This window comes from Arthrobacter sp. Cr_A7 (assembly GCF_029222765.1).
In the GTDB taxonomy this organism is placed as follows: domain Bacteria; phylum Actinomycetota; class Actinomycetes; order Actinomycetales; family Micrococcaceae; genus Arthrobacter.
Genome location: NZ_JARHXQ010000080.1, coordinates 1 through 56,381, shown reverse-complemented (window position 1 = coordinate 56,381; position 56,381 = coordinate 1). Strand labels below are relative to the sequence as shown.

Below are 56,381 nucleotides of genomic sequence, written 5' to 3'. Positions count from 1 at the left end.
CTGGTGCACCTGCAGGCCACCGGCCACTGTCCCCACGTTAGTGCGCCGGAAGCAACCGCCCGCGCCATCCAGCAATATCTTGCTGCGAGCCCATGACAAGCGTGCCTGGCCCGGAGCCTGTTGACTTCGAGGCGCTCTTCCACCAGGCACCCTGCGGTTACCTGGTAACCGACGACGGCGGCCGCATCACCGCGGTCAACGGCACCTTCCTGCACTGGTCCGGTTACAGCCTTCCGGACTTGGTCGGTTCCGGCATCCAGTCACTGATGCCGGTGGGTGACCAGATCCTGTATTCCACCCACTGCATTCCGCAGCTTGGTATTGCCGGTGCGGTGTCCGAGGTTGCGGTCGAAATAATCTGCGCTGACGGCAGCCGCCGCGCTGCCCTGCTCTCGGCATCACGCAGTCCGGCATCCGGGCAGCAACCGGCCACCGTGCGCATCATCATCTTCAGCGCACACGAACGCCGCATGTACGAAAAGGAACTGGTCTCAGCGCTGCGGAATGCGGAGGAATCCGAAGCCCGCCGCGCCGAAGCTGAGCATGAACTGCAGCGGCTCGCCCTGCAGGACCCCCTGACCGGCCTTCCCAACAGGGCCGGGCTGAAGGCAAAGCTGGACGGCTTCCTTGCAGCCAGGCGTGCCGGGCAGGGCACGCTGGCGGCTTTGTGCATCGACCTTGACCACTTCAAGGCGGTCAACGACAGCCTGGGGCACGCAGCGGGGGACGAGCTGTTGGTCGCCGTGGCGCGGCGCCTGGTCCCTGCCGCGGGGAAGCAGGCCACCGTTGCCCGGCTGTCCGGCGACGAGTTCATCGTTGTGGACATTTTTGCCGGGACGGATGAAGCAACGGCACGGGCCGCGCGGCTCCTGGACGTCCTCCGGGCCCCGATGCTGATCGAGGGGCTGGAGATTGTGACGTCCGCAAGCATCGGCGTCGCGGTCGCCGGCGAGGACGGCGAGACCATGGACGATCTGGTCCGCCGCGCCGACATCGCAATGTACCGGGCAAAATCGCTGGGGCGGAGCCGCTGGGAACTGCACCAGCCGGCAGAATCCGACCCCACGGCGGACCGGCTCCGGGCCCTCGCCGAGCTGCGCCACGGCATCAGCGACGGCGCACTCCGGCTGCACTATCAGCCGCGCGTCGATCTGCGCACCGGCCTTGCCGTTGGCGTGGAGGCGCTGGTCCGCTGGCAGCACCCCTCGCGGGGACTTCTCGCGCCGTCGGAGTTCATTGGGATGGCCGAGGAATCCGGACTGGTGCGGCCGCTGGGCGCATGGGTCCTGGAGGAGACGCTGCGGCAGGCCGAAAACTGGCGGATCGAAGACGCCGGCGGGTCCAGGCTTGAGGTGGCGGTCAACCTGTCAGCCCGCCAGTTGAACGACCCCGGGCTGGTGCCCATGATTGAACACGCCCTCCGGCTGCGGAGGATGGATCCTTCGCTCCTGGTCCTGGAAATCACCGAGACCGCCCTGATGGACGATCCCGGCGGCGCCCTCGACCAGCTCATGGCCCTCAAGGACCTCGGCGTCAGCCTCGCCGTTGATGACTTCGGCGTCGGCTACTCCAGCCTCACCTACCTTAAGAAATTTCCTATCGATGAGTTGAAGATCGACCAGTCTTTCATCATGGGGTTGGGAACCGACACCGGCGACGCGGCGATTGTGACCAGCTGCATCGACCTGGCGCACGCGGTCGGCATCCGGGCCGTGGCCGAAGGCGTGGAGACCCCCGGCCAGGTCCAGGTGCTCAGGGCAATGGGCTGCGACTATGCCCAGGGCTACCATTTCGCCCGCCCGCTGCCGGCTCCGCTCCTCAGAGAATGGCTGAAGGCCAACTCCCAAGGGCAGCGCCCGGATTCCAGCCCGGTGCTGAGCTGAACCTCTGGGAAGGTCCCTTTAAACCCAAAAGCACAGCCACCCGTCTATTCAGGTACAGCTGCGCTCAAGGGTTTGGGTCAAGAAAAGTTTTGGGTGGCAAACCCGGGGCCCGATGCTGGGCGCTGTGGGTTGCCGTTGCCTTGGCCTATGCGGCCAGGCGGGTGGCTGCTGCCGGAGCCTTACGCCGCGGGGCCAGGACGCTGATGGTGCAGGGCGCCTGCTGCGGATCGATTTTGGCTGGCAGATGGTGGGTTTCGGAACAGGCCCGGAGCATCTCCAGGGCTGCTTCATCCACCCAGGCGTGGGAGATATCGAGTTCCAAATCAAGGCCTTCCCTGAGGGAATTGGCCCGCTTTGCTACTACATATAGGGCGTTGACGCTGTGGACGGTGATATGCCCCTTTGCAATCACCTTTGCACGTGCGTGGTCGAGATCGATACGGACAACAATGTTCAGCTTAGAGTTCAAGTTGTAAAGCCTTCCCCGGCATTGGCTGCGACGCTGCAGCTTCTTGCTATGGCCGTTTGCATCAGCCTCATCCAGAGTAGGGGGCGAATGTGACTCACGCAACATGGTGACGTTTATTACATCGGATGGTCTTTTCATTACCCCGCGCTGGCCTGCGAAAGAAGGGGGCTTGAAACCTTCCGCTTCCGTCCGGCCCGGGTGGATCATGTAGCCATGGGCAAGCGCGTGAGCGATGGCCTGGGGGACGCCAAGAAGGATAACGACGGCGGTGACGCTGCGGAAGTGCCGGGCGGGCCCCCGGACCACGCCGTGGTGTTTGTCCATGGCATGGGCCGGGCCCTCAAAGGCGGCACCCTCCAGGAGTGGGCCCAGCCGCTGATGCTCAGCCTGCACGATCTGTCCCTGGACCTGGTCCCCGGTGACGTCCCGTGCCCGCACCTGGTCATCACCAAGGCAAACGCAGTGGGGGACGCTCCCGAGGTGTGGGTGAAAGTGCTGCGCGGCTATGCGGACGGCAGGCCGGACTACCTCACTGTCCTCATGACCGAGGCGTCCTGGGGCAGGGACTTCGAGCCGGCGTCGGCCGCGTCCACCTACTCCTGGGCACTGCGCACCGCCCTGCGCGTCTACAAACGGTCCGTGCAGCTGATCAGGTGGAACCTCTATCCCGGCCGCCGGCGGGCAAGCCCCGCATGGCTCGCGGCCCGGCTGCGGCAGATGCTGCTCACCCTGATCGCGGCGTCTGCCGGGTTCTTCATCCTGCTGGCCGTGCTGGTGGTGCTGCTGCTGATCATCCTCCTGGCGTGGATTCCGGGGCCGGGCCGGTGGATCGGGAAAATCGTGTCCCTGTTCGCGGACTTCCTGGGCGACCCGCAGGTGTGGAAGCGGAAGCCGCTGCAGGCGGCCGCGATGCGGCAGCGTGTGGTGGACACGCTCCAGCGCTGGGACCACGACGGCGGGACGCAGGTGACGGTAGTGGCGCACAGCCAGGGTGCCGCGATCACCGGGCAGGTCCTGTTCCAGAACCAGGCGCGGGCCACCAACTTCGTCAGCGTGGGCAGCGGCTTGGACCTGCTGGGCTACGCGCAGTGGGGCGGCGGAACGGGGGAGGACCCGGTGACGGACTGGCTGGCCAACCCGGACCGGCCCCGCTGGATCAACGTGTGGGGCAAGTTCGACTTCGTCCCCGCCGGGCCCATATCCACACACGAGAACGGGCCACTGCCCGTATTCGGAAAGCTCTATGCCCGGGACACCGCGGGCGACGGCGGGCCCGGCCCGGAGGAGCACCCGGTGTACAACAGGTCCGGGCTCATCTACGACCACATCGTCTACTCCAGCAACCGGGTGGAGGTGCTCGATCCGCTGGCCCGGCTGATCCTGGACCCGCCGGCAGACCCGCACGGCCTCGTGCTGCGCGGGCTCGACGGCGACCGGCGGCTCCGGCCGCACCGCGTGATGGTCAAGAGCCTGGGGGTGACCCGGCTCCTCTCGATCCTCACCGCCGCGCTGAGCGCCCCGGCCTCACTCGCCTGGCTGGGCTCGCAGGACTGGGCGCGGAACCGGGTCCAGTGCGGCCCGCCCGGAGGAGGCCAGGATCCGTGGTGGTCCTCCTGGCTGTGCTCGGGCCCGTCCTACCACTGGGGGCACTGGGAAAACTGGGGTGTGCTGGCGGTGACCACCGCCGTGTTTGCGGCTGTTCTCATCGGACTGCTCAACGGGCCGGTGTGGGGTGTGCTGCACAACCGGCTGCAGCGCATGCGGAAGCCGTCCTTCCGGCAATCCAGCGACCCCACCCGCAATCCGCCCGCCAACCCGTGGTGGTACGTCACCTGGTACCTGCTGATCGTCACCGCGGTGGCCGTGGCCGTGCCCTTCATGCTGGCATGGCCGGACCTGCCCTGGGTGCTGGTGGTGGTGCTGGTGGTTGCGCTGTGGGCGCTCTGCTTTACCCGCACGAGCATCAGCGGGCTGCCGGCGCGCACGGGTGAAATCCAGGACATGAAGGAAACCCGGGACACCCAGGAAGCCCCGGACACGCAGGAAGTGCGGCCGGAACCGCCGCGGACGGCAGCGAGCCTGCCGCCTAACTGATGACGGGGATGCTCCCGGTTAAGACTGTCACCGGGGCGGACGACCACCGCTCGCGTTCGGGCTCGTAGGAGATCACCATCGAGACGTCGCTTTCCTTTGCCTCGTCGATGGCGAGCAGCAGGGCGTCCTCCATGTGCCGCGCATACTCGAGCCGTTCGGCCAGGGTGCCCTGGAGGTCGGCGTCGTCAATCAGCACATGGCCCTTGCCGTCCACGATGACCTTCAGCGAATACCCCTGGTCCTCATGGAGGGATCCCCGGGTGGATGAAATTTCGGTGACTCTGTCTGCCCGGACCAGCCCGTTGCCGAGCGTGCGGATCCACACTTCACCCATCGAATGACCTCCCCTTGGCTGTGGGCGCGGAACAACGCCCCATAAGTCGAACGCTACTCCTCCGCGGGCCATTTGTGACCCCCGAATTTGCGCTGATGTGTCCGGGGCCATACGTGGGAATTGCCTGCTGCTCCCCGCCATAAAATAAATCTGATGACTTCCCCCGAAAACCAGCAGCCCTTCAGCCTGCGCAGCATCGCCGTGGCCGCGTTCGGGCCCACCCTGCTCTACGGAATCGGCACCGGCGCCATCTTGCCGGTGGTGGCGCTGACCGCCCGGGACCTGGGCGCCTCGGTGGCCGTCGCGGCGCTGATCGTCACGCTGATGGGGCTGGGATCCTGGTTCTTCAACCTGCCGGCCTCCCTGGTGACCCTCAAGTTCGGTGAGCGGTGGTCCATCGTGGGTGCCGCCGTCGCCGCAGCGTTGGCGCTGGCGGCAGCGGGACTGACCTCGCTGGTGCCCGACGGGCTCTGGCTGCTCGCGGCGGCGATGGCCGTCGTCGGCATGTCCGGAAGCGTCTTTGGCCTGGCCCGCCAGAAGTACCTCACCGAGGCTGTGCCCGTGCAGTTCCGGGCACGGGCGCTGTCCACGCTGGGCGGCGTGAACCGGATCGGCGTGTTCATCGGCCCGTTCCTGGGTGCGGCGGTGATGCAGTTCTCCGGCATCGGCGGTGCGTACTGGGTGGGTGTGATAGCCATGGCGGCCGCCGCGCTGCTGTCCCTCACCATCCCGGATCTTGCCGCGGTAGGCGTGCCCGCCGGCGGACACAAGGGTCCGGAGCCCACCCTCCGGAGCGTCGCGGTGTCCCATGCGGGCGTGTTCCTCTCGCTGGGTGTGGGCATCCTGCTGCTGAGCGCGCTGCGATCCTCACGGCAGGTGGTGATCCCGCTGTGGGCCGACCACCTGGGCTTCGACGCCACCTCCGCCTCGCTGATTTACGGCCTGTCCGGAGCGATCGACATGCTGGTGTTCTATCCGGCCGGCAAGCTCATGGACCGCATGGGCCGGCAGTTTGTGGCCGTACCGTCCACGCTGCTGATGGGTACCGCGCTGCTGCTGATTCCGCTGACCGGGTCCTTTGTGGGGCTGCTGCTGGCGGCGCTGCTGATCGGCTTCGGCAACGGCATCAGCTCAGGGCTGGTGATGACGCTCGGCGCGGACTTCTCGCCGGACCGGGGCCGGGGCCAGTTCCTGGGACTGTGGCGGTTTATGGCCGATGCCGGGTCCACCGGCGGGCCGGTCCTGCTTTCGGGCGTGACGGCGCTCGCCTCACTGGGCGCGGGGATCTCAGCCACGGGCGTCCTGGGGTTCGCGGCGGCGGCGGTATTCGCCGTCGTTATTCCCCGGCTAAAGCACCGCCGCAACTACTGACCCGTTATCCTCATCAGATGAGTGAAACGGGGGCACCTGCCCGGAGCAGTCCGCTGCAGAAGGCCGTGTGGTGGGCGCAGGACTACGTCTACGCCGCGGTCTGCCAGGTCCAGGGCATGCTGTCCCGGGTGCAGCCGGGTTCCTTCCACAAGGGCCACCTGAGTCCTGTGCTGATCATCCCGGGCGTGTACGAGAACTGGCAGTTCATGATGCCGCTGATCCGGTCGATCCACGACGCCGGCCATCCCGTCCACGTGGTCACGGTGCTGCAGCGCAACAAGCTGGACGTCCCCGTGGCGGCGCGGCTGGTAGCGCAGCACCTTGAGGAGGCCGGGTTGCGGGACGCGGCGATCGTGGCGCACAGCAAGGGCGGGCTGATCGGCAAGTACGCCATGCTGAACCTGGACCCCGAGGGCCGGATCTCCCGGATGATCACGGTGTGCACTCCGTTTTCCGGGTCGCGCTACGCGAAGTACATGCTGCTGCCGAGCCTGCGGATCTTCTCGCCCAGCAACGCGCTGACCCTCCAGCTGGCGCGTGAGGAAGCCATCAACAGCCGGATTACCTCCATCTACGGCCCGTTCGACCCGCACATCCCGGAGGGCAGCGTCCTTCCCGGTGCCACCAACATCGAGCTGCCCACGGCCGGGCACTTCCGGATCCTTGGGGATCACGAAACGGCCCGGATTATCGTGGAGCAGCTGACCCCCGACGAGCCGTGAGCCGCGTTCCTGATCCCGGCGGAAGGTACGACGGCGGGCGGCCAGTTCCGCACGAGCCGGACCATTCGCGTTCCCCGAACCGCGTGGAGCGGCGGCAGAGCCGGTGGGCCACGGTCCTGGCCGTGCTGCAGCGGCTGCTCTATCTGGTGGTCACCGTCGCGGTGGGCTGGGCGGTGTGGTTTTTCCTGCTGTCGCGGCTCTCCCGCGGGCCGGAGCAGGCCTGGGTGTTCCTTCCGGTGTGGCTGATTCTTGCGTACGCGCTGCTGCCGCGCATCCACAAAATCCTGAGCAGCCTGTACATCCCGGACTACTTCATCGGCAGGACCCGGACAGGCGACGGGGTCCTGGGCGACCCCGTGAACCTGGCCGTGGTGGGGACGGGGGAGGAGCTGCGGCGTGCCATGCTGACTGCCGGCTGGGTTGAAGCCGATCCCATCACCCCGGCCACTGCGTGGCGCACCCTGACATCCACCCTGTTGGGCCGGAGTTACCCGGCGGCGCCCGTCAGTTCGCTGTACGTCTTCGGCAACAAGCAGGACCTGGCGTTCCAGCGCGAGATCGACGGCAACCCGCGCAAGCGCCACCACGTGCGGTTCTGGAAGTGCCCGGCCGGCTGGATGCTGCCCGGCGGGCTGTCCGTGGACTGGGTTGGCGCCGGAACGTACGACAGGAGCGTTGGACTGTCCCTCTTTACATTCCAGATCACGCACAAGATCGCAGACCGGACAGACGAGGAACGCGACTTCATCATCGAGACCCTCCGCGCGGCCCGCGCCGTGGAGTCGGTGCACGTGATCCTCAACTACTCCAGCGGCTACCACCACCGCAGCGGCGGCGGCGACGCCATCCGCACCGACGGGCACCTGCCGATCATCGACCTGTACGAGCCGGGTCGGCCGGGGAGTTCCGGAGTGAAATCCGCGGGCTAGCTTCGTACCGGAACGGGTTATGTGCCCGTGTTGAACTCGTTGCTCTGAGCTCCTGCCAACGTGCCGCTGCTGGCCGTAAGTATGCAACCGCTGGCATTCCCGGCGATTTGTAAATCGGGGAATGTGGCAATTCCGGCGTAGGCTGTCGCCGTTATCGGGCCCGAGCCTGTGTGCTTGATACTGCAGTTGGACTGGAGGGTGACCAAAGCGGTGCTATCAGTCAGGTTACCGAAAGCATCAAGAATCCGGACTTTGACTGGTGGCATATTGCTTGGGTTCTTGGGAACAACCGTGGGAATCGGATCAAAACTCAGTTTGCCTGCCGGCGCGGCGCTGATGGTGACTTTGATGGGCTGCGGTGCTGTCAGCCCAGGAGTGGCAACAGTGATGGTTGGCGTGCCGGCGGCGGTGTCACCGTAGAAGAACGACGACGTTGCTGACCCCGCCGGAATTGTTACGCCGGTAATTCTGGTTCCGTTGGCGGTTGCAGCAAAAGTTCCCGTCGTGGCTGCGGTGCTGGATAGGGTGACCGACGTGGTTCCGGTGGTGACCGGGTTGCCGTATGAGTCCTGGCGTTCCAGGGTGACGGGGCCTAGCAGGGCGGCCGACGACGCCGGACCGGCCAAGGTGGCGCCGGACGTCACTACCAGTTTGGTAGCAGGAGCGGGCATAACCGTGAAGCTGTTGCTGACCGCTCCTGCATAGCTAGGGCTCGAGGCAATCAGGGTGTAGCCGGATCCGGCCTTGTCGATGGAGAGGCCAGTGAACGTGGCGTTACCCCACACGTCTGTTTCTACGGTCACGGTCGGGCCGGCAAGTGTTCCTCCACCGGGGTTGCTGCCAATGCTGATGGTCACCGGCGCTCCGCCAAGGAGGTTCGGCAAAATCCCAAGAGTCCTGGCTTGCACCGTGAATGCGGGAATTGCCGTGCCTGCAACAAGAACTGAGGACGGCTGTGATGTAAAGAAGAGACCTTGGAGGCTCGCCACCGTCACGTTTCCGCTCGGCGCGCTTGCCGCTGACCAGGAGCGGTAGACCGCCGTCACTTGATACTTGTGCGTTCCTTCCGGAACGGAAGTGTCCGTGCAGGACGTGGCAGCGACCAGCGCTGCTGGGCTGGAACCGCAGGCGGCCACGGCCGCAGACCCGGTGATACGGGTGACGTAGTAGCCGGTGGGAACCACAGAACCGGTGGGCGCAGTCCAGCTGACGCCCACACTCGAGTTGCTGATTGCCGGCACCGACACGTTGGTGGGTGGAAGCAGGGTGGCGACTGACGCCGTCGTACTTCCCGTTCCGAAGGCCAGCCAGTGGGCGGAGGCGGGCGCGACCCCCAGCAGCGTAGCGAAGAGAAGGACGATAAAGACCCAGGCGCCGCTGCCCAATACGCGTGAAAAGACCGCCAGCTCCCGCCGAAGCCGGGGGGAGGCTTCGGGGGAGCTGGCGGTGGCGGGCACGGGGACCTTCCTGAATGTCGGCTTCGGGAGCGCTTAGGCGGGCTTCATCACCACAGGGCCAAGAAGCTGACAGACTGTTCCAAGAAAGTGAGCCCCTGCCCTCTTCAGCTGGCCGAGAAGTACAGGGGCACCGTTGCACCCTTGCAGCCGTTTTGGTCGGCATCGCGGTTGATCATCTGAAGAGTTACTGTTCCGGTCAACGATTGGTTGGCGGCAAGTTCCTCCGGTGTAAAGACTGCTGTGCCCACTTTGAAGTCGTCCTTGGAGCAACCGGGAACTGAGGTCCAGGCGCTGCCGTCGCTGTTGGCGACAGTGGCTACGACCGTCTGGACTTTCTGGACCCCGGTGCCCGGGTTGGTGATGGTGAAGGTGGCCGTTTGGGCGTCGCCGCCGGGGGTGAGGGCGGCGCCGGCAACGCTCGCGGTAACGGTGAAGTTGCTGGAAGCGCCGGTTGTACCGGAGGTGCTGCCGGTGCCGGTGGCCGTCCAGTAGGCAAAGGCAGCGCCGCCGCCGATGGCCACGAGTGCAACGGTCGTGCCGATGATGCGCTTCTTACGTCCTGCCACTTTGCCCATGTCATTTCCCCTAGAACTTTGTGCGGGTAACCGCTGAGACCTTGCGAGCCCTGAGCGGCTCCGATGGGAATAGCTTGGCCGAGCAGTATCAAAATATGCCTCGGTAATCACTCAAGTTTTTGTCAAGCTTCCAAGTGATTTTGCTGCAGTGCGGCAACCCCCGAATTCCGCAGGAAAACCCCATAAACCAACCCTGTTTCCCGTGCCGTCTTCCCGGGGACCTGTTGCGGCGTTAACTTGTACTTGGGCACGCTGGCGGATTGCTCCTCGAATCGCCGAGGCCCTGACCAACAGCCAGGAGCCAAGAAGCGGTGTCCGGGCAAGCCACAGACCTGCCGCCCGCCTCCCCGGGCCCGGAAGCGACACCCCTTGAGCGAATTGCTGTTGCTGGCCGCCACTGGACTGGCGCGCGAAGTGCTGCTGACCGTGCGCGCCAGCGGCCAGTACGACGTCCTGGGGATCCTTGACGACGACCCCCAACTCCTTGACGTCCTGCTCGACGGCGCCCCCGTGCTCGGCGCCCTCGAGGACGCCGCCATGTTCCCGAAGGCGCTCTTCGCGGTGTGCCTGCCCTTAGGCCGGGACAGGGAAGCGGTGGTGGAGCGGCTTGCCCAGTCGGGTGTGGAAGGCAACCGGTATGGCACAGTGCTGGATCCGGACATCCGCCTGCCGGACGACTGCCGGATCGGCCCGGGAAGCATCCTGCTGCGGCACGCCACGGTTGGACCGCAGGTGTCATTGGGGAGCCACACAGTGGTGATGCCGTCCGTGACTCTGGGCTGGGCCCTGCAGGCAGGGGACTTCACCACGTTCTCCGCCGGGTCCTCGCTGGGAGAGGGCGTGCGGCTGGGCCGTGGCGTCCACATCGGCGTGAACGCAGGCGTCGCTGATGGCTTGTCCGTGGGTGATTATTCGTCAGTGGGGATGGGTTCGGCGGTTGTGCAGGACGTGCCCGAGTACGAGACGTGGGTGGGAGTGCCGGCGCGCACCTCCCTCCCGGGCGGGGGCCTTGCCTTCTAGCGGGCCGCGAAGATCTGCGCCGGGTATTGCCGGTCCCGGTGATTCCCATCCACACACATGCGGAGGACAGTTCATGGAACTCTTCAGCGACAGGCCCGCCATGGCTGCCGCCGCCCTGACCCGGCTCGCAGCGGCAGACGCAGAAGCCGGAGGCCGTCTGGCAGGCCGCCTCCAGGTCTTCCTCAGCGACCTGATCGTCCGGAACGTGCCGGCAATCATGGAGCAACTCGCCATCGAACTGGCGCGCCAGCACCTGGCATCCCTGGACAGGCTCGCCGCCGCCACCGGATGGCCGGCTGCCAGGTACCTTGACGACGTCGAGCTTGCCGCGGCCATGGATGAAACGCCCGACAGCGGAACTGAGATGTGATCTTCATCCGCTTGAAACAAAGCAGGGCCGCCGCTCTCATATCCTTAAAGGCAGAGAATTCGCCTGGAAGGAAAACCTTGGAAACGACCGACGCCGCCGTGAAGCCCATCATCGGCCTCAGCACCTACCTTGAGCCTGCCGGCACCGCCGGCTGCGGCACAGTCAGCGCGGCGTTCCTTCCCGAGACCTACCTTGCCCCCATCATTGCAGCGGGCGGCGTGCCCACCCTCCTGCCGCCCCAGCCGGTGGCCCCCGGCGTGGTCGAAGCCCTGGTGGGCAGGCTGGACGGGTTGCTCATCCCAGGAGGCTGGGATGTTGATCCCGCCCTCTATGGCCAGGAAGCCCATTCCGAAACCGGGGAGCCCCGGCGTGAGCGGGACACCTGGGAACAGGCCCTGATCCGGGAAGCACTCCGACAGGACGTGCCGCTGCTGTGCATCTGTCGCGGGGAGCAGCTGCTCAACGTCACGCTGGGCGGCACCCTGCACCAGCACCTGCCCGACGTCGTGGGGAACGGGCAGTACCAATTGGGCGGCTACGCTTTCAACCAGATCCCTGTCGATGTCCGGCCTGACTCGCAGCTTGCCCGCCTGATTGGCCCTGACACCCAGATTGTCCCCGTGGCCCACCATCAGGCGGTGGACCGGCTCGGCGAGGGGCTCATTGCCGCAGCCTGGAGCGAGGACCAGGTGGTGGAAGCCATCGAGTACCCGGCCAACACCTTCACGCTGGGCATCCAGTGGCACCCGGAGGAACTTCCCGAGGACTTCGGGCTGTTCCGCGGGTTCGTCGAAGCAGCCCGGGCAAAGTACCTGTCCCGCCTGCTGCCGGCCACGCCGTCGTCGGTCTCGTCCGCATCGATGGCAACGTCCGCCGCCACGGCGACGATCTCCATCCAGCCCGAAGCCTTCTAGCCCGCCCTGTATAACTGCCCCTCTTTGGGGGGCAGTTGACTCCCCACGACTTGCGGACAGGAACTAAGCATGCTTACGATGTGGTGACCAACGGAGGTTAAGCCAACGCCCCACGGGTTCAACCGAGGAGTAGTCATGGCTTATCTTGTCCCCATCTGTCGTCCTGCTGCCGGGCACGTCCGCCGCAGGGGAAGCGCCGGTTCCAAGGAGCTGCGCTGATGCGCCGCGTAGGTGTCGAGGAAGAATTCCTGATCCTCGACTTCACCGACGGTCACGCTGTTCCTTTGGGCCAAGTGCTGGAAAGCCTGGCCGACGATGGCCTCAGCAGCGAGATGAAGCAGGAACAGATTGAAACCTGCACCCTTCCCAGGATCACCCTGGAGGAACTCGCACAGGACATCACTGCTCGGCGGATGAGTGCAGACGCCACAGCCCGAGCGGCCGGAGCGCGTTCCGTTGCCTTGGCGACGTCACCCCTGCCCGTGCAGTCCACCACTACGCCGGGCCTGCGGTACCAGCGGATGATGGAGCGGTTCGGCCTAACGGCGGTGGAACAGCTGACCTGCGGCTGCCACGTGCATGTGGAGGTCGAGTCGGACGAGGACGGCGTGGCCATCCTTGACCGGATCCGGATCTGGCTCCCGGTCCTGACGGCCATCACCGCCAACTCCCCGTTCTGGAACGGCGTGGATTCCGGCTACGCAAGCTACCGCTCCCAGGCCTGGAACAGGTGGCCCACCGCGGGGCCCTGCGAGATTTTCGGTTCCGCAAAGGCCTACCACGCGCAGGTGCAGGAGATCCTCACCTCGGGAGTTCCGTTGGACAAGGGGCAAATCTACTTTGACGCGAGGCTCAGCCACCGCCATCCCACCGTTGAGATCCGGGTGGGCGACGTGTGCCTGTTTGCCGACGACGCCGTCCTGCTCGCCGGCCTGGTGCGGGCCCTGGCGGAAACGGCAGCCCGGCAATGGCGCTCCGGCGTGCCGCCCGTGCCCGCGTCCGCCGCGCAGCTTCGGCTCGCTGCCTGGCAGGCGGGCCGCTACGGGCTGGACGGGCAGCTGTTGGATCCGCTGACCGGCAAGCCCCGCGCTGCCTTCGAGGTCGCGATGTCCCTGCTGGACCATATCCAGCCCGTGCTGCTGGACCAGGGCGAATTCGGCACAGTGGAGGGTTTGCTGTTCCAGGTCCTGAACAGGGGAACAGGGGCCGCCAGGCAGCGGGCCGTCCACGCCACCACCGGCAGCCTTTGCGGCGTCATCGCCGACGCCGCCGACCTCACCTGCCTGCCTGCCACACCTATCCGAAAGCTCACAGACATCCCTGCTCACGGCTGAACAGGGAATTTAGGCGAACTACCCGGGAGGGCAGATGGACCAGAGTGAAACACCGGTGCTCGATGCACTGGCCGAACACCAGAAACTCGACAGGTACGGCTTCACGCCGCCCGCGCACCGCCAGGGCCGCGGCGTCGATCCGCGTGTGCTGGAGGTGCTGGGCGAGCAGAGCTTCAAGTCCGACGTCGTTGCCTCCTCGGGCCTGGACGACAGGAAGTCCTCCAACGGCTACCTGCAGAAGGCGGAGCAGCTAATGGCCGAGGCCGTCAATGCCGACATGGCCTTCTTTTCGACCTGCGGAAGCTCCCTGTCCGTGAAGGCAGCCATCCTGGCCGTCACCCGCGGGGAAGGCGAGCTCCTGATAAGCCGCGACGCGCACAAATCCGTGGTCTCGGGGCTGGTGCTCTCCGGGCTGCAGCCGCGGTGGATCAAACCCAAGTGGGACAACGAGCTCAAGCTCTCCCATCCGCCGGCGCCGGAGACGGTGGAGGAGATGTGGCAGCGGTACCCGGACGCCTCCGCCGCGCTGATCGTCAGCCCCACTCCCTACGGGACGTGCGCCGACATCGAGGCGATCGCCGAAATCTGCCACAAGCGGGGCAAGCCGCTGATCGTCGATGAGGCGTGGGGCGCCCAACTGCCGTTCCACCCGAATACACCAACCTGGGCGATGAATGCGGGCGCGGACATCTGCGTGGTCAGCGTGCACAAGATGGGGCTCGGCTTTGAGCAAGGCTCCATTTTCCATTTGCAGGGAAGCCTGGTGGACCCGGTCCGTCTGAACCAGTGCGCCGATGTCCTCTCCACCACCAGCGCCAACGTTATGCTGTACGCCGCCATGGACGGGTGGCGCCGGCAGATGGTGCAGGAGGGCAAGTCGATGATCGACAGAGCCCTGGAACTCGCCCGCGGACTCCGCCGCGACATCGATGCGCTGCCCGGTTTGCATGTCCTGGAGGACGAACTGGTCCACGCCGAAGCCTCCCACGACCTGGACATCCTGCACATCATGATCGACGTTTCAGAACTCGGAATCAGCGGTTTCCAGGCCACGGACTGGCTGCGCGAAAACTGCCGGGTGGACATGGGCACCACGGACCACCGCCGGACCGAAGCCGTCATCTCGGTCTCCGATGACAGCGGGACCGCGCAGCGGCTCCTCGACGCGCTCCGTGCACTCACCGCGGCGGCCCCGGACCTGCCCCGGCCGCCCGCCGTCGTAATTCCTGATGAGGAGGACCTTTTCCTGGAGACGGTGATGCTGCCCCGGGATGCCTTCTTCGGTCCGGTGGAAAACGTCCCCGCTGAAGAGGCACCCGGCCGTATTGCCGCCGAAATGGCCACCCCTTACCCGCCGGGCGTTCCGCTGCTGCTGCCCGGGGAAAGGATCAACAAAGCCGCCATCGATTACCTTCGCAGCGGGGTGGAAGCCGGCATGGTCCTGCCCGATCCCGCCGACCCGTCCCTGAAGACCATCAGGGTGGTTCGCGAAGAGCAGCATAGATCGCTGTAGGCCGCAGGAAACGAGGAAGTTATGTGCGGAATAGCAGGCGAAATCGCCTTCAACGGTAAGACGGCCTCCCGGGAGCCCGTCCTCGCAATGATGGGGGCCATGACCTCCCGCGGACCCGACGGAAGGGGGATCTGGGACGACGCCGGCTGGGTTGCCCTGGGACACCAGCGGCTGAGCATCATCGACCTGTCTTCGGCGGGGGCGCAGCCGATGCTGGACGACGGCGGCCTGGCCCTCACCTTCAACGGCTGCATCTACAACTATCGCGAACTCCGCAAGGAGCTCGAGCCTGAGTACACCTTCCGGACAACCAGCGACACCGAGGTGATCCTCAAGGCCTACCGGAAGTGGGGCGACGACTTTGTCCACCACCTGGTGGGCATGTTCGCCATCGCGTTGTTCGATCCGCGGCGGCAGGAGGTCCTCCTGGTCCGCGACCGGCTGGGCATCAAGCCGGTCTACGTCTCGCACCTGCCCGGTAAGCTGCGCTTCGCCTCCACGCTCCCCGCGCTGGTGGCGTCCGGCGGCGTGGACACGTCCCTGGACGAGGTTGCCCTGCACCACTACCTCAGCTGGCACTCGATAGTTCCGGCGCCGCGGACCATCCTCCGCGGGGTCCAGAAGCTGCCTGCGGCCACCATCCGTACCGTCCGCGCCGACGGAACCTGGGAGGACCGCGAGTACTGGCGCCCTGATTACACGCGCGACGCTTCACGGTCCGGGTGGTCGGCTGGGGACTGGCAGGACGCCGTCCGGGATGCGTTAAGGACGGCAGTACGACGGCGGATGGTGGCCGACGTGCCGGTGGGTGTCCTCCTCTCCGGGGGCCTGGATTCGAGCCTGCTGGTTGCGCTCCTGGCCGACGAGGGACAGCACGGCCTGTCCACCTTCAGCATCGGGTTCGACGGCGCCGGCGGGGACGCGGGCAATGAGTTTGCCTACTCCGACCTGGTTGCACGGGAGTTTGGCACCCGCCATGAGCGGCTCCACGTCAGCACGTCCGAGTTCGCCCCGTCCATCGATGGCGCGGTGGGTGCGATGTCCGAGCCGATGGCCAGCCACGATGTGACCGCTTTCCACCTGCTCTGCAGGACGGTCTCGGAGCAGGTGAAGGTGGTGCAGTGCGGACAGGGCGCCGATGAAGTCTTTGCCGGCTACGCCTACCATCAGCCGCTCGCCTCGGCCGGCCGCCGGGACGCCCTCCGGACCTTCTCGGCATCCTTCGTGGACCACAGCCACGAGGACCTCATGGGGATCCTTGAACCTGAATGGTTCTGCGGGTCCGATGTAAGCCGCAAGGTCCTGGCCGCCCATCTGGAAACACCCGGAGCCGATACCGCACTGGACGCCGTCCTCCGGCTGGACACCCACCTGCTGATGGTGGACGACCCCGTCAAACGGCTGGACAACATGTCCATGGCGTGGGGCATCGAGGCCCGTGTCCCGTTCCTTGACCATGAGCTGGTGGAACTCGCAGCCGCCTGCCCGCCCGGACTCAAGGCCTCGCAGGGCGGGAAGGGAATCCTGAAGGACCTGGGCCGGCAGATGCTGCCCGCAGCCATCATCGACCGGCCCAAGGGATACTTCCCCGTTCCGGCCCTGCGGCACCTTGAAGAACCGTTTATCTCCATGGTGCGGGATGCCCTGCATGCCCCGGAGGCCAAACAGCGCGGACTCTTCCGGCCCGCCTACATCGACGGTCTGCTCGCGGATCCCAATATCCAGCGGACCCCCGTGAACAGCAACGTGCTGTGGCAGTTCGCCCTGCTGGAAATGTGGCTGCAGCGCCACAGGGTGGGCTGATGTCCCTGCTGCCCGGATTGCGCCAGGCCGTCGCGGCGGACTTTCCCGCCGTCGTCGACGAACTGTCCTCACTGGTGCGGATCCCGGCGATGGCGTGGGAGGCCTTCGACCCGTCGCAGCTGGACAAGGCAGCCCAGCAGGTGGCCGGCCTGCTCCGCGATGCCGGGATGGCCGACGTCGACATTCTGCAGGCACCACGGCCGGACGGAGGGCCCGGGGCGCCCGCGGTGGTGGGACGCCGGCCTGCGCGGACGGGCCAACCGACCATCCTGCTGTACGCCCACTATGACGTCCAGCCCGCAGGGGACGTGGAGCTGTGGGAGAGCCCGCCGTTCGAAGCGGTGACGCGGGACGGCCGGCTCTGGGGCAGGGGAGTGGCCGACAACAAAGCCGGCGTGCTCCTGCACGTGGCTGCCGTCCGCACCGTGCTCCGGGTGCTCGGCGACGGGCTCGGCCTGGGCGTGACCGTGTTCATCGACGGTGAGGAGGAAGCCGGTTCGCCCAGCCTGCCCCTGCTGCTGCAACGGCACGGGGACCTGCTCAAGGCGGACGTGCTGGTGGTGGCCGACTCCGGAAACTGGAAAGTGGGCATCCCAGCGCTCACTACGAGCCTGCGCGGGCTGATTCTGGGGACCGTGGAGGTCCGGGTGCTGGACAACGCCCTGCACTCGGGAACCTACGGCGGGCCAGTGGTGGACGCCGTGGCGGCGCTGTCCCGGCTTCTCGCAACGTTCCATCACGACGACGGCAGCGTGGCCGTGGAGGGCCTGCTTGCTTCGGAGTCTTCCGGGCCCGTGCTGACGGAAGCCGAGTTCCGGGCTGACGCGCGCGTCCGGCCGGGCGTCCCCCTCGCGGGGACGGGCAGCATCACCTCGCGGCTGTGGACCAAGCCTGCGCTTGCCATCATCGGTGTGGACGCCCCTTCCGTGGCGCTGTCCTCTGACACGCTGCAGCCGGTGGCACGGGCCCGGTTCAGCCTGAGCCTTGCGCCGGAAAGCGACACCGCGGCCGCCATGGAAGCGGTCCGGCGGCATGTAGAGGCACACGTTCCCTTTGGCGCTGAAGTCACCTTTACGCCGGGCGGCCGGACCGAAGGGTTTGCCGGCGATGCGTCCTCCCCGGTGTCCCGGCTGATGCTCTCGGCGATGGAGGAGGCGTGGGGAGTGCCGGCGGTGTCCATGGGTGTTGGCGGGTCCATCCCTGCCGTCAACATCCTCAACAAGCTGTACCCCCAGGCGGACATCCTCATCACCGGCGCCGAGGACCCGGACTCCCGCGCGCACGGGGCCAACGAGTCCATCCATCTGGGTGACTTCGAAAACGCCATCCTGGCCGAGGCCCTGCTGCTGGCCCGGCTTAACGCCCGCGACTAACCGCCGTCCTACCCGCCCAACTAAGTAGCAGTAACTGCCGTTATGAGCCGTCAAAACGACACTTACTGCTACCTGGTTGGGCGGGGGCTGCGGGAGGTGACCTCAGCGCCTGGGTGAGTCCCGGCGTCGGGCGGCGTAGGCGAACAGCGAGGTGGTGGCAACCGTGGCCAGATACCCGGCGATCACGATCAGCGAGATCCCGGCCCAGAAATAGTTGGTGGTGCTGGCCTCCTGCCACGGGCTGGGCGCGAGCCGGAGCAGCGAGTACGAGGCTACCGCCGCCGATGCCAGCCCGATCATGACCGGGAGCGTCAGCCAGATCCGGGCCGAGCCGATGTGGCCGCCGAAGCCGTCCCACGCATTCCAGGCCCCGCGCCGGACAATGAGCCAGCCGGCCGGGATCATGAACGCCCCCACCAGCAGGAACGCAGCCACCACGTCAGCCGGCCGGTGCCACTGGTTGATCAGGGTGGACACCCCGGAGGCGATCGCGAACGTACCGCCCACAAAACCCGCGATCGGGCGCCAGCGCGGCGAGGCCATGAGGAACACCGCGGCGGCCGCGGACGCCGCCAGCGTGGTGTGCCCGGACGGCAGCGAGTTCAGGTCCAGCGTCACCACGCCCTTGTCCGGACGGGCCGGCAGCAATGCCTTCAGAACCTGGGTGGCCGCGTTCGCCCCGATGCATGCCGCCACCGCGATCCCGGCCTCGGTCCAGCGTCGCCGGATCACCGTGACAAAGAGCACCACGACGGCGGCCATCACCAACGAGATGGTGGGCAGCAGGTCCAGGAATCTTGTGGTCGCCTTGCCGGCAGGGCCGTGCAGCTGCACGGCTTCCACCAGGGCCGACTCGTCGATGAACTGCCCGGTGGTGGTCTGGACAAAGTAGTAGTACGTGGCCATGAGCCCTGTGACGCAGGCCAGGGTGGCAAGCACGAAGAGGAAACCCGATCCCGGTGCGGGGCGGGCTGCGGTCCTGGCGGTTGCTTGCCGTGAAAGAGTCATCCGTTCAAGGATTTCACAGAAAGCTGGGACTGCGCCGCAAGCCCAGGCCCTCCTCGTGAAGACCGGGAGGAGCAGCTACGCCAGCGCCGCCGCCAGCTCCTCGATGATCTCGAACTGCTCCCGCACACCGCCTTCCATGCCGGACCCGGCAATCATGTCGCGGACTTCCCTGCTACCCGCGTCGGTGCGGATGCTGACCAGGGTGGCACCGGCGTCGGCATCCTCGAAGGTAACCGTGTTGACCACCGCCCCCTCCTCGCTGCCCGGTGCCCCGTCCGGAGTTTCCATGACCTCCGTGTGCACAATCCGTTCGTTGGGCACAATCTCGCGGTACGTCCCGTGGAAGGCCAACTCGAAGTCGCCGTGGGCCAGCATGACGTACCGCCAGCCCCCGCCCACACGGAAGTCCATTTCGACGACGGTCATCTCGCCGCGCCGGCCGGGCCACCACTTTTTGACGAGCTCCGGTGTGGTCCACGCCCTGTAGACCAGGTGCCGGGGTGCGTTGAGCGTCCGGGTGATGAGGATTTCGTTCTCGCCCGGGAGTGTGACGTTGATGATGCCGCTGCCTGTCTGTGCCATTGCCCTAGTCCTTCTCTTGGTTTTCCTGATCCTTGAGGTCCTCCAGCACGCCCTCCAGGGCGTCCAGCCGTTCCTCCCAGAGGTGCCGGTAGCCGGCCACCCAGTCGTGGATGGGCTTCAGGGCCTGCGGATTCAGCCGGTACAGCCGCTGCCGGCCTTCACCACGCACGTCCACCACGCCCACGTCCCGCAGGACGCGCAAGTGCCGGGAGACGTGCGGCTGGGCCAGGTCCAGGAGGTCCACCAGATCGTTCACCGGCCGTTCGCCGCCCGCCAGGGCATCCAGGATCTCCCGGCGGCGGGGCTCGGCCACCGCATTGAACGCGTCCGACGTTGTTGCTGCCCGTGCCATGACCACATCATATATCGATATCGATATGCATTGAAAGGGGTTCCAGTCCCCGCTTGTACAGTGAATCCATGCCCTCCCGCCCAGCTGTCCCTTCCGCCGACATTCCTGGCTTCGATGAATTGCTTGCGTCCGCCCACGTGGTCAGCCTTCCCATGCGCGTGAAGTTCCGGGGAATCATGGAACGCGAAGCACTGCTGCTGCGCGGTCCGGCCGGCTGGGGCGAGTTCTGCCCGTTCCCGGAGTATGCCGACGCAGAGGCATCCCGGTGGCTCGCCGCCGCCATCGAGGCCGCCTGGTCCGGCTTCCCGCCGCCTGTACGGTCTGTCATCCCGGTTAACGCGACCGTCCCCGCCGTTCCGGCTGACCGGGTTCCGGACGTCCTGGCCCGCTTCGGCCGGGTGGACGCCGTCAAGGTCAAGGTTGCCGAGCAGGGCCAGACCCTTGACGACGACGCCGCCCGCCTCGCCGCCGTCCGTGCCGCGCTGCCCGAAGCCGCCATCCGCGTGGACGCCAACGGCGGCTGGGACGTACCCACCGCGGTTGAGGCACTCACCCGGCTGTCCGCCGTCGGGCTTGAATACGCGGAGCAGCCCGTGCCCACCATCGAAGGGCTGGCCGAGGTTCGCCGCGCGCTGCGGGCGGCCGGCACGCCCGTGCTCATCGCCGCCGACGAAAGCGTCCGCAAGGAGTCCGACCCCCTTCGCGTGGCACGGGCCGGAGCTGCCGACCTGATCGTGGTCAAGGTGGCGCCGCTTGGGGGAGTGCGCCGCGCACTGGACATCGTGGCGCAGGCCGGGCTGCCCGCCGTCGTCAGCTCCGCGCTGGACACCTCGGTGGGCATCCGCGCCGGGCTGGCCTTGGCGGCTTCCCTTCCGGAACTGCCCTACGCGTGCGGGCTGGGTACGGTATCCCTGTTCGAATCCGACATCACCAAGGATCCGCTGGTGGCCGACGACGGCGCCATCCGGCTCCGCGACGTTGCCGCCGACGCCGGGCTGCTCGAGCAGTATGCGGCTTCACCCGAGCGCCGGGACTGGTGGCTCGCGCGGCTCCGCCGCGTCCACGCATTCCTCGCTCCGCAGCAACCCTCTATCACTTAACGCGGCTTTTCCTGGGACCCTCTATCACATTTTCGCAGGTCACCACGGGTTACCGGCGGGTTTACCCTGGGTTCACCCTACTGACCACTTGACGTAGAAATCGGCTGACAGGGTGGGCGAACCGCATCGATTTTCCCTGGAAGGCCCCCATGTCTGAAACGACTGCCCGCAAATTCACCCTGCTGCCGATGCTCGGCCACACCAAGGGCAAGCGCAGTGCCGTCACCTGCGCGCTGAAATGCGACAACGCCTGCGCCGGCGACGTCTGCAACACCAGCTCCAACAGCTACTTCCGCGACATCGCCTCCGCCACCATGTCCCGCCGCGCCGCCCTGGGCTTCGGTGCCGCCGGCGCGCTCGCCGTCGTCCTCGGTTCAGCCGTGACCTCTCCCGAATCAGCCTCCGCCGCCGGCCTGTCCAAGGCCGCGAAGGAAGGCTTCGGCAAGTCCAAGCTCCAGTTCACACCCATCCCGTCCATCGACGCCATGGTGGACGCCGTCACCGTGCCGGAAGGCTTCACCTGGCAGCCGGTCATCCGCTGGGGTGACCCCATCTTCAATGGCACGCCCGAGTTCGACATCAACAACCAGACTGTTGCAGCCCAGGAAAAGCAGTTCGGCTACAACAACGACTACACGGACATCCTGGAAATCCCGGGCAGCAAGGGCCGCCGCGCAGTCCTGTTCTCCAACCACGAATACACCAACGAGAACATCATGTTCCCGCCCACCATGCCCGCCAAGCAGATGCGTGCCGTGGGGGCAGCCGCACATGGCCTCTCAGTGGTGGAGTTGGAGCGCAAGAACAAGAACAAGCCCTGGACCTACGTCAAGGGTGCGGAGTTGAACCGCCGCTTCCTGAACAACACGGTGTACGAACTGACCGGCCCGGCCGCCGGCTCAGCCTTGGTCAAGACGAAAGACGACCAGGCCGGCCGCTTCATCAAGGGAACGCTGGGCAACTGCGCCGGCGGCACCACCCCATGGGGCACCATCCTGTCCGGCGAGGAAAACTTCCAGGGCTACTTCGTGGGCAACGGCACATCCGCCGGCGACAAGCGCTACGGCATCACCTCCAAGCCCACCGCCCGGCAGTGGGAGCTGGACGAGGACCGCTGGGACACCCGAAAGCCGGGCTACGAGAACGAGGCGAACCGGTTCGGCTGGATCGTGGAAGTCGACCCCTTCGATCCCGACTCCACCCCGAAGAAGCACTCCATGCTGGGCCGCTTCAAGCACGAGGGCGCCAATGTCATCATCGCCAAGTCCGGGCATGCGGTGGCGTACTCCGGCGACGACGAGCGCTTCGACTACCTCTACAAGTTCGTGTCGAAGGACAAGTACCGCGAGGGCGATCGGGCGCACAACATGACCCTGCTGTCCGCCGGTAGCCTGTACGTCGCCAAGTTCACGGGCAACTCATCTGCCGCTGAGATCACCGGCACCGGCGCTGTTCCCGCTGACGGCGCCTTCGACGGCGTCGGCGAATGGCTGCCCCTGGTGGTGGACGGCAAGTCCGCTGTGAAGGACATGACCGTGGAAGAGGTCCTGGTGTACACCCGCCTGGCCGCCGACAAGGTTGGACCCACCAAGATGGACCGCTGCGAGGACGTGGAGCCGAATCCGTTCACGGGCAAGGTCTACGTTGCCTGCACGAACAACTCCAACCGCGGTGTTGAATCCAACGAAGGCGCAACCGAGGTCAACCCGCGGAACAAGAACCGCGACGGGCACATCGTGGAAATCACCGAAACCGGTGACCAGACCTCCACCAAGTTCACCTGGAACCTGCTCATGGTCTGCGGCGATCCGGCGCAGGGCGACGTCACCTACTTCTCCGGCTTCCCGGTGGACAAGGTCTCGCCCATCTCCTGCCCGGACAACCTGGCCTTCGACTCCGTGGGCAACCTGTGGATCTCCACTGACGGCGCGCCTTCCGGTATTGGCCGGGCGGATGCCCTGTTCAAGGTCACCTTGGACGGCGCAGAACGCGGCAAGGTGGAGCAGTTCCTCGCCGTCCCGCGTGACGCCGAGACCTGCGGCCCCATCATCCACGACGAGGAACGCACCGTGTTCGTCGCGGTGCAGCACCCGGGCGAGGACGGCACCTTCGAGAAGCAGGTTTCCTTCTTCCCGGACTACGTCCCGGCAGGTACCACGCCGGCTCGCGGCCAGGCCCGCGCGCCGCGGCCGTCCGTGATCCAGGTGTTCCGCACCGACGCCTAAATCCGTGCCGGGGGATTGAGCCTGTCGTTTTCAGACGCTCTCTCACCTTTCGCAGGTTTTTCTGCGACGCCCCATCACCTTTCGTTGCTTTTCCGGCGACGCCCCATCACCTCCTGCAAGGCCACGGCCGAAAGGTGATGGGGCGTTTGGGCTTTTGGTGCGAAAGGTGATGGGGCGTTTGGGGTTTTGGCGCGAAAGGTGAGAGAGCGTCGGTGATGGCAGACTGGTTTGGTGACTTCGCTGAACGACTCTGCCCCCGACGCTACGGACACCGCCCCTGAGCTGAGCGCCCTCGCGGCGGCGCGGATCGCCGTCGGAATCCTGCTCGACGGCGGTGTGCGGCACGTGGTGGTTTCGCCGGGTTCGCGGTCGGCCCCCATGGCATACGCGCTGGCGGAGGCGTCCGCGGAGGGCCGGGTGGAGCTTCTGGTCCGGATCGATGAGCGGGCCGCCGGGTTCACAGCCCTGGGGCTGGCTCTCGCCACAGGCTCGCCCGCGGCCGTGCTGACAACGTCCGGGACCGCCGTCGGGAACCTGCTGCCCGCCGTGATGGAGGCCAACCACGCCGCCGTCCCGCTGATTGTTTTGTCCGCAGACAGGCCCGACGAACTCCGCGGCACCGGCGCCAACCAGACCACCATCCAGCCGGACCTCTTCGGCGAGCAGGTGCGCTTCGCAGCCGACGTTCCGGCCGGCAGCAATCCGGAACGTGCCATCCAGACCGGCCTCTCCGCAGCCACCGGCGCCTTTCCCGACCTGCCGCCCGGCCCGGTCCAGCTCAACCTTGCCTTCCGCGACCCGCTGGTGCCGTCGCCGGAGGAGGCCCTCCCGCCCGGGGTGGAGCGGCAGCGCTACCGCGTTGGCACCGAGCCGCTCGTCATGAACCTGCCGCCGGCGCCGGATGAGCTGCCGGAACGGCGGACGGTTGTCCTCGCCGGGCACGACGCCGGTCCCGTCGCCGAAGCGTTTGCCCGCGCCCACAACCTGCCGCTGCTCGCCGAACCGTCATCCAACGCCCGTTTCGGGCCGAACGCGGTGGGCCCGTACCGGCTGCTGCTGGAGCATTTCGGGCCCTCTGCCGCGCAGCCGATCGAGCGGGTGGTGCTGTTCGGCCGGCCCACGCTGTCCCGGCCGGTCGCGGCACTCCTTGCCCGCTCAGACGTCCAGGCTGCCTTGTACCAGCCGGTTCCCGTCGCCTGGTACGAGCCCGGCCGGCGCACCGAGCTTCCGCTGGAAAACCTGGCGGACCTCGCCGAATTCGCCGGCCGTGGCGCCGGGGCGTGGCTGGATACCTGGCTGCTGGCGGGGTCGGCGGCGCAGCATGCCCTGGACGGGGTGCTGTCCGCCGAGGCCGCGGCAACAGGGCCGTCCGTGGGGTCCCTCGTCTGGCAGCACACCCGCGGCCAGCTGCTGCTGGGCTCCTCCAACGGGATCCGGGACGTTGACCTGGCCGGCCTGCCTGCCCCCGAACCTGCTGCCACCGTGTACGCCAACCGCGGCCTCGCCGGGATCGACGGCACCATCTCCACGGCCACCGGCATCGCACTGGGCGGGCGGCAGGAAACCACCGTCCTGCTTGGCGACGTCACCTTCCTGCACGACGCCGGCGGTTTGCTCCTCGGGGCGGGGGAGGAGCAGCCGGAGCTGCGGATCGTGGTGCTCAACGATTCGGGCGGCGCCATCTTCGGGCTGCTCGAGCACGGCGCCGTCGCGGAAGGCGGCCGCTACGGAGATGCCGTCGAACGCCTCTTCAGCACCCCGCACTCGGTGGACATCGCGGCACTCGCCGCGGCGTACGGCGTCGGGCATTCCGTTGTGAGTACGACGGCGGGACTCGCCGAGGCGCTCGGCCAACCGGTGGCGGGACGCAGCATCGTGGAAGTCCGCACGGACCGCCATTCGCTCCGGCAGCTCCACGGGCGGATCAAGGAAGCCGTGGCCGCGGCAGTCCGGGGAGTCCTTGCGCGTTAAGGCAGTGGATGGCGGATGAGGGACTAGCCCGTTGGCGGCGTGAACTGGCTGGCGGATGAGGGACTAGCCCGTTGGCGGCGTGAACTGGCTGGCGGTGAACTCTGCTCCCTGCGGATCCCGGATCAATGCCTGACGCGTCCACCCGGTGTCCTCCTGGCTGAGGACCTGCGCGCCAAGCCGTTCGGCGTCAAGGACCGCCTGGTCCCGGTCGGCCACGGCGAAGGTGACGTGCCAGTGTGGAGGCTCGTTGGTTGAGGTGTCGCCGATCCAGGCGATGGCATCCTCGAAGCCGGGCGGGGCGGAGAAATCTGTCTGACGCTTCCTGATGTCCGGGTAGATGGTTGCCTCAAGGTGGTCGCCGTAGCCGGGACGTCGAATCATCAGTCCGAAGCCGACGTCGTCCACCTGCCATCCGAACGCGTTCTCGTAAAACGCGATGGCTGGCTCGCGTTCGGACGTGTGCAGGTCGCTGAAGTTCCAGGCCCCCGGCTGGTTAACCGCCTGCGCTCCCAAACGCCGCTTGGCCTGCCAGATGCGGAACACCACTCCTTGCGGGTCGGCCAGGACCGCGCTGCGCCCGTCTTCGCCGGCATCTTCCGCCGGCGAGAGCACCTTGGCTCCGGCTGCCGCGAGCCTCTTCACTGCAGCATCCGCATCATCTACTGCTATGTAGGTGTTCCACGCAGTGGTGCCCCTTGAGCCGCTGGCCAGTCCGCCGACCTCCTGCCCGTCGAGCCGTGCTACCAGATACCTTCCTGGCGCCCCCGGCGGCATCACATCTTCAAAGGTCCAGCCGAAGAGGCCGCCGTAGAAATCCTTGGCGGCCTCGACGTCAGGCTGTTCTGTGTCGACCCAACACGGGACACCCTGCGGGTAGGTACGTTGCATTTTTTTACTCCTGTCCCATCACGGGCGGTGCTCCTCAATCGCTTCCTTGAAGGCAGGCAGGCTGCGTTCGACCATGTCGTCGTTCGCTGTCAGGGAGATCCGGAAGAAGCCTGGTGTTTCGAACAGCACGCCCGGAAATACGAAGACATCCCGGCGGGCAAGGGACTCGGTAAATGCCTCGTCGTCCGGAACGGGGGAGGGAACGTAGAGGTAAAAGCTCCCCTCCGGCGGCTGGGCGCGGTATCCCATGCCGCCCAGCGCGTCGACGAGCCGGTCCCGGCGCCGCTGCAGCTGGCTGACGTCGATGGAGAACTTCTCAAGTTCGGGAAGCGCATGCTGCAGCAGGGCGTTGGGATACACCCAGCCCATCGCCACCTGCAGGCCTGTGATGGCCGGGCGCATCGCGTCCCGGTGTGGCATTGAGGGCGGCAGCGCCAGATAGCCCACCCGCTGGCCAGGCGAGAGATGGGTCTTGCCGTAGGAGTAGGCCAGAAGCGTATGCGGATAGAACTCCGCCGGGCTGTGGAAGCGCAGGCCGTCAAACACGATCCGGTTGTAGGCTTCGTCCGAGACAAGATAGATCCGCCGGCCAATCCTTACCGAGGCCGCTTCCAGCAGGTCCGCAAGCCGGGTCAGCAGCTCGGGCGGATAGATTCGGCCGGTGGGGTTGTTCGGCGAGTTGACGATGAGCACCCTGGTCCGCTCCGTGATGGCCGCCTCGATCGCATCTAGATCCAGGTCGAACGTGGTGATGTCCACCGTGACCTTGACCGGTACCAGCCCGGCTTCGAGGATCAGCGGCTCGTAGAGGAACCAGGGCGGCAGACTATAGATGACCTCATCACCCGGATCAGCCACGGTTTTCAGCGCCAGGGCGATGGCGGCGAACCCTCCGGTGGTGAGGTAGATATCCTCGGTCCGGAAGGGAACGTCCAACAGCCGCTGGAGGGATTCCGCGGCGGCCTCCCGGGCTGCCTCACCGTTGGTCTGGTATGCGAACCACTGATCGTTCTTCGGGGTCAGGGCGTCTCGAAGCGTATTGACGTAGCGGTCGGGCGGCATCTGGTGGGGATTGCCGAAAGTGAAATCACAGACATCTGACTGGCCCTTCCGGCGCAGGCTGGCGTCCGTGATGTAGGCGTCCACCCGTTGGAAAGACCGGATCGAGGCCAGCCGTGCGGCGCGGTGGGATACCGCTTCCGTGGCCCGGGATGTGTTTGCCGGATCTGTCATGCCAGCGCTCCTCTTAGTGCCGACCGGGATGGGACGGCAGCCGGATGGGCAGCACGCTGCTGAGCCAGGGCTGTTGGTGGACCCATTCTGTTCCCGGCACCGGCGGAAGTAAAGGTCCGCACCCAAGGCGCGTGCCGCCGTCGTACATGCCCGGACGGGCGGCGCCCATAAACCCTCACGACGCACAGATTCCCTGGCGCCATGGGTATATCCAGGCGCCAGGGAATGTGTGTGTCGATTGTGAATTAGCGGGTCAGGAAGTGGCTACTCTTCGATCTCGATATGCGTCGGATCAAGGACGCGGCGCAGGAATTCCTTGGTGCGCGGCTGCGTGGGGGCGCCGATGACCTGCTCGGCCACGCCTTCCTCCACCACAACGCCGCCGTCCATGAACACCACGCGGTCCGCCACTTCGCGGGCGAAGCCCATCTCGTGCGTGACCACCAGCATGGTCATGCCCTCCTTGGCCAGGTTCCGCATGACGGACAGGACATCGCCCACCGTCTCGGGGTCCAGGGCGGACGTGGGCTCGTCGAAGAGCATCAGCTCGGGGTCCATGCTCAGGGCGCGGGCGATCGCCACGCGCTGCTGCTGCCCGCCGGAGAGCTGGTCCGGGAAGCGGTCGGCGAGGTGGCCCAGGCCCACACGCTCAAGGTTGTGCATGGACACCTTGTCCGCCTCAGCTTGGGACCGCTTGAGGACCTTGGTCTGGGCGATGGAGCAGTTGCGCTTCGCGTCCAGGTGCGGGAACAGGTTGAACTGCTGGAACACCATGCCCACCTTGCGGCGCATCTTGTCGATGTCCACGTCGGGGTCGGTGGCTTCGAAACCGCCCACCTGGATGCTGCCCTGGTTGGGCTGTTCCAGCAGGTTGACGCAGCGCAGAAGGGTGGATTTGCCGGAGCCGGAGGGGCCGATCAGGCACACCACCTCGCCCGGAGCCACGTCCAGGCTGATACCCTTGAGGACCTCGTTGGATCCGTAGGACTTACGCAGGTCCTTGATTTCCACGCCGGCGGCGTGGATGGTGCCGGTTCCGCCGGAGGAGCGTACGACGTCGTTCATTGTCTTCCCTGCCTATCGCTTGGTCCGCGCGGAGCGGCTTTCGAACTTCCGGGCCAGGAGGCTCAGGGGGATGGTGATGACCAGGTAGAAGGCGCCCGCCACCAGGAGCGGCGTCAGGCCGGCGCCCAGGCTGGAGATGCCGTCGCGGCCGAACTTGGTGAGCTCGTACTGTGAGGCGGTCAGGCCCAGGACGTAGATCAGCGAGGAGTCCTTGGTCAGCAGGATGATCTCGTTGGTCAGCGGCGGCAGGACGATCTTGAACGCCTGCGGGATCACGATGGTCACCATGGCCCGCCACTGCGGCATGCCGAGCGAGCGGGCAGCCTCGAGCTGGCCTTTGGGGACAGCCTGCAAACCGGCGCGGAGGGTTTCGGCGATATATGCCGAGGCCACCATACCCAGCGAGATCATCACGATGACGGTGACGTTCCACGAGACGCCGAAGGCCAGCGGAACGCCGTAGCCGAAGGCGATGAAGACCAGCAGGGCGGGGATGCCGCGGAAGAATTCGATGTAGCCGGTGGCGATCCAGCGGTACAGCGGAAAGCTGGAGAGCTTCATCAGGGCCAGCAGCAGGCCGCCGGAAAGGCCCACAATGAAGCCCAGGAACGTGTAGACCAGGGTGTTGACCAGGCCGGTGACGAAGATGCCCGGGAACATGGGCCCGATCTTGGCGAAGTTGAAGACACTGTTGCCGATGGTCTCCCAGTCGGTGGCCAGGATCAGCGCGGCGACGGCCACAATAAAGATTCCGGCCTGGACATACAGGCTTACTCTGGCGCGCTGACGTGCGGTCATTGCCATGAATTGCTCACATTCGTTATGCGTGGCAGAGGCCCCGGACGGAAGCGGTACAGCTTATCCGGGGCCCCTGCTGCGTGGTTCTCAGGGCTGGGAAGGGTCCAGGGCTGCTGAAGCCCCGTGTCCCCGCTCTGGTTTACTTGGCGGCTTCGCCGAACCAGGTGGTCTTGAACTTCTCCAGCGAACCGTCCTCGTTCAGGCGCTCGAGCGTGCCGTTGACCTTCTCGGCCATGGCGGTGTTGCCCTTCTTGATGGAGATGCCCAGCTGCTCGCCGGTGGCGAACTCCTCAACGCTCTTGAACTTGGGGTCGTCCTTGATGGCGTAGCCGAGCACGGACTGGTTGCCCAGCGCAGCGTCGATGGTGCCGGCCTGGAGCGCCTGGACCAGGAGGCCGGTGTCCTCGAACTGCTGGGCGTCGATGCCCTGTTCCTGCGCGTAGTCGGCGCCGGTGGTGGCCTGCTGGACGCCCACCTTCTTGCCCTTGGCGTCGTCCAGGCTGCTGATGCCCGACTCTTCGCTGGCGACGAGGGCCAGGTCGTCATCGAGGTAGGGGGTGGAGAAGTCCATGACGGCCTTGCGGGTGTCCGTGATGGAGATCGAGGAGATGCCCAGGTCGCACTGGGTCAGCGCGGTGCCGGTCTCGATGGCTTCGAAGGAGCTGTCCACGATGCTGAGCTCGGCGCCGAGGTCCTTGGCAACCTCCTTGGCGATGTCCACGTCGAAGCCGACGGTCTGGCCGTCCTTCTCGAACTCGAAGGGCTCGTAGGGGATGTCCGAGCAGACGGTGAGCTTGCCTGCGTTGATCAGCTGGATGCCGCCTTCGGAGGCGGCGGGGGTGGAGCTGCCGCCGCACGCCGTGAGGGTGAGGGCGCCAACGGCGAAGAGTGCTGCTGCCTTGGCGGTCATTTTGGCCGTGGCCAGGGACTTGAGCTGCATAATTCTTACCTTTTGTTGCAGGGGTATGCGGTACTAAATCGGTTCATAGTGTAGCCCCGATTATGAGATGTGCATCACAGGAAACTTAGTTTCACTATTGGATAACTAAATCACATCAGAAATCAACCCGGCTGACTGCACGGCTGTCTCCTATTCCGGACTCTTACCCAACTGAGTAGCCGTAACTGCCGTTTTCACCCTTCAAAACGACACTTTCTGCTACCTGGTTGGGCGGGGGGATCAGCTCCGGATGCCCAAGGCTTCGAGCATCGGACGGAACTTGGCCCAGGTTTCAGCCAGCTCGGCCTCGGGCTGCGAGCCGTCCACTATTCCGCATCCGGCATATAAGCGCACGGTATCCGGAGTTTCGATCACAGCGCCGCGCAAGGCGATGCCCCATTCACCGTTTCCGGCAGCGTCCAACCAGCCCACGGGCCCGGCGTACGGACCGCGGTCCAGGTGTTCGAGTTTCCGGATCAGGGCACCGGCAACCTGCGTGGGCGTTCCGCAAACGGCAGCGGTAGGGTGCAAAGCATTGATCAGCGCGAGGCAGGTGGGCACATGGCCTTCCACCTCTGTGAGCTCTGCCTTAACGTCTGACGCCAGGTGCCAGACGTTCGGCAGTTCGAGGATGAAGGGTTCGTCGTGAGCGTTCATCGCCTCGGAGAACGGCGCCAGCTGCGTAGTGAGCGACTGGATCGCGATCTCGTGCTCGTGCCTTTGCTTCTCGGATCCGGCCAGCACGCGCGTGGCGTAGTCCATCGGGATGCCGTCCTCGCCGTGGGCATCGCGGCGGTCGAGTGTTCCGGCCAGTACGCGCGCCTGCGCGGTCCGGCCCTCCACCTGGATCAGCATCTCCGGGGTCGCACCCACCAAACCGTCAACGCCGTACGTCCAGCATTCGCGGTACCGCACCGCGAGTTCGCGCAGCACCTTCGCGGCATTCACGCCGGTGGGGACGGTGGCCACAACGTCCCGCGCCAGTACCAGCTTTTCCAGCGCCCCGGTCCGGATTTCCGCCACCCCCGCTTCAACGGCCGCCATCCAGGCTTCCTCGCTGAGGGATCCCGTGTGCAGCGTGGCGCCGGCGGCCAGGGGGAGAGGGCGTACGACGGCGCCGCCGGCCCGGGCGGGAACCTCACCGTGGTCAGGGTTCCCGGCGGAGTCCGCTGCCGCCGCCGGCCGCCCGCCGCTCAGCCAGCGGTCCAGCGCGGCGAGGGCACCCTCTTCGGTGAGGTCGCCGTCGTCGAACGTCAGCTGGGTAAGCCAGACCTGGCCGTCCCGCACGCCCACCACGATCTCCGGCACGACCAGGCGGGATTCGTGGGCGGAGGTCTTGGAGAAGGCGAAGGAGCCGAAGGCCACCGGGCCCGTGCCAGGCAGCTCCACGGAATCGGTGATCTCGGCTTCGATGACGAGGTGCCGCCACCAGATGTCGGCTTCCAGGAAGCGCTCCGGGCCCGTGGCCGTGAACCGCGCGATCTCGCCAAAGCCCGCAAGCCCGGCCTCCCGCCGCGTCCAGCAGAGAACATCGTCCCGGACCAAGAACGAAGGCAGCCCGCCGGGGAATGCTTTTCCATCCAGGGGGATTGTCAAGGTGCGGAAGGTGCTCGTCATGATTGCCTCAACGCTACCCGAAAGTACTTAAAGGTACTTGCGAAGCCAAGTACCTTTAAGCGTGGTCCGCTCCCGTGCCCTCTTTCGCTGGCGGGCGTACCCTTCAGCTATGGACGCGGAAGTCCGCAGGCTCACGCTCAGCACCGGTATCACCGTCCCCTGCCTGATCCAGGGCGATCCCACGGCCAGGCCGCTGCTCCTCCTGCATGCCTGGGGTGAATCGCGCAGGTCCTTTGACCGCCTGGTCCCGCTGCTGCCGGGGTTCCGCATCGCCGCTCCGGACCTCCGCGGACATGGTGAGGCCGACAAGCCACGCCAGGGCTACTCGCTGCGTGACCAGGCCGGGGACGTGGTGGCCATCCTCGATGCCTTGGGACTGGAATGGGCAGCCGTGCTCGGCTCCTCGAGTGGTGGTTATGTGGCCCAGCAGTTGGCGGTGGACCAGCCGGGCCGCATGGATGCGCTGGTATTTGTGGGTTCGCCCCTCAGCCTTGCCGGCCGCCCGCCGTTCGCGGACGACGTCGATGCCCTGGCGGATCCGATGGACGAGGCGTGGGTGCGGGAGTCCCTCGAGTGGTTCCCCCTGTACAGGCCCGTCCCGCAGTGGTTTCTTGAGGACCGCGTCCGAGACGGCCTGATGATGCCGGCGTACGTCTGGAAGGACGCGCTGCGAGGCCTCTACGAAGCCATCCCGCCCACCGAAGCGGGAACGATCAACGTGCCCGCGTTGATCCTGCACGGCGGGCAGGACACGCTGCTGCCCCGGACGGACCAGACAGAGCTGGCGGCACGCATCCCGGGCGCGGAACTGAAGATCTACCCGGACGCCGGCCACCTTGTCCTGTGGGAGTGCCCTGACCTGGTGGCGGAGGATGTTAGGGCATTCCTGCGGCAGCCGTGAGTCAAACGCCCGGTGGTCCGGACGCTGCCGAACATTTGAGACAATGACATGGTGAACCGAGCATCCTTGGATAAGCGTCCGGACGAAGTAGCCACGATGTTTGACGACGTCGCACCGAAATACGACGTCGTCAATGATGTCCTCTCGATGGGGCAGACCCGCCGCTGGCGCAAGGTTGTGGTGGAAGCCATGGAGGTCTCAAAGGGCCAGCGGGTCCTGGACCTGGCCGCCGGTACCGGCACGTCCAGCGAACCATATGCCGATGCAGGCATAGATGTGGTGGCCTGCGACTTTTCCCTCGGAATGCTCAAGGTCGGCAAGCGCCGCCGCCCGGACATCGACTTCATCGCCGGTGACGCCACCAACCTGCCGTTCGCGGACAACACGTTTGACGCCACCACCATTTCCTTCGGCCTGCGGAACGTTAACGAGCCCAAGAAGGCGCTGCAGGAGATGCTCCGCGTCACCAAGCCCGGCGGCCGCCTGGTCATTGCCGAGTTCTCCCAGCCCGTGGTTCCGCTCTGGCGCACCATGTACACCGAATACCTCATGCGCGCCCTGCCGGCCATCGCCGTCAAGGTCGCCTCCAACCCGGACGCCTACGTCTACCTCGCCGAGTCCATCCGCGCCTGGCCGGACCAGGACCACCTGGCCTCATGGCTGCAGGAAACGGGCTGGGAAAACGTCACCTACCGCAACCTCACCGGCGGCATCGTGGCGGTGCACCGTGCGTTCAAGGCTCCGGAATCGACGCCCGATAATGGCGCTGCCGCCATCGCTGCGCGCAAAGGTCCGGTGGCCAAGCTGCGCCGCAACATCACCCGCTGACCTGTGAGGGTACTGATTGTCGGCGCGGGTCCGGCTGGATCCACCGCCGCGTACTACCTTGCCAAGGCCGGCATCGAGGTCACGGTCCTGGAAAAGACCAGCTTCCCTCGGGAAAAGGTCTGCGGTGACGGGCTCACGCCCCGCGCCGTCAGGGAAATCCAGAAGCTCGGCTTGCCGCACTCGGAAAACGACGGCTGGCGCCGCAACAAGGGCCTGCGCCTGATTGCCGGGGGCCGCACCATCGAACTGCCCTGGCCCGAGGTCTCCGACTTCCCGCAGTACGGCCTGATCCGCACCCGCCTGGGCTTCGACGAGGAACTGGCCCGGCACGCCCAGGCAGCCGGAGCCACCATCCTTGAGCGGCACAGCGTTACCGACGCCCTCTCCAGCGAAAGCGGCCGCGTGACCGGCGTCCGCGCAGCGCTCCTGGACGAGTCCGGACGCAAGACGGGGGAGACGCGCGAGTTCAGCGCCGACGTCGTCCTCGCCGCGGACGGCAACTCCACGCGCACTGCCGTGTCCCTCGGCATCCAGAAACGCGACGACCGTCCCCTCGGCGTGGCCGTACGCACCTACTTCACCAGCCCGCGCACCGACGACGACTGGATGGAAGGCTGGCTGGAGCTCCCCGGACGCGACGGCAAGCTGCTGCCCGGCTACGGCTGGGTGTTCGGTGTGGGCGACGGCACCTCCAATGTGGGCCTGGGCATCCTGAACTCCTCCAAGGAATTCGGCAAGCTCGACTACAAGCAGGTCCTGCGCGAATGGACCGCAGGCATGCCCGCGGACTGGGGCTTCACACCCGAAAACCAGGTAGGCGAAATCCGCGGCGCCGCCCTGCCCATGGGCTTCAACCGCACCCCGCACTATTCACCCGGCCTGCTCCTCCTGGGCGACGCCGGCGGCATGGTCTCCCCGTTCAACGGCGAGGGCATCTCCTACGCGATGGAATCCGCGCGTTTCGCCGCCGAGTTCATTATCGATGCCTCCTCACGCTCGGCTTCTTCGGGCGGAACGTACGACGCCGACGCGCACCTTGGCAGGTACGCGGACTATGTGCGCCAGCAGTGGGGATCGCATTTCACCCTGGGCCGCGCGTTCGCCGCGCTGATCGGCAAGCCCGCCGTCATGAAGCTCGCGCTGCGTACGGGCATGCCCATCCCGGTGCTGATGCGGTTTGTGGTGCGGCTTCTGGCCAACCTCACCGACCCGTCGGCGAAGGGCGTCGAGGACCGGATGATCCGTGTCCTGGAATCGCTGGTTCCGGCCACATCCAATACCCCGTCTGCTTCGAACCAGCGGTATCCGCAACAAAAAGTTAGGGTTAACCCGTGACCAACCCCGCAGACCACAGCTGGACCCACGCCGGACACGGCATGACGGCCGCTGAACCTTCGCTCAACACCAGCGCCATCGCCACCGGCCTCCAGCTGCCCGCGGGTTTTGCCGCCATTGCCGAGGACGCTGAACTGGGCCCGGCCATCACCAACAACCTGGCCAAGGTGGAGAAGAAGCTCCGCGAAGCCATCGCCAACTCGGATCCCCTGGCTGACGCAACGTCGCGTCACCTGGTGGAAGCCGGCGGCAAGCGGATCCGGCCGCTGCTCACCCTGCTCTGCGCCCACCTCGGCGACGCATCCTTGCCCGCAGTGGTGCAGGCCGCCGTCGTGGTTGAACTGACGCACCTGGCAACCCTGTACCACGACGACGTGATGGACTCCGCCCCGTTCCGCCGCGGCGCCCCCACGGCCCACGAAGTGTGGGGAAACTCCGTAGCCGTCCTCACCGGCGACCTCATCTTTGCCCGCGCCTCCATCCTGGTGTCCGAGCTCGGCTCCCGGGCGCTGGGCATCCAGGCCCGCACCTTCGAGCGCCTGTGCCTGGGCCAGCTGCACGAAACCGTCGGGCCGCGCCCGGACGAGGATCCGGTGGCGCACTACCTCTCCGTGATCGCCGACAAGACCGGATCGCTGGTGGCCGCTTCCGGCCAGCTGGGCGCCATCTTCGCCGGGGCTGATCCCGAATTCGAAAATGTGCTCGTGGAGTACGGCGAGAAGGTGGGGGTTGCCTTCCAGCTCGCGGACGACGTCATCGACGTTACCGGCGTTAAGGTGAAGTCCGGCAAGTCGCCGGGAACCGACCTGCGCGAAGGGGTGCCCACCCTGCCGGTGCTGCTCCTGCGCAAGGCTGCCGCGGACGGTGACCAGTCCGCCGTCGAACTTCTCCGGCTGATCGACGGCGACCTGACCTCCGATGAGGCATTGGCCGAGGCTGTTGCCGGCCTGCGCGAGCACCCCGTCACTGCAGAATCCTGGGTGGTTGCGCGCCGCTGGGCCAATGAAGCGATTGCCGCGTTGGCCCCGTTGCCCGAAGGCGTGGTCAAGGATTCGCTGTCCAACTTCGCCCTGGCTGTGGTGGACCGCGCCAGCTAGCTTTCTCTGGATATGTCGAAGCCCGGCTCCCCCCAGGCGCCGGGCTTCTCCATGTGCGGCGCCGCCGTCCCGTTCGCCGGGGCGCCTGATAAACGGGATAGCCCCGGTCCGCAACAACAATACGAGTCATATGTTGCTGTGAACCGGGGCTATCTCTCCGTTCGCATCAGACCCGCCGGAGGCGTTTAGCGGATCCGGAAACAGTCTATGACAGCTTTGTCACAAGACGCAAGTCCCTTGTTACTGTCCGTGTCAAAAACTTTCCGCGCCGAATTTCCCCATCTTTAGGCCCAGGATGCTCTGCGGGCCCGGCGAGTCCTCATGACACGCCGATGCACCATGCCATAGCCGGGGAATCTCAGCACCACCTTGTCCACATACGGCCCAACCGCCCTGCCGCGGCCGCCCGAGATTGGGTCTGCTGGCCTCATGGACCTCTTCCATTTCCTCCTTCAGGCAGGCTCCGTGGCTCGGACATCCACCCTCCTGCGGGCAGGATTCAAAGACCGGGATGTCCGGAAGGCGGTGGCGGGCGGCGAAATTCTTCGTCTGCGGCATGGAGTGGTTGCACTGCCAGGTGCTCCCTCGGACCTGATGGGCGCCGTGCTCGGCAACGGCCTGTTGACGTGCGCGTCGGCTGCCGGCCATCGGCAGCTTTGGCTGCTGCACGAGCCACGGACACTTCACCTGCTCTGCAGACACGGCGGTCCCCGCGATGCCGTAGTTCACCGGGAGTCCTTGGTGCCGTCTCCCGATCGGCTGAAACCCATCGCAAGTACCACCGATGTCCTGATCCACAGCTTGCGCTGCCTTCCGGCTGTGGAAGCAGCCGTCATCGTTGAAAGCGCGGTGCGGCAGGGCGTAACAACCCTGGGCTACCTGCGGGAAAGGTTGCCCGGTAACCGGAACGGCAGCGCCAGGAGTGTGCTGGACCTGGTGGATGGCACAGCGGACTCGGCCATCGAGGTGGTTGCCCGACTACTCTTCCGCAGCGAAGGAATCCACACGGAGACCCAAGTTGAGCTGCCGGGGATCGGGTTCGTGGACTTCCTCCTGGAAGGATTCCTCATTGTCGAGATAGACGGAGGCAGCCACCTGGAACCGCGGCAGGTGAAAAAAGACAGGGTAAGGAACAACGCGAGCACGCTCACTGGCTACGCGGTGCTCCGATACGGCTATGCGGACGTGGTTTACAACCCGCAAAAGATCATTGATGAAGTGTGGCAGGTTCTGCGCGGCAGGGTGGTGCGCTGAGATTCTCCAGGTTTGCCCCGGAAGACCGGAGACATGCCTGCAAAACCGGGGGACACGCCGTCGTGCTCCTCCAAAGCTGGGGAAACCCGGCGGAGTGCCCCAGCAAGGCCGGAGGGCCGAAGCAGAGGAGCCCTAGTCTTCTTCGTCGTCCTCGAAGGCCCACTCGAACATGTCGAACACGAACTCGGAGAAGGTGCCTTCTTCGGACTTCCACTGGCCGCGGGCGTTGTTGCGGCGGTACACGATGGGGTCCGGGATGCCGAGGTCGCCCACACGGAAGCCCCAGGTGAACTGCTCTTCCTCGTCCTCGAGGAACATGAGGAAACCTTCGTCGTCCACCTCGAGCTCTTCGGGGTCCCAGAAGTAGTGGTAGGCCTCCATCAGGTCCTCGCAGCCACCCAGGGCGAGGTAGAACTCGCGGAGGACCAGGGGGATCTGGAACTGGTGCTCGGCCAGGGCCTTGTCCAGCTCCTCTTCGGACAGCCCGTCCTCTTCCTGCCATTCATCCTCGAGATACTTCGGAACAAGCGAGCGGAACTTCTCGAGGAACATGTCAGTCATGCTCATATCCTAGCTAATTGCGGACCCTCGCTTCGCCGCCGTCAGGGCCCGGCCGGTGCCACCCCTGGACCGCCAGCGGCACGTACCAGGACCGGCGCCACGCCACCACCCGGAAGGCAAAAACAACAGCCGCAACCAGGCACGCAGTGACGGCATTGAATGAACCCGTCACCCACAGCACGGAGGTCAGGGTGGCCCCGCTGAAGGCCGGCAGCGCATACAGATCCCCGGCATCAAACAGCTGCGGCACCTCGTTGGCAGTGATATCGCGCAGCAGCCCGCCGCCCACCGCAGTAGTGACGCCCAGCAGGACTGCCGCAAGCGGGTTCATTCCCAACGAAATCGCCTTCAGGGTGCCGGTGATGCAGAACAGTGCCAGCCCGCCGGCGTCGAACAGGACCAAAAGCGAGGTAAAACGCTGGACGCTGGAGTACAGGAAATACACCAGCACGGTTGCCAGCAGCGGCGGCACCAGGTAGGCAGGGTTGGTGAACGCGGCCGGAACGGTGTTGAGGATGATGTCGCGGATTACTCCCCCGCCCAGGGACACCAGCGAGGCCAACAGGAGCGAGCCCAGGATGTCGAACCGCTTGCGTGCCGCCAGCAGGGATCCCGAGACGGCAAAGAAAAAGATGCCGGCCAGGTCCAGCCATACCAGGGCGATGTCAAAAGGGAATGTCATGGAGCGTCCCGGCAATTCAAAGAGGGCGGACAGGGCGGCTCCAACGTTACGCTAGCCCCTATGAACAGCCCCATCATGATCGCCTGCGCCCATGGGACGTCCAACACACAGGGAGCCGCCGAGGTCAACGCCCTGCGCGCCGGCATCGCCGCCCTCCGCCCCGGCCTCGACGTCCGGGAAGCGTACGTGGACGTCCAGCAGCCCGACCTGGTGGACGTGGTGGCGGGCCTGCCGGAGGGGGAGTCCGCCGTCGTCGTGCCGCTGCTGCTGAGCGTGGGCTACCACGTGAAGGTGGACATCGCGCGGGCAGTCAAGAGCCGCCCGGGCAGCGCGGCAGCCGCACCGCTGGGCCCGGATCCCCGCCTGGCGGCGCTGCTTGACCAGCGGCTGCACGAAGCCGGGGTTACGGACAACGACGTGATCGTGCTGGCCGCTGCCGGTTCGTCCAACCCCAACGCCGCGCTCAGCGTGGAGGAGCTGCTGGGCCAGCTGCGGGAGCTGCGGTCGAACCGGATGGTGGCCGCCTATGGTGCCTCCGCCAAGCCTTCCGTGCCCGACGCCGTCGCGATGCTTCGGGAGGAACTGGAAGGCGGTGCCGGCGCGGGGGAGTCCGCGGGAGCGGTCGACGTCGGCGGGCGCGTCGTGATTGCCTCATACCTCCTGGCGCCGGGCTTCTTCCACGACCAGCTCGCCAAGGCGGGCGCCGACCTCATCACCGAGCCGCTGCTGCCGTCCCCGGTGCTCGCCGAGATTGCGTTGGAACGGTACGACGCCGCCGTCGCGAAGGCCCGGGAAGCTGCCGCAGCAGCGCGGGCTGCGCTGCCCGCGAAACCGAAGGTTAAGGGCCCGGCCGAAGCCGCCGCGGACCGCCCGTCTGATGCACAGCAGGAAGGCTTCTTCAAGGCCGTCCGGCGTTTCGTGACGAAATATTTCCCTAGGTGACTTAGCGTTTCCGGGCCTTTGTGACGCAATTCGGGCGGGACCTACAGTCGATGCATGACTGATACAGCTCTAGCCGGAGCGTCCGCGGACTCCGCTGCCCCTAAGCGCCCCGCCCGCCCTGCCCGTCCCGCTGCAAAGCCGCACGGGCAGTGGAAAGTGGACGGCAAGACGCCCCTGAACGCCAACGAAACCTGGAAACAGGAAGACGACGGCCTTAACGTGCGCGAGCGTATCGAAACCATCTACGCCAAGGAAGGCTTCGACGCCATCCCGGGCCAGGACCTGCACGGCCGGTTCCGCTGGTGGGGCCTGTACACCCAGCGCAAGCAGGGGATCGACGGCGGCAAGACCGCAACCCTTGAGCCGCACGAGCTCGAAGACAAGTACTTCATGCTCCGTGTGAGGATCGACGGCGGCGCGCTCACCACCGAGCAGCTGCGCGTCATCGGCCAGATCTCCGTGGACTTCGCCCGGGACTCCGCCGACCTCACGGACCGCCAGAACATCCAGCTGCACTGGATCCGCGTGGAGGACATCCCCGAAATCTGGAACCGCCTGGAAGGTGTTGGCCTGTCCACCACCGAGGCCTGCGGCGACGTTCCCCGCGTGATCCTGGGCTCGCCCGTGGCCGGCATCGCCAAGGACGAGATCATCGACCCCACCCCGCTGATCGCCGAGCTGGGGGAGCGGTTCATCGGCAACCCGCTGCTGTCCAACCTGCCCCGCAAGTACAAGACCGCCATCACCGGGCACCCCAGCCAGGACGTGGTCCACGAGATCAACGACTTCGCCCTGGTAGGCGTGCGCCACCCCGAGCTGGGAATCGGCTACGACCTCTGGGCCGGCGGCGCGCTGTCCACCAACCCGATGCTCGGCAAGCGCCTTGGCGCCTTCGTGACGCCGGAGCAGGCAGCGGACGTGTGGCTCGGCGTCACCAGCATCTTCCGCGACTACGGCTACCGCCGCATGCGCACCAAGGCCCGCCTGAAGTTCCTGATGGCTGACTGGGGCCCGGAGAAGTTCCGCCAGATCCTGGAGGACGAATACCTGGGCTACAAGCTGGCCGACGGCCCCGCGGCGCCCAAGCCCACCACGCCCGGCGACCATGTGGGCGTGCACGAGCAGAAGGACGGCAAGTTCTTCATCGGCGCCACGCCGGTGGCCGGCCGCCTGTCAGGGGCTGCCCTGGTCAAGCTCGCGGACACCCTCGAGGCCCGCGGCTCCTACCGCCTGCGCACCACCCCGCACCAGAAGCTGGTTGTCCTGGACGTCGAGAAGGACCACGTGGAGCCGCTGGTGGCCGAGCTCGACGCGCTGGGCCTGTCCGCCCGCCCGTCCGTGTTCCGCCGCGGCACCATCGCCTGCACCGGCATCGAGTACTGCAAGCTGGCCATCGTGGAGACCAAGCACACCGCCGCCACGGCCGTTGCCGAACTTGAGCGCCGCCTGGCCGACCTCGCCGAGTCCGGCGAGCTGCCGCACGCGCTGTCCCTGCACATCAACGGCTGCCCCAACTCCTGCGCCCGCATCCAGACGGCGGACATCGGGCTTAAGGGCATGATGCTTCCCACGCCCGACGGCGACCCCTCCCCGGGCTTCCAGGTCCACCTGGGCGGCGGGCTGGCTTCCAGCAGCCGCGAAGAGGCCGGCCTGGGACGTACCGTCCGCGGCCTGAAGGTGTACGTGGACGACCTGCCGGACTACGTTGAGCGCGTTGTCCGCACCTTCGTTGCCCAGCGCGCCGAGGGCCAGACCTTCGCCGAATGGGCCCACGCAGCAGACGAGGAGGCACTGCAGTAATGAGCAAGCACGCACTCGGAGTAGACCCTGTGGTTGAGCCGGCTGAGGCAAAGGCGACGGTGGTTGAGCTTGTCGAAACCAAGAATGCCGAAACCCTCAAACTCCGCAGCAAGGAAGAGCTGAAGGGCCTGGCCGAAGCCGGCGCCGCCGAGCTCGGCTGGGACGCGCCAGCCCGCGACGTCATCGCCTGGGTAGAGCGCAACTTCGACCTGCCCGCCGTCGCCGTCGCCTGCTCCATGGCCGACGCCGTCCTGCCGGCCCTGGTCGCGGACCAGATGCCCGGCGTCGACGTCCTGTTCCTGGAGACCGGCTACCACTTCCCGGAAACCTACGCCACGCGTGACGAGGTGGCCGCAAACCTCCGCGTCAACGTGGTGGACGTGCTCCCCGAGAACACCGTGGAACAGCAGGACCGCCTCCTGGGCAAGGACCTCTTCGCCCGCGACGCCGCCCAGTGCTGCGCCCTCCGGAAGGTGGCCCCGCTGCGCCGCACCCTGTCCGGCTACGAACTCTGGTTCACCGGTGTCCGCCGCGACGAGGCACCCACGCGCACCAACACCCCGCTGGTCACCTGGGATGAGGCCAACGGCCTGGTCAAGGTGAACCCGGTGGCCGCGTGGACCTTCGACCAGCTGGTCCAGTACTCGGACGACAACCTCCTGCCCGTCAACCCGCTGCTTTCCCAGGGTTACCCCTCCATTGGCTGCCAGCCCTGCACCCGGAAGGTGGCGCCGGGCGACGACCCCCGCGCCGGCCGCTGGGCAGGGACCGACAAGACAGAATGCGGACTACACGTATGAGCACTTCCCTAACCGAGGAGACCACCCAGGTGACTGAAGCCGCCGTTTCCACGCGCCTCTCCAGCCTGGACACCCTTGAGTCCGAGGCCATCCACATCATCCGCGAGGTTGTTGCCGAGTTCGAGAAGCCCGCGCTGCTGTTCTCCGGCGGCAAGGATTCCGTGGTGATGCTGCACCTGGCCACCAAGGCATTCTGGCCGGGCAAGGTTCCGTTCCCCGTGCTGCACGTGGACACCGGCCACAACTTCCCGGAGGTCATCGACTTCCGCGACCGCACGGTGGAGCGCCTGGGCCTGAAGCTCGTGGTGGGCTCCGTGCAGGAGTTCATCGACCGCGGCGAGCTTGCAGAGCGTGCCGACGGCACCCGCAACCCGCTGCAGACCGTCCCGCTGCTGGACGCCATCCAACAGAACAAGTTCGACGCAGTGTTCGGCGGCGGCCGCCGCGACGAGGACAAGGCCCGCGCCAAGGAGCGCATCCTGAGCCTCCGCGACGAGTTCGGCCAGTGGGACCCGCGCAACCAGCGCCCCGAACTGTGGAACCTCTACAACGGCCGCCACACCGTGGGCCAGCACGTCCGTGCGTTCCCCATCAGCAACTGGACCGAGCTGGACATCTGGCGCTACATCGAGCGCGAGAACATCGAGCTGCCCGGCCTGTACTACGCCCACGAGCGCGAGGTTTTCGCCCGCGACGGCATGTGGCGCGCAGTGGGCGAGGTGTCCCAGCCCCTGCCCCACGAGGAAGTCATCACCAAGACCGTCCGCTACCGCACCGTGGGCGACATGTCCTGCACCGGCGCCGTCGAGTCCGACGCCTACACCGTGGCCGACGTCGTGGTTGAAGTTGCTGCCTCCACCCTCACCGAACGTGGCGCCACCCGTGCAGATGACCGCATCTCCGAGGCAGCCATGGAAGACCGCAAGAAGGACGGGTATTTCTAATGAGCACGATTTCCGAGATTTCGACAGGCTCACTCACCGAAGGCCTGCCCACTACGCTCTTCCGTTTCGCCACCGCAGGATCGGTCGACGACGGCAAGTCCACTTTGGTGGGCCGCCTCCTTCACGATTCCAAGGCAATCCTGGCTGACACGCTCGACGCCGTTGCCCGCACCTCCGCGGACCGCGGCTTCGGCGGCGAAAAGGGCGGCATCGACCTGGCCCTGCTGACCGACGGCCTGCGTGCCGAGCGCGAACAGGGCATCACCATCGACGTTGCCTACCGCTACTTCGCCACGGACCGCCGCAGTTTCATCCTGGCCGACTGCCCCGGGCACGTGCAGTACACCAAGAACACGGTGACGGGCGCGTCCACTGCGGATGCCGTCGTCGTACTCATCGACGCCCGCAAGGGTGTGCTGGAACAGACCCGCCGGCACCTGTCCGTGCTGCAGCTGCTGCGTGTGGCGCACGTGATCGTGGCCGTGAACAAGATCGACCTGGTGGACTTCAGCGAGTCCGTGTTCCGCGAGATCGAAGCCGACGTGCAGCAGGTGGGCCGCGAGCTGGGCCTCGGCTCCGACGGCATCGCCGACCTGCTGGTGGTACCCGTTTCGGCGCTCGACGGCGACAACGTGGTGGAGCGCTCGGAGCGGACCCCCTGGTACACCGGCCCGGCTCTGCTTGAGGTGCTCGAGACCCTGCCCGCCGCCGACGAGCTGGAAAGCCACCTTGAGAGCTTCCGTTTCCCGGTGCAGCTGGTCATCCGTCCGCAGGGCGCGCTGGCTCCCGACGCTGTGGCCGCCGGCCTGGATGTGGAGGCTTACCGCGACTACCGCGCGTACGCCGGCCAGATCACCGAGGGCTCCGTCAAGGTGGGGGACAAGGTCTCCGTGCTGACACCCGGCCAGGACCCTCGCACCACTACTGTTGTTGGCATCGATTTCGCTGGCGCCTCGCTGGAGGAAGCCGCCGCCCCGCAGTCCGTCGCGATCCGCCTGGCGGAGGAGTTCGACGTCGCCCGCGGTGACACCATTGCTGCTGCCGGCACCGTCCGGGAAGCGTCAGCCGACCTGTATGCAGCGCTGTGCTGGCTGTCCCCGAAGCCGCTCCGCGAAGGCCAGAAGGTGCTGGTGAAGCACGGCACCCGCACGGTGCAGGCACTGGTCCGCAACGTGTCCGGCAAGCTGGACCTCGCGTCCTTCAAGCTGGAGCCCGCCTCGAACCTGGAACTGAACGACATCGGCCACGCGCAGCTCCGGCTCGCCGCGCCGCTGCCGCTCGAGAACTACCTGCACCACCGCCGCACCGGCGCGTTCCTGGTGATCGACCCGCTGGACGGCAACACGCTCGCCGCAGGCCTGGTCAAGGACCACCCGGGCGACCACGAGGACGAGCGCTACAGCATCTGATTTTCGCCGAGTTCGCCGGAATGCAACGAGGTCGCCGCAAAATTGCGGTGGCCTCGTTGCATTCCGGCGATTTCGCGGTTTTCGGGGCTGGCTACTGCTGCCCTTCGAGGATCGACTTGAGCTTCTGCAGGTCCTTCCGGGTCTCGCGGCGGATCATCGGCTCCATGACCAAACCCGCGAGCTTGGAGAAACCCGAGGGCTTTCCGGTGTTGCCCAGCGTCATCCGGGTCCCGCCGCCTTCATCGGCCCAGGTGTAGGTGGTCTGCATCGGGAACGGACCCTGTGCGGTGCGCATCACCAGCTTTTCGCCGGGAACGTATTCCACGAATTCGTAGGTGTACTTCAGCTCCCGGCCCAGAAACTGTGCGGTGAACGCCACCCTGGAGCCTGTACCGGTTGGGCCGTCAGTCAGCCGCTGGGATTTATGGATATTGACGTACCACTTCGGCGCGTTGTCCGGGTTGGCCGCATACGCCGCCACCTCCGCGCGCGGCCGATTGATGAGGATCTCGGTCTGGACGTTCACCATAATTGCGTCTCCTTCAGGGGATGCCGGGTTTAGCCTAGGACTTACGTTAGTCCTCGGCGGCGCAGTGGGAGGCAGAGCATGGAAACCATCAACAGCAAGCTTCTCAACTGGGCGTCCATCCTGGATGACCAGACCCGGAAACAGGCCGTGATGACTGCCGAGTTGCCGTTCATCTACCCGCACCTGGCACTGATGCCGGACGCGCACCTGGGCAAGGGCGCCACCGTGGGTTCAGTCATTCCAACCTTGCGGGCGATCATTCCGGCCGCGGTGGGTGTGGACATCGGCTGCGGCATGATCGCCGTGCGGACTCAGTACACACTGAAGGACCTGCCGGCGGACAGGAAGCGGATCCGGGAGGACATCGAACGGGTCATTCCGCTGTCCGCAGGCCATAACAACAAGAAGGTCCTGCCCACCGCCGAACCCCGGATCGCCGAACTGAAGGCGCTGGCAGCGAAGGCCGGGTTCGATCCCGCCCAATACGTGGCCAAATGGGAACTGCAGCTGGGATCCCTGGGCTCGGGCAACCACTTCATCGAAGTCTGCGCGGATGAGAACGACAACGTCTGGCTGTTCCTGCATTCCGGATCGCGCGGCATCGGCAATAAGATCGCACAGCACCACATCGGCCTCGCCCGGCACGTCGCGCGGAAGGACCAGGTTTACCTGCCCGACCCGGACCTCGCCTACCTCGACGAGGGGACGCCGCAGTTCGACCGGTATATCGCCGAGCTGCGGTGGGCCCAGCACTTCGCGCTGCTGAACCGCGAGGAGATGATGGACCGGGTGAGCGCCCAGTTCAGCCGCTGGGTGGGTGGGCCTGTGCAGGAACGCGAACGGATCAACTGCCACCACAACTTCACCCAGCAGGAGACGCACTACGGCAAGTCCTTGTGGGTGTCGCGGAAGGGCGCCATCAAAGCCGAGCGCGGCGATCCCGGACTGATCCCCGGATCGATGGGGACGGCGTCGTATGTGGTGGAAGGACTCGGCAACCCGGAGTCGCTGAACTCCTCACCGCACGGGGCGGGACGCGAATACTCACGCAACGCGGCCCGAAAGACTTTTTCGCTCGAGGAGCTGAAGCGGGCCATGCGCGGGATTGAGTTCCGTGCGTCGGAGGCATTCATCGACGAAATTCCCGCCGCGTACAAACCGATCGACCAGGTGATGCAGGACGCGGCCGATCTGGTGACCGTCCGGCACAAGCTGCGCCAGTTGGTCAACGTCAAAGGCAACTAGCTGGACTCGGATGCGGCTTCGCCGGTTTTCGAAGAGAAGGACCCATAACGGGTGAGGTAAAGGGACATCCCCACAAAGGCGGCCACGCCCAGGAGCGGTCCCGCCCAGAGGGCGGCCGGCGTGCCACGGAGGAGTACCGCGGCGGCCCCGAAGATGCTCCCGATGACGCCCGCGCCCGGGCCGGCCCCAGCAAACCTGCCGCGGATGTCCCGGCTAAGCTGGCGGTATCCAGTGCCGTACAGGACAGCGACGACAATCAAAGCGGCACCCGTAATCACCGGCCACGGCCATGATGCCGTTGCCACCACTCCCACGGTCAGCCCTAACATGCCGGCCAGGACCAGCCAATAGTTCCTTACGGTGCCAGTAACAGCAGTCTTCATCAGCATCCCCCAGGTGACGTCATACCCGCCGGCAGGCTACAAATCTACCTAAAGCCTGCGGAAAACAAAGCGCACCCACGCCGCCGAATGTGACGCTAGATGAACCTGCGTGACCCCCCGTTTAGGCTTCATTGAACGGGTTTATGTCACTCCCTATGGTGAAACAATGACTAGTTCCAAGCCCGGGATGATCCGCATCGTGGCAGGCGAAAGCGCAGCACCCAAGCGCAAGCGTGCCATCGAGGCTGCCCTGGCGGTCGGGCTGGTCCTCCTGATTGTGGTGGGAGCTGTTGTGGCCTCCACTGTTTCCCGTAACACTGAGGCCCAGGCCGTGGCCCCCACTCCCGCCGCGGAGCTCAAGCTGGGGTACTTCGGCAACGTCACGCATGCCCCCGCTCTGGTGGGCGTCAAAGAGGGCTTCCTGGCCGAATCGCTGGGAAACACCACCCTCAGCACCGAGACATTCAACGCCGGACCCGCTGCCATCGAGGCGCTCAATGCCGGCGCCATCGATGCCGCCTACATTGGCCCCAACCCGGCCATCAACTCGTTTGTCAAGAGCCAGGGTGAGTCCGTCACGGTCATCGCCGGCGCTGCCGCTGGCGGTGCCCAACTGGTGGTTAAGCCCGGCATCAACTCCGCCGCGGACCTCAAGGGCAGGACCATCGCGTCCCCGCAACTGGGCGGAACCCAGGACGTTGCCCTGCGCGCGTGGCTGGCAGACCAGGGCTACAAGACCAACGTTGACGGCAGCGGCGACGTCGCCATAAACCCCACCGAAAACGCCCAGTCCTTGAAGCTTTTCCAGGACGGAAAGCTCGACGGCGCCTGGTTGCCTGAGCCGTGGGCGTCCCGGCTGGTGCTCCAGGCCGGAGCCAAGGTACTGGTGGACGAAAAGGACCTGTGGGACGGAACCGGAACGGGCAAGCCCGGCGAGTTCCCCACCACCATCCTGATCGTGAACCAGAAATTCGCCGCCGAACACCCTGAGACGGTCAAGGCGCTCCTGGCCGGCCACGCCAAGTCGGTCGCCTGGCTCAACGAGGCACCCGCGGACCTGAAGGCCGGCGTCATCAACTCCGCCCTTCAGGAATCGGCCGGCGCAGCCCTGGCCCCGGATGTGCTGGAACGTTCACTGGCCAACATCACCTTCACCCTTGACCCGCTGGCCGGAGGCTACCCGCGCCTGCTTCACGACGGCGTCGAGGCGGGCACCACCAAGCAGGCCGACATCAACGGGCTCTTCGACCTCCGCGCACTCAACGAGGTCACCGCCGCTGCGGGCAGCACCACCAAGATTTCAGCAGCTGGCCTCGGCCAGGACTGATCCACCCCACTACCTAAGGACGGCACCATGCCAGTCGTACTGGAAAACCTGGGCAAGCGCTTCGGCGACGGCGCCCCGGTGCTGGACGACGTCAACGCCACCATCGCGCAGGGCGAGTTCGTTGCCCTCCTCGGTGCGTCCGGCTGCGGCAAATCAACCCTGCTGAACATCATCGCGGGGCTGGAGGCGCCGACGTCGGGCGCCCTGGAAGTGCCCAGCGACGGTGCCGCCTTTATGTTCCAGGACGCGGCTCTCTTCCCGTGGCTCACCGCCCGGGAAAACATCGAGCTGGCCCTGAAGCTGCGCGGCGTGGGCAAGGCCGAGCGGCGGATCAAGGCGCAGGAGCTCCTGGAGCTCGTGCACCTGGGATCCGCCGGGGACAAGCGCCCGCATGAGCTGTCCGGCGGCATGCGGCAGCGCGTGTCCCTGGCCCGGTCGCTCTCGCAGGACCGGCAGCTGCTGCTCATGGACGAGCCGTTCGCCGCGCTGGACGCCATCACCCGCGACCTCCTGCACGACGAGCTGGAGCGAATCTGGAAGGAAACCGGCCGCACCATCGTTTTTGTGACCCACAACGTCCGTGAAGCCGTCCGGCTGGGCCAGCGCGTGCTGCTGCTGTCCTCCCGGCCCGGCCGCGTGGTCCAGGAATGGGCCGTCACCGAGGAACACCGAACCGACGCCGGGCTTGCCGGCCAGCTGACCGGGGTCATCACCGCCCGGCTGCGGGAGGAGATTCGCCGCCATGCCAAGTAACCACACTCCGCTCGCTGAAGCCCCGTCCGAACCATCCGAGACCCGGCACGTCCATGCCGCTTTGACGAGGACTTCCACCGGGAAAGAGGACCTGCGGGAACTCGAGTCCGGGCTGGACTCCCTGCAGTCCGATGCCGACCGCAAGCACCGCATCGAGTGGAGCCGGATCCTCCTGCCGATCGCCGCTCTGGCTGTCCTGATCCTGGTCTGGCAGTTCTACGTCTCCCTGGGCGTCAAGCGCCGCGACCTGGTACCCGGCCCGCTGGATGTTGTGGGCCAGATGGGCGTCCTGTGGAACGAGGGCAAACTCCAGGAAGCCCTGTGGACGTCCATGCAGCGCGGACTGGTTGGCTTCCTGATCTCGGTGGCCATCGCCACACCCATCGGCCTGCTGCTGGCACAGGTTGCACCGCTGCGCCGCGCCTTCGGCCCGCTGATCTCCGGCCTGCAGGTCCTGCCTTCCGTGGCATGGGTCCCCGCGGCCATCATCTGGTTCGGCCTCACCGACGCCACCGTGTACTTCGTGGTGTTCATGGGCGCCATCCCGTCCATCATCAACGGGCTGATCTCAGGTGTGGACCAGATCCCGCCGCAGTACCGGCGCGTGGGGACCGTCCTGGGCGCTTCCCGGCTGCAGATGGCGCTCCAGGTCATCCTCCCGGCCGCGCTTCCCGGGTACCTGGGCGGCCTCAAGCAGGGCTGGGCCTTCTCCTGGCGCTCACTCATGGCCGCGGAAATCATCGCCGTGGGTGGCACCATCGGCTTCGGCCTGGGCTCGCTGCTGGACCAGGGCCGCATCCTGTCCGACATGACCGTGGTGATGTCGGCAATCCTGCTGATCCTGGCTGTCGGCATCCTGATTGAACTGCTGGTGTTCGGCCCCATCGAGAAGCGCCTGCTGCGCAGCCGCGGCCTTCTCTCCGGCAGCACCCGCTAGCCCTTACACCACCCTTGCAAGGCCCGACGGCGACCTCCCGCCGTCGGGCTTTGCTGTTTGCTTGTGCTTTTGCCCGCCGCCGTCGTGGGGCACTGTGACACGGACACGCCGCGTCTTATGGCCGGTCCGGCACTGTGGACCGCCAATGTGCCCCACGACGGCGGGTCCCTGGGTCCCGTGACAGACTGGCCGGATGACCGTCAGCTTCGTGTGCCGCACTGAATCAGCGCTGCCTCCGGAACGCCTCTTCGACCTGGCCCGCAGCATCGACGTACACGTGAACTCGCAGCAGGAAGCGGGGGAGCGGGCGGTGGCTGGTGTGACGTCCGGGCTGATCGAAGAGGGCCAGGAGGTGACGTGGCGGGCGAGGCACTTCGGGATTCCCCTGACCATGACGAACCGCATCACCCACATGGACTTCCCAAGCAGCTTCACGGACGAGCAGGTCCGCGGCCCCTTCAAGAGCTTCCGCCACATCCACGAATTCGAAGCGACCGCCACCGGCAGCGCCATGACGGACCGGGTGGAGTTCACGGCCCCGTTCGGGTTCCTGGGACGGCTGGCAGAGCGGCTGGTGCTGGCCGGCTACCTGGAGAAGCTCATCGTCCACAGGGGCCGGTTCCTTGCCGGCCAAGCCTGAAGCATCCTTTGTGACGCAGCATTACCTTACGTGAACTGGTGTTGCTCGGCCTTTGTGGGCGATTGTGACGCGGCCCTACCGTTGATTCATGGCAATTCAGGATATCTACCCCACGGCGCTGCGCCTCCTCGGCCGCCCTGTGCTGGTGGTGGGCGGCGGCCCCGTTGCTGCACGCCGCGCCAAGGGGCTGCTCGACGCCGGTGCACGGGTCACCGCCGTGGCTCCCGTTGCCTCTCCCGCGCTCCGGGAACTGGCCGACGCCGGCCTTCTCACCTGGGAGCCGCGCACCTACCGTCCGTCCGACGTCGACGGTGTCTGGTTCGTCCAGACCGCCACCGGTGATGCCGCCGTGGACGCGCAGGTTTCGGCCGACGCCGAGGCGCAGCGTGTCTGGTGCGTCAACGCCTCCGACCATGAAGCCTCCGCAGCCTGGACGCCCGCCGTCGCCGAAGTTGACGACGTCAAGATCGCCGTCAACGCCGGGGGAGACCCCCGCCGTGCCATGGCCGTGCGCGACGCCGTCGCCACCGCCCTGGAAACCGGTGACCTTCCGCTGCGCCGCCGCCGCGCCCACCGGGGATCAGTTGCCCTGGTTGGTGGAGGCCCCGGTGACACCGGCCTCATCACCGTCCGCGGCCGTCGACTGCTGGGCCAGGCTGACGTCGTGGTAGCGGACCGCCTGGGTCCGCGTGAACTCCTCAACGAACTGGCCCCAGACGTCCGCGTGATCGAGGTCGGCAAGACCCCCGGCCACCACCCCGTGCCGCAGGCCGAGATCAACTGCATCCTGGTCGAAGAAGCCCTCGCCGGCCACCGCGTGGTCCGGCTCAAGGGCGGCGACCCCTACGTCCTGGGCCGCGGCGGCGAGGAAGCCGAACACTGCCGGCAGCACGGCGTCGAGGTTGAAGTGGTTTCCGGCGTCACCTCCGCGATTTCCGTTCCCGCAGCAGCCGGCATTCCGGTCACGCACCGCGGACTGGCCAAAGGCTTCAGCGTGGTCACCGGCCACGAGGAACTGTCTGAGGTTCCGGCCCGCGCAGACCACACGATCATCCTGCTCATGGGCGTGGGCCAACTCCGCGAATCCGCGTCCGCCCTCGGCAAAGCCGGCCTGCCCGCTGACACTCCGGTTGGTATTGTTGAAAACGGCTACTTGCCGGACCAGCGCGTCACCATCGGCACGCTCGGTTCCATTGCGGACCAGGCCGAGGCCGCCGGCGTCGCAAATCCCGCAGTCATTGTCATCGGTGACGTTGTGCGCGTGAGCCCGTTCGCGCCGTCGCACTTCCGAACCGCCGACTACAGCACCACCACCCCGAACAAGCCCCGAGTCCTCACCACCTAGCCCACCAACCCAACCGGGTAGCGCCAAGTGTCGTTATGAGCCGTCAAAACGACAGTTAGTGCTACTTGGTTGGGCCGGAACGAACAAAAGGAACACAGCCGTGTCATCAAGCACTACCGTAGGTTCTGCCGAACGTCCGCTGCGCGTCGCCGTCGTGGGCTCCGGCCCGGCCGGCGTCTACGCCGCCGACATCCTCACCAAGAGCGAAGCCGTCAAGAGCGGCGAGCTGACCGTGAGCATCGACCTCTTTGACCGCTACCCGGCACCCTACGGCCTGATCCGCTACGGCGTTGCCCCGGACCACCCCCGCATCAAGGGCATCGTCAACGCCCTGCACAAGGTCCTGGACCGCGGCGACATCCGCTTCTTCGGCAACGTGGACTACGGCACCGACCTCACCATCGAGGACCTCCGCACCCACTACGACGCCGTCATCTTCGCCACCGGCGCCATCAAGGACGCGGACCTGAACATCCCCGGCATCGAGCTGGACGGCTCCTACGGCGGCGCCGACTTCGTCTCCTGGTACGACGGCCACCCCGACGTTCCCCGCGAATGGCCCCTCGAGGCCAAGGAAATCGCCGTCATCGGCAACGGCAACGTGGCCCTGGACGTGGCCCGCGTCCTGTCCAAGCACGCCGACGACCTCCTGGTCTCCGAAATCCCGGACAACGTCTACGCCGGCCTGAAGGCCTCGCCCGTCACCGACGTGCACGTCTTCGGCCGCCGCGGCCCGGCCCAGGTCAAGTTCACCCCGCTGGAGCTGCGCGAGCTGTCCCACTCCAAGGATGTGGACATCATCCTGTACCCGGAGGACTTCGAGTTCGACGAGGAATCCGACCGCCAGATCCAGACCAACAACCAGACCAAGACCATGGTGGGCACGCTCACCAACTGGATCGCCGAGCAGCCCGAGGACCTCTCCGAGCTCAAGGCTTCGCGCCGCCTGCACCTGCACTTCCTGCACAGCCCGGTGGAGATTTATGACGACGCCGAGACGCCGGGCAAGGTTGCCGGCATCAAGTTCGAGCGCACAGAGCTGGACGGCACGGGCAATGCCCGCGGCACCGGCGAGTTCGTGGACTACCCGGTCCAGGCCGTCTACCGTGCAATCGGCTACTTCGGTTCCGCCCTGCCGGAGATCGAGTTCGACCACACGAAGGGCGTCATCCCGAACGACGGCGGCCGCGTCCTGGACGCGTCCGGCACCCACGTGCCGGGCATCTACGCCACGGGCTGGATCAAGCGCGGACCCGTCGGCCTGATCGGCCACACCAAGGGCGACGCCCTGGAAACCGTGACCTACCTGCTGGAAGACCGCGAAAACCTTCCGGTGGCCAGCGTTCCCGAGGCGGACGCCGTCGTCGAACTCCTGGACGGCCGCGGCGTGAAGTTCACCAGCTGGGAAGGCTGGCTTGCCCTGGACGCGCACGAGCTCGCCCTCGGTGCAGCTGCCACGGAGGCCGGCGGCTCGCACGGCGTCGAGGTCAAGCGTGAGCGCATCAAGGTTGTGCCGCGCGAAGACATGGTGGCCATCTCCCGCGACGGCGTGGCCGCGCAGGTCTAAGACACCACAAGCAACGCGAGGTCGCTTTCCGCCCGATGAACGCGGTTCATTGGGCAGGAAGCGACCTCGCGTTGTTGTTTTAACCCGACGGCGCTACTTTCCGGCGCCGCCTGCCGCCATCAGCTCCAGCCGCTTGAGCGTTTCCCGGTTCCGCACGCCGATCATGGCGTCCCGGAGGAACTTGGGCATGAGCTTGCCGGGACCCTTGATGGCGTCTTCGACGATGGTCACCTGGCACTGGGTGCCCCGGTCCTCAAGGGTGATCACCACCTTGGCCTCACCCATCGGCCAGCCACGCGCCACAAGTTCCAGCAACCGGCCCGGCTCGGCGTTCACCACCTTGGTGCTGTCGTTGATCACCAACGGCCAGGCGCCGACGGAGTGGTGCAGCCGGGCACCGGCCTGGGGCCACGAATCGTCCACAGCCCGGATCCTGGAGGCTCCCACCACCCAGCCGGAATACAGCCAGCCGTCGGAGAGGACGCGCCACACGTCGGCTGCGGGGGAGTTGAACAGCTGGGACACGGTGGACATGGTCTTCCTTCTCTCTACGGTGCGGGCCTGGTTAAGGGCAGAACGTCCGACGGCGGCAGGCGCCGGCCGCTGCGCCGTCCGGTAGGAGCGCTCCCGCAGGCGGCGCGTCCAGGCATAAGTCTGCGCCCCGGGCGGCTGGTTCTCCAGTGGGTTGAAGCGCAGCGGCGTGTCACCGGGCGGAGACCCCGCGTGAAGCACCAGCTCGCCGCACTGCCGCCACCGTCCCAGCGGCCTGGCCCAGTACAGCCCGAGCACCCATTCCCCGGAGGACAGCGATCCCGGCGGCAAACTGACCGTCCGCAGTCCCAGCAGAACGGGCCCATTCCTGCCGCGGTAGGGCATGAGGGTGGTCATGGTGGCGCCGTCGACGTCGAGCCGCGGAAGGAGCAGGTAGCGTCCGGGAATCCGCCAGCCGGTGGAGGAGAAGAGAACGTCCGCAGGACCGCCGGTGCCAGGGGTGCCGGCAGCCGGCGTGACGCGCAGCGCGAGCCCCAGGACGTCCGGCAGTGCCTGCGGCAGGCCCACTGACCGCGAGAACCTGGCCTCCACTGCGTCCGTGCCCGGCGAATCCAGCCACTCCAGGCCACTCGCTTCGTGGGGGTTGCCGGTCCGCGTCAGCTCCCCGGCCAGGCCCAGCCCCTTCGGATGGATGGGGCGGTCCGGCCTGGCCAGCTTGAGCACCCGGAACAGACCCTCGAAAGCACGTCCGGCCGTTCCGGAGATCGCCGGGGCGGCATCCGCGGGTTCCCCATGTGGGTCCCTCTGCCCGGTGCCAGCCGCAGGCCCTCCCGCTGTGAAGGCACGCAAGGTGCGTTCCGCGCCCCGGCTGCTGGCGCCGTCGTCGGCTGTTTGGTCCGTCGTCAGGTGCTGGGTCATGTTTCCTTCGTACCCCGAATCCCGGAGGAATTACATCCGGCCGAACCGCGAGCGGATCAAGGCAAAAATCCCGTAGGCGATGAAGCCGGCCCCGATTGCAACCAGCAGGGACGGTCCGAAGGGATGGTCGCGCAGGGCCTTCAGGCTGCCGTCCAGCCCGGTGGATTCCTCGGGGCGGTGCTTGGCGGCGGCAATGACGAACAGGAGTCCCGTGAGGTTCAGGGCGATGCCCTTGGCGATGTGGCCCGTGACGCCCAAGGTGTCGATCAGCCGGCCGCGCCGCGTTCCATCGAAATAGAAGAGCTCCTCCTTGAAGCCGCGCCGGGCGCCTTTGAACACGAAGTAGATGCCGATCCCGATAATCGTCAGGCCCAGGGCCACCAGCACCCACAAGCCCAGCGGGTTGGCCATCAGGGAAGCACTGAAATCCCGGGTGCTCTCACTCGAGTCCCCCCGCAGCCCCAAGGCAAAGCCGGCGAAGCTGAGCCCCACGCTGCCGTAGGCAATGGCCAGGAAGCCGGAGGAGATCAGTTTTGAAACACGCTCTTTCCGTGGCCGGCCCCGCATCCTGAGGGTGGCTTCGCTGGCCTGCCACAGGGACAGGCCGCCGCACGCTGCCACGCAGGCCCACATGACCGCCGGACCCCATGGATTGGCAGCAAGCTGCTCGATGGCTCCTGTGGGCTCCGCCTCACCCGGCTGCCCGAAGGCGACGGCCACGGCGATTGCTCCAATAATGACGTGGAGCATCGCCATCACGGCGAACCCCAGGCGCGCCAGGACGTCCAGGACCTTGTGGTTCGAGGCTTCCTCGACGGCGTCCGCGGCCTGGCTGAGGGTTGAGTCCCGGTCCGACATCGGTCAGCCGTTCATGGGTCCTTCGGCACGCAGCTTCTCCGCGCCGGGTCCTTCGACGTGGACGGTGCAGCGCACCACCAGCTGGCCGGGGGCGTTGTCCAGCTCCACGAGGGAATCGTGTCCGCTCAGCACGGTAAAGACCTCCGAGCCTGCCACAGCAGCTACGCCCTTGGCCTGCGCCGTCTCCCGGGCGTTCCGCAGCGCCTCGCGCTGAAGCCCGTCCACATATGTGCTGTCGTCTTCCCGGGCCGGGTCCCCGAAGGCCCAGCCGAACAATGTCCCTGTCATTCCCATGGCCACGATATTACGCGGTCCGGTGCCCGTAAGACGGGCTTTCGTAACATTAGTAAGTGTGCTTACGATAGGCGGACCATGACCTCGATGGGACACGGAAAGCGAAGTCCGCAGCAGCGGCATCCCGGAACCAGTTCAACGTAAGGAATGCACATCATGGCAGGAAATCTCATTGCCCGGTCAGTACACGACCTGACGGCAGCAGCCTGGTTCGGTGGCTCCCTGATGGGTGCCATCGGCCTGAATGGTGCAGCGGCGGAAGCCAAGGACCCCACTGAGCGGACCCGGCTCTCCAGCGCCGGCTGGATGAAATGGGCGCCGATCCAGACGGCAGCCTTTGCCTCCCACCTTGTGGCGGACCTGGCCATCGCCTGGGAGAACAAGGAGCGCATTGCCCAGCAGGACGGCGTGGCCCGGGACACGGCCATCAAAACCGTGGTGACCCTGGCCGGCGCTGCGGTGACCCTGTACTCCGGCATGCTCGGCAAGAAGGTGGAGAAGCTGGCCGGTGAAGGTTCCGAAGGCGCCACCGAGCCGCGGCCCGGTGCTTCCGACGAACTGCAGGCGGCCCAGCAGCAGCTCAAGACGCTCCAATGGGTG

General features: G+C 66.5%; 55 protein-coding genes (1 of these 55 running past the window's edge). 34 read left to right on the top strand and 21 right to left on the bottom strand.

Going from position 1 to position 56,381, the window contains the following annotated elements; all coding sequences use genetic code 11:
* Together P2Q66_RS05100 and P2Q66_RS05095 are read left to right on the top strand one after the other, a co-directional pair.
* A protein-coding gene (locus P2Q66_RS05100) for an alpha/beta hydrolase (RefSeq protein WP_275726112.1) crosses the window boundary here: on the top strand, positions 1-96 show its end. Its footprint begins 741 nt before the window's first position; the window shows 96 of its 837 coding nt (coding positions 742-837); its start codon lies beyond the left edge, outside the window; the stop codon is at positions 94-96.
* Positions 93-1,883 (top strand): EAL domain-containing protein, encoded by a 1,791-nt coding sequence (locus P2Q66_RS05095; protein ID WP_275726111.1) that lies wholly within the window; start codon positions 93-95, stop codon positions 1,881-1,883. Before P2Q66_RS05100 ends, P2Q66_RS05095 begins: the two co-directional genes overlap by 4 nt.
* Positions 1,884-2,028: 145 nt before the next feature.
* Here the strand turns inward: P2Q66_RS05095 and P2Q66_RS05090 are convergent, their stop codons facing one another.
* Positions 2,029-2,352 carry a hypothetical protein gene (locus P2Q66_RS05090; RefSeq protein WP_079596497.1) on the bottom strand — a complete coding sequence of 108 codons (324 nt, stop codon included), beginning with the start codon at positions 2,350-2,352 and terminating at the stop codon, positions 2,029-2,031.
* A 213-nt stretch (positions 2,353-2,565) separates the two neighbouring features.
* Between P2Q66_RS05090 and P2Q66_RS05085 the strand changes: the two genes are divergently transcribed.
* Complete coding sequence (locus P2Q66_RS05085) at positions 2,566-4,446, top strand: hypothetical protein (RefSeq protein WP_275726110.1); 1,881 nt, start codon at positions 2,566-2,568, stop codon at positions 4,444-4,446.
* Here P2Q66_RS05085 and P2Q66_RS05080 read toward each other — a convergent pair.
* A complete protein-coding gene (locus tag P2Q66_RS05080; RefSeq protein WP_079596499.1) occupies positions 4,439-4,780 on the bottom strand; it encodes a hypothetical protein in 342 nt (113 codons plus the stop codon). The two genes, P2Q66_RS05085 and P2Q66_RS05080, sit on opposite strands and share 8 nt — an antisense overlap.
* Before the next feature lie 153 nt (positions 4,781-4,933).
* On the opposite strand from P2Q66_RS05080, the gene P2Q66_RS05075 reads away from it, so the two are divergent.
* The 3 genes from P2Q66_RS05075 to P2Q66_RS05065 are packed head-to-tail and all read left to right on the top strand — an operon-like array spanning position 4,934 to position 7,802.
* Positions 4,934-6,151: an MFS transporter gene (locus P2Q66_RS05075; RefSeq protein ID WP_275726109.1), complete on the top strand. Its 1,218-nt coding sequence runs from the start codon at positions 4,934-4,936 to the stop codon at positions 6,149-6,151.
* Positions 6,152-6,168: 17 nt separating this feature from the next.
* Complete coding sequence (locus P2Q66_RS05070) at positions 6,169-6,873, top strand: alpha/beta hydrolase (RefSeq protein ID WP_079596501.1); 705 nt, start codon at positions 6,169-6,171, stop codon at positions 6,871-6,873.
* The gene (locus P2Q66_RS05065; protein WP_275726108.1) at positions 6,870-7,802 is read left to right on the top strand and encodes an LssY C-terminal domain-containing protein; all 933 of its coding nucleotides are present in this window, start codon (positions 6,870-6,872) and stop codon (positions 7,800-7,802) included. The genes P2Q66_RS05070 and P2Q66_RS05065 overlap by 4 nt, the downstream gene beginning before the upstream one ends.
* Before the next feature lie 17 nt (positions 7,803-7,819).
* Here P2Q66_RS05065 and P2Q66_RS05060 read toward each other — a convergent pair whose 3' ends face one another.
* A complete protein-coding gene (locus P2Q66_RS05060) occupies positions 7,820-9,259 on the bottom strand; it encodes a fibronectin type III domain-containing protein (RefSeq protein ID WP_275726107.1) in 1,440 nt (479 codons plus the stop codon).
* Between the two features lie 104 nt (positions 9,260-9,363).
* Positions 9,364-9,834 carry a hypothetical protein gene (locus P2Q66_RS05055; RefSeq protein ID WP_275726106.1) on the bottom strand — a complete coding sequence of 157 codons (471 nt, stop codon included), beginning with the start codon at positions 9,832-9,834 and terminating at the stop codon, positions 9,364-9,366.
* A gap of 369 nt (positions 9,835-10,203) precedes the next feature.
* Between P2Q66_RS05055 and P2Q66_RS05050 the strand changes: the two genes are divergently transcribed.
* From P2Q66_RS05050 to P2Q66_RS05020, 7 genes are all read left to right on the top strand, one after another.
* Positions 10,204-10,854, top strand: a complete 651-nt coding sequence (locus P2Q66_RS05050) for an acetyltransferase (protein ID WP_275726105.1) — start codon at positions 10,204-10,206, stop codon at positions 10,852-10,854.
* 73 nt (positions 10,855-10,927) lie between these two features.
* Complete coding sequence (locus P2Q66_RS05045; protein ID WP_275726104.1) at positions 10,928-11,224, top strand: hypothetical protein; 297 nt, start codon at positions 10,928-10,930, stop codon at positions 11,222-11,224.
* Between the two features lie 77 nt (positions 11,225-11,301).
* A complete protein-coding gene (locus P2Q66_RS05040; protein ID WP_275726103.1) occupies positions 11,302-12,138 on the top strand; it encodes a gamma-glutamyl-gamma-aminobutyrate hydrolase family protein in 837 nt (278 codons plus the stop codon).
* A 218-nt stretch (positions 12,139-12,356) separates the two neighbouring features.
* Positions 12,357-13,472, top strand: coding sequence for a glutamate--cysteine ligase (locus tag P2Q66_RS05035; RefSeq protein WP_275726102.1), 1,116 nt, complete (start codon positions 12,357-12,359; stop codon positions 13,470-13,472).
* A gap of 34 nt (positions 13,473-13,506) precedes the next feature.
* Positions 13,507-14,985, top strand: coding sequence for a PLP-dependent transferase (locus tag P2Q66_RS05030; RefSeq protein WP_275726101.1), 1,479 nt, complete (start codon positions 13,507-13,509; stop codon positions 14,983-14,985).
* 21 nt (positions 14,986-15,006) lie between these two features.
* On the top strand, positions 15,007-16,788 hold the full coding sequence (locus tag P2Q66_RS05025; RefSeq protein WP_275726100.1) for an N-acetylglutaminylglutamine amidotransferase: 1,782 nt from the start codon (positions 15,007-15,009) through the stop codon (positions 16,786-16,788).
* Positions 16,788-18,161, top strand: a complete 1,374-nt coding sequence (locus P2Q66_RS05020) for a M20/M25/M40 family metallo-hydrolase (protein WP_275726098.1) — start codon at positions 16,788-16,790, stop codon at positions 18,159-18,161. The genes P2Q66_RS05025 and P2Q66_RS05020 overlap by 1 nt, the downstream gene beginning before the upstream one ends.
* Positions 18,162-18,263: 102 nt before the next feature.
* On the opposite strand, the gene P2Q66_RS05015 is transcribed toward P2Q66_RS05020, so the two are convergent.
* From P2Q66_RS05015 to P2Q66_RS05005, 3 genes are all read right to left on the bottom strand, one after another.
* Complete coding sequence (locus P2Q66_RS05015) at positions 18,264-19,169, bottom strand: phosphatase PAP2 family protein (RefSeq protein WP_275726097.1); 906 nt, start codon at positions 19,167-19,169, stop codon at positions 18,264-18,266.
* 75 nt (positions 19,170-19,244) lie between these two features.
* Complete coding sequence (locus tag P2Q66_RS05010; protein ID WP_275726096.1) at positions 19,245-19,751, bottom strand: SRPBCC family protein; 507 nt, start codon at positions 19,749-19,751, stop codon at positions 19,245-19,247.
* Positions 19,752-19,755: 4 nt separating this feature from the next.
* The gene (locus P2Q66_RS05005; protein ID WP_275726095.1) at positions 19,756-20,103 is read right to left on the bottom strand and encodes a metalloregulator ArsR/SmtB family transcription factor; all 348 of its coding nucleotides are present in this window, start codon (positions 20,101-20,103) and stop codon (positions 19,756-19,758) included.
* A gap of 68 nt (positions 20,104-20,171) precedes the next feature.
* Here P2Q66_RS05005 and P2Q66_RS05000 point away from each other — a divergent pair, with 68 nt between their 5' ends.
* The 3 genes from P2Q66_RS05000 to menD all read left to right on the top strand — a co-directional run bounded on the left by P2Q66_RS05000 (position 20,172) and on the right by menD (position 25,399).
* The gene (locus P2Q66_RS05000) at positions 20,172-21,203 is read left to right on the top strand and encodes an o-succinylbenzoate synthase (protein ID WP_115526363.1); all 1,032 of its coding nucleotides are present in this window, start codon (positions 20,172-20,174) and stop codon (positions 21,201-21,203) included.
* Between the two features lie 149 nt (positions 21,204-21,352).
* Entirely contained in the window at positions 21,353-23,428 is a 2,076-nt protein-coding gene (locus tag P2Q66_RS04995) for a PhoX family phosphatase (RefSeq protein WP_275726092.1), read from the top strand.
* Positions 23,429-23,656: 228 nt separating this feature from the next.
* Positions 23,657-25,399, top strand: coding sequence for a 2-succinyl-5-enolpyruvyl-6-hydroxy-3-cyclohexene-1-carboxylic-acid synthase (menD, locus tag P2Q66_RS04990; RefSeq protein WP_275726090.1), 1,743 nt, complete (start codon positions 23,657-23,659; stop codon positions 25,397-25,399).
* Positions 25,400-25,462: 63 nt separating this feature from the next.
* Here the strand turns inward: menD and P2Q66_RS04985 are convergent, their stop codons facing one another.
* The 6 genes from P2Q66_RS04985 to P2Q66_RS04960 all read right to left on the bottom strand — a co-directional run bounded on the left by P2Q66_RS04985 (position 25,463) and on the right by P2Q66_RS04960 (position 31,940).
* Positions 25,463-26,287 carry a VOC family protein gene (locus P2Q66_RS04985; protein WP_275726088.1) on the bottom strand — a complete coding sequence of 275 codons (825 nt, stop codon included), beginning with the start codon at positions 26,285-26,287 and terminating at the stop codon, positions 25,463-25,465.
* An 18-nt stretch (positions 26,288-26,305) separates the two neighbouring features.
* The gene (locus P2Q66_RS04980) at positions 26,306-27,520 is read right to left on the bottom strand and encodes an aminotransferase class I/II-fold pyridoxal phosphate-dependent enzyme (protein ID WP_275726086.1); all 1,215 of its coding nucleotides are present in this window, start codon (positions 27,518-27,520) and stop codon (positions 26,306-26,308) included.
* A gap of 264 nt (positions 27,521-27,784) precedes the next feature.
* Positions 27,785-28,585 carry an amino acid ABC transporter ATP-binding protein gene (locus P2Q66_RS04975; RefSeq protein WP_079596521.1) on the bottom strand — a complete coding sequence of 267 codons (801 nt, stop codon included), beginning with the start codon at positions 28,583-28,585 and terminating at the stop codon, positions 27,785-27,787.
* A gap of 12 nt (positions 28,586-28,597) precedes the next feature.
* Entirely contained in the window at positions 28,598-29,389 is a 792-nt protein-coding gene (locus P2Q66_RS04970; protein ID WP_079596522.1) for an amino acid ABC transporter permease, read from the bottom strand.
* A gap of 133 nt (positions 29,390-29,522) precedes the next feature.
* Positions 29,523-30,323: an ABC transporter substrate-binding protein gene (locus P2Q66_RS04965; protein WP_079596523.1), complete on the bottom strand. Its 801-nt coding sequence runs from the start codon at positions 30,321-30,323 to the stop codon at positions 29,523-29,525.
* A 240-nt stretch (positions 30,324-30,563) separates the two neighbouring features.
* Complete coding sequence (locus tag P2Q66_RS04960; protein ID WP_275726084.1) at positions 30,564-31,940, bottom strand: isochorismate synthase; 1,377 nt, start codon at positions 31,938-31,940, stop codon at positions 30,564-30,566.
* A 109-nt stretch (positions 31,941-32,049) separates the two neighbouring features.
* On the opposite strand from P2Q66_RS04960, the gene P2Q66_RS04955 reads away from it, so the two are divergent.
* The 4 genes from P2Q66_RS04955 to P2Q66_RS04940 are packed head-to-tail and all read left to right on the top strand — an operon-like array spanning position 32,050 to position 36,101.
* Positions 32,050-32,841: an alpha/beta hydrolase gene (locus P2Q66_RS04955; protein ID WP_275726082.1), complete on the top strand. Its 792-nt coding sequence runs from the start codon at positions 32,050-32,052 to the stop codon at positions 32,839-32,841.
* Between the two features lie 51 nt (positions 32,842-32,892).
* Positions 32,893-33,669 (top strand): demethylmenaquinone methyltransferase, encoded by a 777-nt coding sequence (locus tag P2Q66_RS04950; protein ID WP_275726127.1) that lies wholly within the window; start codon positions 32,893-32,895, stop codon positions 33,667-33,669.
* A gap of 3 nt (positions 33,670-33,672) precedes the next feature.
* On the top strand, positions 33,673-35,004 hold the full coding sequence (locus P2Q66_RS04945) for a geranylgeranyl reductase family protein (RefSeq protein WP_275726081.1): 1,332 nt from the start codon (positions 33,673-33,675) through the stop codon (positions 35,002-35,004).
* A complete protein-coding gene (locus P2Q66_RS04940) occupies positions 35,001-36,101 on the top strand; it encodes a polyprenyl synthetase family protein (RefSeq protein WP_115526353.1) in 1,101 nt (366 codons plus the stop codon). Before P2Q66_RS04945 ends, P2Q66_RS04940 begins: the two co-directional genes overlap by 4 nt.
* 252 nt (positions 36,102-36,353) lie before the next feature.
* Here P2Q66_RS04940 and P2Q66_RS04935 read toward each other — a convergent pair whose 3' ends face one another.
* Positions 36,354-36,830: a hypothetical protein gene (locus P2Q66_RS04935; RefSeq protein ID WP_275726079.1), complete on the bottom strand. Its 477-nt coding sequence runs from the start codon at positions 36,828-36,830 to the stop codon at positions 36,354-36,356.
* A 12-nt stretch (positions 36,831-36,842) separates the two neighbouring features.
* Here P2Q66_RS04935 and P2Q66_RS04930 point away from each other — a divergent pair, with 12 nt between their 5' ends.
* Complete coding sequence (locus tag P2Q66_RS04930) at positions 36,843-37,355, top strand: DUF559 domain-containing protein (RefSeq protein WP_275726077.1); 513 nt, start codon at positions 36,843-36,845, stop codon at positions 37,353-37,355.
* Positions 37,356-37,487: 132 nt separating this feature from the next.
* Here P2Q66_RS04930 and P2Q66_RS04925 read toward each other — a convergent pair whose 3' ends face one another.
* The gene (locus P2Q66_RS04925) at positions 37,488-37,916 is read right to left on the bottom strand and encodes a hypothetical protein (protein ID WP_079596531.1); all 429 of its coding nucleotides are present in this window, start codon (positions 37,914-37,916) and stop codon (positions 37,488-37,490) included.
* 13 nt (positions 37,917-37,929) lie between these two features.
* Positions 37,930-38,598: a TRIC cation channel family protein gene (locus P2Q66_RS04920; protein ID WP_079596532.1), complete on the bottom strand. Its 669-nt coding sequence runs from the start codon at positions 38,596-38,598 to the stop codon at positions 37,930-37,932.
* 60 nt (positions 38,599-38,658) lie between these two features.
* Between P2Q66_RS04920 and P2Q66_RS04915 the strand changes: the two genes are divergently transcribed.
* The 5 genes from P2Q66_RS04915 to P2Q66_RS04895 are packed head-to-tail and all read left to right on the top strand — an operon-like array spanning position 38,659 to position 44,493.
* Positions 38,659-39,540 carry a CbiX/SirB N-terminal domain-containing protein gene (locus P2Q66_RS04915; protein WP_275726076.1) on the top strand — a complete coding sequence of 294 codons (882 nt, stop codon included), beginning with the start codon at positions 38,659-38,661 and terminating at the stop codon, positions 39,538-39,540.
* A gap of 54 nt (positions 39,541-39,594) precedes the next feature.
* Positions 39,595-41,340, top strand: a complete 1,746-nt coding sequence (locus P2Q66_RS04910) for a nitrite/sulfite reductase (protein ID WP_079596534.1) — start codon at positions 39,595-39,597, stop codon at positions 41,338-41,340.
* Positions 41,340-42,140 (top strand): phosphoadenylyl-sulfate reductase, encoded by an 801-nt coding sequence (locus P2Q66_RS04905; RefSeq protein ID WP_275726075.1) that lies wholly within the window; start codon positions 41,340-41,342, stop codon positions 42,138-42,140. Before P2Q66_RS04910 ends, P2Q66_RS04905 begins: the two co-directional genes overlap by 1 nt.
* A complete protein-coding gene (gene cysD, locus P2Q66_RS04900; RefSeq protein WP_115526347.1) occupies positions 42,137-43,084 on the top strand; it encodes a sulfate adenylyltransferase subunit CysD in 948 nt (315 codons plus the stop codon). Before P2Q66_RS04905 ends, cysD begins: the two co-directional genes overlap by 4 nt.
* Entirely contained in the window at positions 43,084-44,493 is a 1,410-nt protein-coding gene (locus P2Q66_RS04895) for a GTP-binding protein (protein WP_079596536.1), read from the top strand. The genes cysD and P2Q66_RS04895 overlap by 1 nt, the downstream gene beginning before the upstream one ends.
* Before the next feature lie 91 nt (positions 44,494-44,584).
* Here P2Q66_RS04895 and P2Q66_RS04890 read toward each other — a convergent pair whose 3' ends face one another.
* On the bottom strand, positions 44,585-45,022 hold the full coding sequence (locus P2Q66_RS04890; RefSeq protein WP_275726074.1) for an SRPBCC family protein: 438 nt from the start codon (positions 45,020-45,022) through the stop codon (positions 44,585-44,587).
* A gap of 78 nt (positions 45,023-45,100) precedes the next feature.
* On the opposite strand from P2Q66_RS04890, the gene P2Q66_RS04885 reads away from it, so the two are divergent.
* Positions 45,101-46,267, top strand: a complete 1,167-nt coding sequence (locus tag P2Q66_RS04885) for an RtcB family protein (RefSeq protein WP_275726073.1) — start codon at positions 45,101-45,103, stop codon at positions 46,265-46,267.
* On the opposite strand, the gene P2Q66_RS04880 is transcribed toward P2Q66_RS04885, so the two are convergent.
* A complete protein-coding gene (locus P2Q66_RS04880; protein WP_275726072.1) occupies positions 46,264-46,650 on the bottom strand; it encodes a hypothetical protein in 387 nt (128 codons plus the stop codon). The genes P2Q66_RS04885 and P2Q66_RS04880 overlap by 4 nt on opposite strands.
* Positions 46,651-46,837: 187 nt before the next feature.
* Between P2Q66_RS04880 and P2Q66_RS04875 the strand changes: the two genes are divergently transcribed.
* The 6 genes from P2Q66_RS04875 (at position 46,838) to P2Q66_RS04850 (ending at position 53,219) form a co-directional block, all read left to right on the top strand.
* Complete coding sequence (locus P2Q66_RS04875; RefSeq protein WP_275726125.1) at positions 46,838-47,977, top strand: ABC transporter substrate-binding protein; 1,140 nt, start codon at positions 46,838-46,840, stop codon at positions 47,975-47,977.
* A gap of 27 nt (positions 47,978-48,004) precedes the next feature.
* Positions 48,005-48,730, top strand: coding sequence for an ABC transporter ATP-binding protein (locus tag P2Q66_RS04870; protein WP_079596541.1), 726 nt, complete (start codon positions 48,005-48,007; stop codon positions 48,728-48,730).
* A complete protein-coding gene (locus tag P2Q66_RS04865; protein ID WP_275726069.1) occupies positions 48,720-49,667 on the top strand; it encodes an ABC transporter permease in 948 nt (315 codons plus the stop codon). Before P2Q66_RS04870 ends, P2Q66_RS04865 begins: the two co-directional genes overlap by 11 nt.
* Before the next feature lie 193 nt (positions 49,668-49,860).
* A complete protein-coding gene (locus tag P2Q66_RS04860) occupies positions 49,861-50,307 on the top strand; it encodes an SRPBCC family protein (RefSeq protein ID WP_275726068.1) in 447 nt (148 codons plus the stop codon).
* Positions 50,308-50,395: 88 nt separating this feature from the next.
* Complete coding sequence (cobA, locus tag P2Q66_RS04855; RefSeq protein WP_275726067.1) at positions 50,396-51,652, top strand: uroporphyrinogen-III C-methyltransferase; 1,257 nt, start codon at positions 50,396-50,398, stop codon at positions 51,650-51,652.
* Between the two features lie 100 nt (positions 51,653-51,752).
* Positions 51,753-53,219: an FAD-dependent oxidoreductase gene (locus tag P2Q66_RS04850; protein WP_275726066.1), complete on the top strand. Its 1,467-nt coding sequence runs from the start codon at positions 51,753-51,755 to the stop codon at positions 53,217-53,219.
* A 93-nt stretch (positions 53,220-53,312) separates the two neighbouring features.
* Here P2Q66_RS04850 and P2Q66_RS04845 read toward each other — a convergent pair whose 3' ends face one another.
* Genes P2Q66_RS04845 through P2Q66_RS04835 form a run of 3 tightly spaced genes read right to left on the bottom strand, consistent with a single transcriptional unit; the run spans position 53,313 to position 55,781 of the window.
* Positions 53,313-54,629, bottom strand: a complete 1,317-nt coding sequence (locus P2Q66_RS04845) for an SRPBCC family protein (RefSeq protein ID WP_275726065.1) — start codon at positions 54,627-54,629, stop codon at positions 53,313-53,315.
* 30 nt (positions 54,630-54,659) lie between these two features.
* Positions 54,660-55,487, bottom strand: a complete 828-nt coding sequence (locus tag P2Q66_RS04840) for a DUF1206 domain-containing protein (RefSeq protein ID WP_275726064.1) — start codon at positions 55,485-55,487, stop codon at positions 54,660-54,662.
* Between the two features lie 3 nt (positions 55,488-55,490).
* Entirely contained in the window at positions 55,491-55,781 is a 291-nt protein-coding gene (locus P2Q66_RS04835; protein ID WP_115526458.1) for a hypothetical protein, read from the bottom strand.
* Between the two features lie 156 nt (positions 55,782-55,937).
* Here P2Q66_RS04835 and P2Q66_RS04830 point away from each other — a divergent pair.
* On the top strand, positions 55,938-56,381 hold a 444-nt coding region (locus P2Q66_RS04830; RefSeq protein ID WP_275726063.1), incomplete at its 3' end, for a hypothetical protein.

Coding starts and splice junctions, on each gene's coding strand:
- P2Q66_RS04995 (WP_275726092.1), top strand. CDS start 21,353: ATGTCTGAAACGACTGCCCGCAAATTCACCCTGCTGCCGATGCTCGGC.
- P2Q66_RS05015 (WP_275726097.1), bottom strand. CDS start 19,169: ATGACTCTTTCACGGCAAGCAACCGCCAGGACCGCAGCCCGCCCCGCA.
- P2Q66_RS04920 (WP_079596532.1), bottom strand. CDS start 38,598: ATGACATTCCCTTTTGACATCGCCCTGGTATGGCTGGACCTGGCCGGC.
- P2Q66_RS04955 (WP_275726082.1), top strand. CDS start 32,050: ATGGACGCGGAAGTCCGCAGGCTCACGCTCAGCACCGGTATCACCGTC.
- P2Q66_RS04845 (WP_275726065.1), bottom strand. CDS start 54,629: ATGACCCAGCACCTGACGACGGACCAAACAGCCGACGACGGCGCCAGC.
- P2Q66_RS04965 (WP_079596523.1), bottom strand. CDS start 30,323: ATGCAGCTCAAGTCCCTGGCCACGGCCAAAATGACCGCCAAGGCAGCA.
- P2Q66_RS05005 (WP_275726095.1), bottom strand. CDS start 20,103: ATGGCACGGGCAGCAACAACGTCGGACGCGTTCAATGCGGTGGCCGAG.
- P2Q66_RS05010 (WP_275726096.1), bottom strand. CDS start 19,751: ATGGCACAGACAGGCAGCGGCATCATCAACGTCACACTCCCGGGCGAG.
- P2Q66_RS05030 (WP_275726101.1), top strand. CDS start 13,507: ATGGACCAGAGTGAAACACCGGTGCTCGATGCACTGGCCGAACACCAG.
- P2Q66_RS04925 (WP_079596531.1), bottom strand. CDS start 37,916: ATGACTGACATGTTCCTCGAGAAGTTCCGCTCGCTTGTTCCGAAGTAT.
- P2Q66_RS04980 (WP_275726086.1), bottom strand. CDS start 27,520: ATGACAGATCCGGCAAACACATCCCGGGCCACGGAAGCGGTATCCCAC.
- P2Q66_RS05075 (WP_275726109.1), top strand. CDS start 4,934: ATGACTTCCCCCGAAAACCAGCAGCCCTTCAGCCTGCGCAGCATCGCC.
- P2Q66_RS05070 (WP_079596501.1), top strand. CDS start 6,169: ATGAGTGAAACGGGGGCACCTGCCCGGAGCAGTCCGCTGCAGAAGGCC.
- P2Q66_RS04915 (WP_275726076.1), top strand. CDS start 38,659: ATGAACAGCCCCATCATGATCGCCTGCGCCCATGGGACGTCCAACACA.
- P2Q66_RS04885 (WP_275726073.1), top strand. CDS start 45,101: ATGGAAACCATCAACAGCAAGCTTCTCAACTGGGCGTCCATCCTGGAT.
- P2Q66_RS05035 (WP_275726102.1), top strand. CDS start 12,357: ATGCGCCGCGTAGGTGTCGAGGAAGAATTCCTGATCCTCGACTTCACC.
- P2Q66_RS05045 (WP_275726104.1), top strand. CDS start 10,928: ATGGAACTCTTCAGCGACAGGCCCGCCATGGCTGCCGCCGCCCTGACC.
- P2Q66_RS04905 (WP_275726075.1), top strand. CDS start 41,340: ATGAGCAAGCACGCACTCGGAGTAGACCCTGTGGTTGAGCCGGCTGAG.
- P2Q66_RS04895 (WP_079596536.1), top strand. CDS start 43,084: ATGAGCACGATTTCCGAGATTTCGACAGGCTCACTCACCGAAGGCCTG.
- cobA (WP_275726067.1), top strand. CDS start 50,396: ATGGCAATTCAGGATATCTACCCCACGGCGCTGCGCCTCCTCGGCCGC.
- P2Q66_RS05085 (WP_275726110.1), top strand. CDS start 2,566: ATGGGCAAGCGCGTGAGCGATGGCCTGGGGGACGCCAAGAAGGATAAC.
- P2Q66_RS04960 (WP_275726084.1), bottom strand. CDS start 31,940: ATGACGAGCACCTTCCGCACCTTGACAATCCCCCTGGATGGAAAAGCA.
- P2Q66_RS04860 (WP_275726068.1), top strand. CDS start 49,861: ATGACCGTCAGCTTCGTGTGCCGCACTGAATCAGCGCTGCCTCCGGAA.
- P2Q66_RS05055 (WP_275726106.1), bottom strand. CDS start 9,834: ATGGGCAAAGTGGCAGGACGTAAGAAGCGCATCATCGGCACGACCGTT.
- P2Q66_RS04975 (WP_079596521.1), bottom strand. CDS start 28,585: ATGAACGACGTCGTACGCTCCTCCGGCGGAACCGGCACCATCCACGCC.
- P2Q66_RS04910 (WP_079596534.1), top strand. CDS start 39,595: ATGACTGATACAGCTCTAGCCGGAGCGTCCGCGGACTCCGCTGCCCCT.
- P2Q66_RS04880 (WP_275726072.1), bottom strand. CDS start 46,650: ATGAAGACTGCTGTTACTGGCACCGTAAGGAACTATTGGCTGGTCCTG.
- P2Q66_RS04970 (WP_079596522.1), bottom strand. CDS start 29,389: ATGGCAATGACCGCACGTCAGCGCGCCAGAGTAAGCCTGTATGTCCAG.
- P2Q66_RS04875 (WP_275726125.1), top strand. CDS start 46,838: ATGATCCGCATCGTGGCAGGCGAAAGCGCAGCACCCAAGCGCAAGCGT.
- P2Q66_RS05080 (WP_079596499.1), bottom strand. CDS start 4,780: ATGGGTGAAGTGTGGATCCGCACGCTCGGCAACGGGCTGGTCCGGGCA.
- P2Q66_RS04865 (WP_275726069.1), top strand. CDS start 48,720: ATGCCAAGTAACCACACTCCGCTCGCTGAAGCCCCGTCCGAACCATCC.
- P2Q66_RS04840 (WP_275726064.1), bottom strand. CDS start 55,487: ATGTCGGACCGGGACTCAACCCTCAGCCAGGCCGCGGACGCCGTCGAG.
- P2Q66_RS05020 (WP_275726098.1), top strand. CDS start 16,788: ATGTCCCTGCTGCCCGGATTGCGCCAGGCCGTCGCGGCGGACTTTCCC.
- P2Q66_RS05095 (WP_275726111.1), top strand. CDS start 93: ATGACAAGCGTGCCTGGCCCGGAGCCTGTTGACTTCGAGGCGCTCTTC.
- P2Q66_RS04985 (WP_275726088.1), bottom strand. CDS start 26,287: ATGCAACGTACCTACCCGCAGGGTGTCCCGTGTTGGGTCGACACAGAA.
- P2Q66_RS05025 (WP_275726100.1), top strand. CDS start 15,007: ATGTGCGGAATAGCAGGCGAAATCGCCTTCAACGGTAAGACGGCCTCC.
- P2Q66_RS04835 (WP_115526458.1), bottom strand. CDS start 55,781: ATGGGAATGACAGGGACATTGTTCGGCTGGGCCTTCGGGGACCCGGCC.
- cysD (WP_115526347.1), top strand. CDS start 42,137: ATGAGCACTTCCCTAACCGAGGAGACCACCCAGGTGACTGAAGCCGCC.
- P2Q66_RS04890 (WP_275726074.1), bottom strand. CDS start 45,022: ATGGTGAACGTCCAGACCGAGATCCTCATCAATCGGCCGCGCGCGGAG.
- P2Q66_RS04870 (WP_079596541.1), top strand. CDS start 48,005: ATGCCAGTCGTACTGGAAAACCTGGGCAAGCGCTTCGGCGACGGCGCC.
- P2Q66_RS05000 (WP_115526363.1), top strand. CDS start 20,172: ATGCCCTCCCGCCCAGCTGTCCCTTCCGCCGACATTCCTGGCTTCGAT.